Consider the following 50,658-nt stretch of genomic DNA (forward strand, 5'->3'; position numbering starts at 1 on the left):
AAACGCTGTAACAACCCGTTACCGTGTTCTCCAGTCGTACATAGATGGTCTCGGTAAACGGAGTGGTATTCTGATAGGTTGCCGGGTTGGCAATAACGTTGGTTGCGCTATCGGCATCGGCAAAACTCATATAGTAACTCACCGCGTAATCTACGTTACCGCCGGTGATCTCTGTATCTTTTGTGGTCAAATCAAACTCCTCGATACCGTCGTTGGCATCAGGGTCCGTCTGGTCACACTGAACGTAGTTCGTGATTGGGGTTAGGATGGTTGGAAGGGGGTGAACAAGTAATTGTATCTCTTCAATAGTATAACAATCGGTAGTTGTACCATCTTCCACTACTCTCATATAAATCGTCTGTCCACCTGCTACTGTATTAGTAAACAAAGGCTGTGGCTGAGGAGTTAAGTTAGCCTCGGCATCTGCTTGGTTAAGGTGAATAGTAACCGTATATCCTGTTTGGTTATTTAATGCCTCGGCAATAGCCGGAGCCAAATCAAATTCGGCAACACCATCATTAGTAGCATCGTCACAAAGTTCAAGCGGAGTTACAGACATAAGTACCGGAGCTGCATTAATAGTAAATGGCACTGTACTACTACCTGCTATTAAACAGTTCTCAATATCTTCCTCTACACTATAAGTAATATCATAAGTACCCGGTGTACTGGCAAACAAATCTATCTCCCCTGTATCAGGATCTATTACCACCTCTGCAGGAGCACTAAAAGTCCCACCTGTGGTAAAATCAGTTCCTGTAGTTGGCGTCACTGTACCATCACTGGTACAAAGTGCTCCAGGAAGGGTAAAATCGGTAACCGGATCCTGTCCCGGGTTCACTGTAACTACCAAAGGATAGGCTGGTGTTTGACATCCGGCATCTGATTCCTGTAAAACATAATAGGTAACAGAACCTACAACCGAGGTATCTGGCGTTGGATTAGAGTACGGGGTACCGTTAAGGTAATACAACATAGTATAACCCGGTTCATCTACCGGAATATCTATAGGTACTGCCGTTTGTCCCTGACAATAGGTAATATCTGTAACTACAGGATCTAAAGGGTATGGTCCCGTATAAGAGACCTCTATCGTACTTGTACAGTATTCTGTAGTCCAGTCAAAGTAATAACTCCCCTGAACCGAAAATCCTGATACATCTACATTATTTGAAGTAGGATCTGAAAAAGTTACTGTTGAAGGGTTACTATCGTGAGCAGACCATGTACCTGTACCTGCCGCTTCTAAGCTAGCTACAAGCTCACCACAATCCATATAGAAAGGATTAGGCGAAATGATACCGTTATTAGCCGTAAAACTAATTGCATCTAAAAAGTTACCCACACTCGCGCCTCCTACACTGGAAACCGACTGCAGTATAAAACGTGTTACCGGCTGATTATCCGGCACAGTGTAAGTACCTGTATTATAACTCCAGGCCGTATTTCCCGTAGATACAGTTGTTACCGGAGTATATGGCCCTCCCGGAGGACCTGCTAATAACTGACAGGTGTCGGTACCCTGACGTCCGCGGTGTGCAAACCCATAATTAAATACTGTTGACTGCGGAGTATCATAATCCTGATAAACTCCAGAAACCACATTGGCATTAAGCTCTATAAACTGGTCACCACTATATGCCGGTACATTTTCATAGTTAGGCTGCTGCCAAAACTCCATTGTCTGATCTGAAGCGGTAGTACGCCATCCCTGTACCACATTATGATTTACAAATGTTGGAAAATTAGACCATGTAAGATTAGGAAGCTCAAAATCGTAGTTCACGGTTGTAATTAAACACTCTGTCTGGTTATTATTAGACGGTGGCGGTGGTGTAGTAACACAAACCAAAAAAGTATTGGTTAAACTGGGAGATGTGGTATTAAAGTAAATCTTTACTTTATAAGTATCTCCAATATTAAGCCCTGAGGCATTAAGTACGTTGTTTTGGCTACACGAAAGCATAGTCAGTCCTGTACAATCTCCTTCATACAAAACAATTACCATAGGCTGCGGTGTACCCGAAAAGTTGGATAAAGCAACGGTATGTGCAGTAGAAGTCGCCGTAAACTCATACCAAACATCGGCACCGTTTTGGGCCGTACATGTAGCACCGAGTACAGAAGCCGTAGCCTGGGCAAAAGTGGCTGTGGTTCCGGAGGCACAAATCTCAGTTGGGTTTACGGTTAGAGGTGTTGCTCCCGCACAATCATCATTTGCAGGGGGAAGCAACATTTCATTACTTGAAAGTGCATAGCCGAAATTACAGCCAAACACTAAAAGTAATAAGGCATAAAAAGTAAATTTAATTCTTCCCATTATGGTGATATTTAACAAGCTAGTCAGTAAAAAGTTGCCCAAATTAACAAATATTCAGGCTTAATTACACAAAAAAAAACAAATAAAATTAAACATCTTACATTATAATCAAAATGCATGATGTATTATTATCATTAAAACAATTATAACAGCATTTACCCTAATATCACAATATGTTAAAAAAATAAGGCTGCACAATTGCAGCCTTACTCTTATATATTATTAAGGTATATTACATGTATTAGTGACTACCTCCTTCGGTAATTGCCTGCTCTACGGTAAAGCCGAATCGTTGTGCTATCTGAGCAGAAACAGCATCAGCAGCATTTGATGTGTAATCCATATCCCAAAAACCATTTTCTCCACCAGTAAGGCTTTCTAACATTGCGTTTACTTCCTCGCCTGTAAAATAAGGAGAATTTGTAGCAGGATTATTAGTAAAGCGTAAACCGGCTATAAAACCATAAGCTTCAGATAGTGCGTGGAATGACTTAATAGTAGCAAGTTCATCTGTAGATAATAACTCTTTACCCTCATGTAAATAGTATACAGCTCTAACTGCACCTATAACCGAAAGATTTTGCTTAATTACCTTTATTTGCTCGTTACGTGTAGTATAGTCTTTATTAACGATAGCAGCTCTACCTTTAATGAAAGCATTTTTAATGTTATCTGTAATACCTTCAAAATAAGGATTACCATTTACAGTATTCATATAACTTTCCCAGTAGTATTTCTTTACAGAACCATCGGTATTTGTAGTCGTATAACCAAACACATAACCATAAGCTTCGTCCCACTTATGCTCCATAGTAGTATAGTTTGCACCATCTTCAAGCGTACCAGCATCATTAGCAAGTTTTGTTTCATCAAGCACAGTAGTACTTAGGTAATTGTTTAGCGCCTGATCCATAAAGCAAGCTCCCATTAAACCTTTTATAATAGCCTGATTGATTTCAAGTCCGTTACCGTTTACCAGTCTTTTACCTGCATCTACCGAACCGGCAACACCCGGAGCTCCTGTAGTTTCATACTGTGCTGCCACAGTACCCATTTCGGTAAAAAGGTTATCAAAAGTAGTTTTGATTTCATTAGCTTCTACTGTGTTAGCCGAAAAATAATCAGCCGAAGCAGCAGTTTTACTCCTTAGTTGCTTACCTGAATTATTAAGTTCATCATCTGCAAAAGGATTATTACTGTTTGAGAACATGTCTATAACCTTTTGAGCATCAAAGTCAGGATACCCTGCCTGATTTTTAGAATAAGCATCAAACTCAGCAAGCATTTTTATTCTTTGTGTCTGTCCTGAAAAATTAACGCTTGTTTCGCCGTTTCTCTCAAACTGATAAGTAGAAGGAACATCATACGAAAGTCCGTTAACACTATCATCATCACTTGAACATGAAACCAAAGAAGATACAGTAAACGTAGCCGCAGCTAAAATAGTAATAGCTTTAAAATTCATTTTAATATGGATTAATTGTTGTTTTAGTGGTCGCAAATATAAAACATTGTTACTTGCAGAATGAAATTATTTATAGTAAATCTAAATAAATTTACTATCAAAAAGCCCCAAAACACTAGGCCGATAAAACTAATCAACACAATGTTAACAACTTAAGTCAAATTAAAGCCAATAATAAATATTTACTTATTAAATATTTATTAATTTTGTAACTAAATCCCCCAAATAATGAAACATACTATTTTTACTTTCCTGGCTGGCTTAGTAGCCCTGCTGGGATGTTCCTGTGAACCACAGGAGAGTAATCAAATCACCACACAAAATGAGCTTACTTATGTAAGCCAGTCTGTACCAACCCAACTAAAAGGAGGTTATTACTCACACACCAGTATAAATACTACCGGCAAAGAAGAAGTTGTTATTGAACTGACTGCCGACAGGTTTTGGATTAAGGACATGTATGACCTGAACCTTAGCCAATACAAGGTATTTGTAAACGGAACCTGCTGGACCATTATTTATCTTTCTGACACACAAGAGATAAGAATTAGTGATTACATTAAAGAGGAAAACTTTGTACACATCACTTTATGGGAAAACGGACAGATTATTAACGACCTTGGCATTTATGACAAGGTGAAAAAAAAGGAACCACAGCCTTAACCGATAATCAGTACTTTGAGAAAGACTCCACAATTGTGGAGTCTTTTTTATTTAATAACAATTTAATCACGTTAATAATTCAATAATTAACTCAAAAATAACTATCAATCAAATAATTACTTATATTTGTAGCTTAATCCCACACCCCCACGTTTTATGAAATCTTGTTTTGTAGTAATCCTTTTAGGGATAGTTTCCCTACTAGGAACCTCGTGTGAACCACAGGAGGTTAACCAGGAGCCCACCCAACTCAGCCCCTACCATAGTACCTACACAGTACCTACTCAACTACAAGGCGAATACACAAAACATACAGGAGCCCCTAAAACGGGCAAAGAGGAGGTTGAAATAACAATCACCCCTAACCATGTTTCGGTTAAAGGTTTGTATGACCTCGACCTGAACAGTTACACCATTTTCGTAAACAGCGACTGTTGGTTAATTATTTACCTGAATGACTCATTTGAGATTAGGATAAGTGATTATATCAAAGAGCTCAACTTAATTGTTGTTACGCTATGGGAAAACGGAGTTCAAACTGCCGAGTTAGGCGTGTTTGACAAAACAACTGCTCAGTAAAAACAAAAACCCCGGCAATTACCGGGGTTTGTTTTTATAATCAAGATATATAATTCTAATAGTCAAAGAAATTAGATAACAATATCTGAGGACACAAAAACTAAACAAAACACTACTAACCAACTAATTAAACAAAAAAGGATAAATCCCCTTTTTGCACACGGTAATAAACCCCTTAATTATTTATGCTTAACTATACGTTAACAAAATATTCGTAGGTTTGCGGAACCTAATCAATTATTAACCCGCCCCCACTTAAATTAAAATTGTGTATGAAACAATTTTACCTTTTCATGGCCCTACTGCTGTGTTCATTCACATTATTGGCTACACCAAAAACCGCGGACTTATTTGATATCGATCCGCCGGTAGTTATCGGAACCTCAACACTATGTGGCTCCGGAGATGTTACACTATCAGCCTCATCTGTACCGGGTGCAGAAATTAACTGGTACGATGTAGAAACCGGGGGAACTCCTTTGGTAACAGGAGAAAGTTTTTCTGTCAATGGGCTTTCGACAACCACAACCTATTACGCCGAAGCGAGTCTTAACGGAGAAGTTTCAGACAGAACTGCATTTACTATTACGGTAAGCGAACCTCCCGTGGTTAATGATATTGATTTTGTAGACAATCAATGTTCCGGACTGGATATATTGTTTTCTGCAAACATCACTAACGGTACCGCTCCCTACACTTATTCGTGGGATTTTGGGGATGGAGAAACCTCAACCGAGACAACACCCTCCCATCCTTTTTACAGTATAGGCTGTAGCACTGAAGAATTTGAAGTAACACTTACTGTTACCGATGCAAACGGATGTACAGACACTTATAACACCACTGTTACGGTTAAACAAAAACCAGATGTTGCCATAGAGGATCAGGATGTTTTTGCTCCCTTTAGTAATTGTGATAACAGTCCGTCACAGGGTAACTCCAATTACACCATTACCATAAATAACATTTCGCAAAACACCTGTGCAAATAACTATTCCTTAGACTGGGGAGATGGTGAGACACAAACAAACCTTGATTTTACCGATTTTCCTTTAAGCCACACCTATACTCAGCTGGGCTCTTTTAACCTTGCTGTTACAGCATTTGGTTCAAACGGATGTAACAATACCCAAGTTTATGTGGTAGCCAACCAAAGTAACCCGGCAGGTAGTTTGGGTACGCTGGGATCTACAACAGGACTTTGTGCTCCGGCAGAAGTACCTTTCACTATAGGTAACTGGGAATTTAACTCTCCGGGGACGACGTATATACTTGACTTTGGCGACGGACAATCGGTTACATTAAACCACCCGCTAACAGAAACTACCATATACCATAGCTATGGAGCAACATCGTGTCCCAACACTAGTTTCACAGCAACACTTACTGTTACCAATGGTTGTGACAGCACTCCATATACAGCAGGTAACGTACAGGTAAGAATAAACCCTACAGCCCAGTTTGATGGTCCTGCAAGAGGATGTATTAACGAAAGTATATGTTTTGAAAACACAACACTACAAGGAACTTTTGGCTCCAGTTGTAACGAAATGACAGAGTACACATGGAATTTTGGGGATCCTTCATCCCCAAATAATATTATTACTGTAAACGCTACAGACCCTCCTGATCAATGCCATACTTTCTCGGCACCCGGGACCTATACCGTTTCACTTACAACAGGTAACCCGTGTGGCAACTCTACCTACACACAAACCATTTGTATTGAGAGTCCGCTTGCCCCTGATTTTGACTTAAACACAAACGAGGGATGTGCACCATTGGCGATAGCAACAACAAATACAACAGACGAAAGCAACTCCTGTGATGTAATATACAACTGGAGCGTAACATTTGCAGCAGCCGAATGTGATACCAATACTACTCCCGAATGGAGTTTCGCAAATGGTACAGATGCCGATTCAAAAGATGCTGCCTTTACATTTAACACCGCAGGAACATACACTATAAGACTTATAGCTACCAATATTTGTGGTGCTGAACAGATTACCAAAACAGTAACGGTAAGAAAACCGCCTACGGTGACTATAGACCCTATAGATCCATTATGTGGTGCTACCGAAGTAACCATTACACCTACTGCAACCATTACCGAATGTAATGGCGGAACTCCTACTTATTTATGGGATTTTCCGGGTGGCACACCTTCAACCTCTACTGATGCTGAGCCTAGCGTAACCTATACCACATCGGGCACACATACTTTTACTGTTGCTATTACTAACGATTGTGGCACGGTATCCGACTCACAATCTATAATCATTGGTCCTATCGTATTTGCCGAAGCAGGAGATGATGCAACTATTTGCGAAGGCGAATCAACCACTTTAGAAGGTATTGCCACAGGCGGATCAGGAATTGGATATACCTATAGTTGGGCTCCTGCAACAGGACTTACCAATGCAACAACTGCAACACCCGAAGCTGCTCCAGCAATAACCACTACCTATACTTTAACCATAACCGACTCTAACGGATGTACGGCAACAGACGAGGTTACCGTTTTTGTAAACCAAATAAATCAGGGTGCTATAGCCGCTACCCAAACTATTTGTAACGGAGGTGACCCTGTAGCCCTTACAGAAACCACAGTCGCAACAGCTGAAGGAACAATCACTTACCAATGGGAAATATCAACCACCAGTAACATAACCGGCTTTACCGATGTTGCAGGAGCTACAGATGCAACTTACGACCCTCCGGTTACCAATCAAAATACCTGGTACAGAAGAAGGGTTACAAGTACGCTAAACGGCGTGGAATGTAGCGCTACTACCAACTTTATAGCCATTACTGTTAACGATGTTTACGAAGGTGTTATTGAAGAAGATCAAACCATTTGTACAGGAGGCGTTCCTAATACCATTACTACTTCTACATTGGCGTCGGGCGTAGGAACATTAACCTACCAGTGGCAAAGCTCTGCAGATGATATAACCTATACTGATATTGCAGGAGCAACTGCCGAAACTTACACTCCCGGAGCACTTACAGCTACAACCTACTACAGGCGCATAGTTACGAGTACTTTTAACGGTGTTGCATGTCAGGCTACCAGTAACAGTATAATCATAACCGTATCACCAGACCCTGTAATTGACAGTGAGCCATTACCAACTCAGTCTCTTTGTCAAAATGCTACGGCTACAACTCTTGAAGTTACAGCATCGGGCGGTGTAGGGTCATATACTTATCAATGGTACAGCAATACCGCTAACGATAACACTTCGGGGACACCCGTAACAGGAGCCACAGCTTCAACATTTACTCCACCTACAGACGTTGCGGGCATGGTATACTACTACTGCGTGGTATCGCAAACCGGACTGGGATGTAGTGTTACTTCACAAACTGCCGAGGTAAATATTATAGCCGCTCCGGTTTTTAGTGAGCAACCACTTTCCAGCGATGTATGTTTAAACGGTACTCCTAATACACTTTCTGTAACCTATACAAACGGTACAGGAACACCGTCTTATCAGTGGTATTCCAACACTATTAACGACAACACAACAGGAACCGAAATTACAGGAGCTACAAGCTCTACCTATACACCTCCAACCGCAACAGAAGGCACAACTTATTACTACTGTGTGATTACCTTCCCTGTAGGAGGCTGTTCTCTAATAGCATCAGACACTGCTGAAGTAAATGTAAATGCCATACCGGTAATTACTGACCAACCAACTGAGACACAAAGCTTATGTGTAGGCGGTACTGCTTCCTACCTAAGTGTAGCTTATGATGGTGACGGAGGTAACACAAATTACCAATGGTACAGTAATACTACAGCTTCAAACTCCGGAGGTACATTAATTACAGGAGCGACTCAGGATACTTATACTCCTCCTGCTTTTACAGCCGAAGGAACTTATTACTATTATGTAACTGTTGATTTTGAAAACAACGGATGCGGTAACCTTACCAGTGAAGTTGCCGAAGTTATTGTAGTACCTGATCCGGTTGTTACACAACAACCATTAGTAACCCAGTCATTGTGCCAGAGTCCGTTTGCAGAAGATGTAACTGTAACTGCTACAGGCGGCGTAGGATTACTTTCGTACCAATGGTACAGCAACACAGCAAACAGTAATACAGGAGGTACCGAAATAGCCGGAGCAACAGCAAACACCTACTCCCCTCCTGCCGATACAGTAGGCACAGTTTATTACTATTGTATTATTACTGCAGAAGGATCGGGCTGTAGTGTAACAAGTGATACCACAGAGGTGATTGTAAATCCTTCTCCGATTATTAGCACGCAACCACAGTCCGAAGATCTTTGTTTCGGGCAACCAATATCAGAACTTAATGTTGACTACACCAATGGCACAGGCACACCTATCTACCAATGGTACAGCAATACGGTAAACGATACAACCTCAGGCATTCCAATTGCAGGAGCAACATCGGCAACATATCAGCCTACAGACACCAACCCGGGAACTTTATACTACTATTGTGAAATTACATTCCCAATAGAAGGCTGTTCGGTAATCTTATCAGAAACTGCTGCAATATCAATATATGCTCTACCATCGGTTAACGACATTAATACAGAAACCTGTAGCAACCAAACATTTACTGTTACCCCAACTGATGGTAACGGGAACAATGTTCCTGCAAACACTATGTACACATGGACAGCTCCGGCAGGTACTGGCTTTACAGGTGGTAGTGAACAAACTACTCCGCAACCGGAAATCAGCCAGACATTAATCAATACTACCAATGCAACGGTAACGGCTACCTATACGGTTACACCTGTTGTTAATAACTGTAATGGTGAAACATTCACGGTTACGGTTACCTTATACCCTGCTGCAACTATTGAAAATGGTGAACTACTTGTTTGTAGCGGAAATGACTTTAGTTATGACCCTGTAGCCAACGCGACTATACTTCCTGCAGGAACAGTATACCAATGGGATGCTCCTGTAGTTACAGGTGGTATTACCGGAGGCACATCCGGCAGCGGCGCATCATTGGTTACAGGTACACTTACTAACCCTACAGCAGCCAACCAGACAGCTACCTATACTGTTACCCCTGTATCTCCTGACGGAAACTGTACAGGAGAACCTTTTGAAGTGGTAGTTACGGTTAGTCCGGAATTTAGTGTATCATCTGATGTTTCAGACTATAACGGATTCCAGATAAGCACATCGGGAGCTACAGACGGTTGGATTAACCTTACCCCTACAGGAGGCTCGGGCAGTTACACTTATAACTGGACCGGCCCTGACGGATTTACTGCTGACACCCAAAATATTGAAAACTTAGGCGAAGGCACCTATACCGTTGTTATAAGTGATGGTTTATGTAACGATATAGAACTTACCATACAAATCAATGCACCGCTTCCGCTTACTATTGGTGAAGCCGATGCAAACCACGTGGATGTTAGTTGTTTTGGAGCCGCTACGGGTGTTATCGAAATAGAGATTACTCAGGTTTCCATTGCTCCTTTTGATTATGTACTGATGCTTGAAGACGGCACTGTAATTGAAACGGTTGAAGATACTTTTGCTGAAAATTATGTTTTTGACAATTTACCTGCGGGCAACTATACCGTGCAGGTTACCGATGCTAACGGTACTGTTAAAACACTTGAGGATATTATTATCACTCAGCCGGAATCGGGCGTAACAATTACACAAGCTGTTATTACCGATTTTAACGGATTTAGTATAAGTTGTTTTGGTAATCAGGATGCTGCTATAGACCTTACTGTTGAAGGTGGTTATCCGGGATACACCTATAGTTGGACCGGTCCTAACGGGTTTACTGCCGACACTCAGGATATTGCCAACCTGCAACCGGGTACGTATACCATAGTTATTAATGATACTACAGGAGCTTGTCCGTTAACGGAAAACTATATCATCACAGAACCGCAACCTATAACTTATACCGGTACAGTTTCAAACTATAACGGTTATGGTGTGAGCTGTTTTGGCGGAAATAACGGTTTTATAAACATATCTCCTACAGGAGGTACTTCTGATTATATTTATGCATGGACAGGGCCTAACGGGTTTACCTCAACCGAGCAAAATCTTACCGGATTGGTTGCAGGCACGTATGAACTTACACTAACCGACACCAATAACTGTACAGCCCTTAGCAGCACTTACACACTAACCGAACCGGAAGAAATTACGATCTCCGAAACTCATATGAATGTAATTTGTTTTGGCGATGCTACCGGAGGAATTGATGTAACTATAGCCGGAGGTGTACCGTTGCCTGCCGGAGATTATGAATACAGCTGGACAGGTCCTAACGGATTTACTTCTGCCAACGAAGACCCTACAGGTTTAACTGCGGGAGCTTACACGTTAACAGTAACCGATAATTCAGGTTGTAATGCTTCTATAACAGTTACAATAACCGAACAACCGGAAATAATAATCATACCTACAACAACCCCTATTACCTGTTATGGAGCAGATAACGCTTCGATTTCATTAGCCATATCAGGAGGTAATCCTCCTTATGTTGCAGAGTGGAGTAACCTTGCTACAGGTACGTTTCAGGATAATTTGGGTGCCGGCACGTATACCATTATCGTAACCGACGAAAGCAACTGTACTAAGAGTATTTCGGTAGTTATTGAAGAAGCCCCTGTATTTACAGTAAACCCTGAGTTTACTAACATATCCTGCCACGGAGCTAGCGATGGTAGTATAGCACTTAACCTTATAGGAGGTATTGCTCCGGTAACACTTACATGGAGTGATGGTTCTACAGCAGGTACTACACGAAACAATTTAGGTCCGGGTACGTATACCGCTACTATTACAGACAGTACACCTTGTGAAATCATCAGGACGTTTACTATAGTCGAACCGGCCGCATTAATACTGGATGCCAATATTACACATGCTACCGATTGTGATGATACCATGAGTGGTGCAATTGACCTGTTAGTGGCCGGAGGTACTCCTCCATACACCTACAACTGGTCTAACGGAACTACGGCAGAAGATTTATTGAATATTACATCGGGCAACTACTTTGTAGAGGTAACAGATGCTAACGGTTGTTCTAATTCGGCTACCTACTCCATTACACGACCTGATCCAATTACACTCACCGTATCAAACGATATTAATTTTAACTGTGATACTCATTTTGTAAGTCAGGTTAATGTAGCCCATGCCGAAGGCGGTGTTCCTCCTTTCCAGTACTCATGGACTACGGGAGATGTTAGCGGACAGTTTGACCAGTTTATGACCACCGACCAGAACGGCACCGTAATAGTTACTGCAACCGACTCTATGGGGTGTACCGCTACACAAACATTTGAGGTAGACACACAACAACTGGGCGAGGCTTTCTTCACGACAGAATCATATGCTTATACTACTTATCAGATATATTCAATAATGGACCCGGTAAGTTTCACTAATGAGTCGACCGGAGATTATACCGAAGTTTCATGGGATTTTGGAGACGGAAGTTTCTCTGACGAGATTGACCCTACCCACACCTACGTAAGAGAAGGTACATATACCGTTACCCTTACCGTAGTATACCCTTATGGATGTACAGATACTTACAGTATTATAATTAAAGTGACAAAAGGTTATGAGGTTATGATTCCTAATGCATTCACACCAAATGCCGATGGTGTTAACGATACATTTAGCGCAGTGTACAAAGGTTTCAAAAGTATTGAACTGAATGTTTATGACACCTGGGGTTCTCTTATTTATAGCGAAAAAGGCGAAGTGATAAGGGGCTGGAACGGTTATATTCAGGATATACCGTCTGAAAACGGAAACTATTATTACCGTATCAATGCCGAAACATTTTACGGCCAGTTTGTAAATTTTGAAGGACCTTTTGCATTAATTAAGTAGAAATGAAAAGAATAGTAATAATTATAATCACAATATTAGCATTTAATACAGGTTGGGCTCAGGATCCTATTTTTACCCAGTATTTTATGGTACCCCAAACAGTAAACCCGGGCTTTACAGGCTTTATGGAAACTACTTCCATAGGTGTAATGCACAGAACGCAATGGCCGGATGCCTCACTGAAAATAAACAGCGATTATGCTTTTTTAAACACATGGTCTGAAGAGATGAACAGTGGTTTTGGTGTAAACTTTTTAAGCCAGAGGGAGTCGTTCACAAACTATCAGTTATCACAGGTTAATGCATCCTATGCTTACAGGGTGCAGATATCAGACTATTGGTACTTCCACCCTGCCCTTGAGGTAGGCTTCGGTACAAAGTCATACGGTTTTCAAAACCTGGTATTGGAAGACCAGCTTAACCTTGGTACCGGTGTAATTGATGCTACCAGTATAGACCCACTTGCACTCAATGAAAAAATAACCTTTTTTGACATCGGTGCCGGAGTATTGTTTAATAATGAGGAATGCTGGTTTGGCGCCTCATTAAAGCACCTTAACAAACCAAATATATCATTTATGCAGGCTGGCAACTTACCTTTGGAGATGTTGTTCTCGCTTAATGCGGGCTACGAGTTTAAGCTTTCTAACTTTACCAATACATTCCTACCATATAATTCCAAATTATTGTTTACAGCCAATTATATGCAGCAGGCAAAGTATAACAGGTTTGACTTGGGAATGGGAATCATTTTTGAAAGGGTATTTGTAGGTGCCATAGCTGCTACAAATCCAGCAAAAAATAATGGTAACAGCAACCTGTTGACCTCTGTTAATCCTTATTTCGGATTAAAATACGAACATTTTAAGGTTGGATATTCTTACGACATACTAACTAACAATATGGGACGAACCGGAGGGATACATGAACTCTCGCTGATTTATCAGTTTAATTGGGAAAAACAATGTCAGGGTTGCCCTGATTATTATTAAAATAAAAAAGCCCCGCTACAGCGGGGCTTTTTTATTTTAAGCTGTTATTATGCTATAGATTGAAGTACACCTTTCCTGAATCAAGTTAGTGGTTAGACTAAAAATGAAAGAGGTAGGAAATTCCCACATCCTACCTCTCCAACCAAATAAGTTATAAACCAATACAATTGGTTAGTGCTAAACTGTATTAAAAGTAATCAGGAAAAAGAGATTTAGAAAACGGAAAACCATAAAAAAGGCAGGGAATCCCCTGCCTTTGCACCCAATTTAAAAAAGTTTACTTTGTAGTTAATTATTAACTTTACTAAATCTACTGTATTAAAATTAATTATAGATATTTTATTTAAAAATTAATTAAATTTTAAATAAAATATCAATTTTATATTTTCAAAGGCTACACTAACACTCTTTAAAGATATCATTAATAAAGTCATCAAATATATTTTATATTTTAGATGAAATGAAAACTCTAAAATAAATGAAAAAGCACCTTACCATTCTAGCCCTATTTTTATTGACAATTAATTCGTATTCTCAGATATGTTTCACTTTTGACACTGAAGGAAAATCTAATGAATTTGAATTCAAGTCGAAAGACCCTAATCTGGATACCAAAGATTTATTTGAAAATGCATTAGACTGGACAAATAAATATTACGTTATGCCACAACTTGTGGTAGACGAAAACAGATCTGACAGAATTATCACCATTAGTGGAGGTTTATACAAAACATTTGATATTGATGTATCAAACTATCAGCCAAATGAAAAAATATATAACTCAAACTATATTTTAACAATTAAATTTTATGACAGTAAATACACTGTAAAGTATGAGCACAAAAACTTTTCTGTAAATGACGAGACTATAAGTTTATCACTAACACATATTATTCAAAACCCTTCAGAGTATAATGAAAACTGGATAAAAAACTATGAGTATAGAGTAGAAAGACTCATTTACTCGTTAACACACTACATGGAAACAAGTGAACTGGTTTATAAATAGAAAGCTATACTCTTAAGGGTCATAAAACGCAAACCAACGTATAATGAAAAAACATCTTACCGTTATATTATTCCTTCTTACGACTTTAAATACATTTCCTCAGGAAAAGTTTTATTTACCTACGGACTGTGACTCAAAAACAATTGAATATAAATTACCCGGTAGAGATAAGGAAGAAGTATTTGAATGGTCACAACATTGCCTATAGTGAGCCAAGATTAGCAGTATATGAAGATTTACTAAATGAATGATAAGCTGAACATATTTTGTAACATTTAATAAAAAGTCCACACTAATTGTTTTATGATTAAAGACATAATATTTCAAATAAAATACACTTTTTCTCAAATAAAATTCAACCGAAAAAAAGAGTTAAACAAAAGATTAATAGAATCATTTGGAAATCTGAAAAATGACTCTTTTGACTTTGATTACATTGAAAAATACTTTAGAAATAAAGATAATTCAAAAGCATATCAAGTATTATCGGACAAAACTTGTAACGACTTGGATTTTGATGATTTGTTTGTGCTTCTTGACAGAACTCATTCAAAAGTTGGTCAACAATACCTATACAATCATCTTCGTACAATAAAAGTAAATGAAAAGCAAACCAAGCTAAACGAAGAAATAATAACTGAATTATCGGAAAATACTGAATTAAGAATTTCGGTTCAAAAAAGACTTGAAAAACTAAAACATAAAGATGCGCATTATATATCCACTTTATTTCAAGATGAGCATCTTAATCCACCAAAATGGTTTATTGCAATAAAACTATTGTCATTTGCCAGTTTAGTCTCACTGGTTTTATGCTTTTTCAACCCCATATTTTTTATTGTTCTATTAGGTGTTTTTTGTGTAAATTTTGTGCTTCATTATTGGAATAAAAATAATCTAGTCCAATATGTAGGTTCAATTCCACAGCTTTTAAAGCTTAATATTATTGCATCACATTTATTTACCAACTCATTATTTAAAAAATTAAATCCTGACTTACCAAAGTCTATTAATTTAATAAATGGAGTTAAAAACAGAATGTCATTTTTTTCACTTGAAGCCAAACTTCAAGGAGAATTTGAAATCATAGCCTGGTTTGTATTTGAGATTTTTAAAACAATGTTTCTGCTTGAGCCATTATTATTATTTGGTGTTTTAAAAAAACTAAACACAAAAAGAGGCGACATAGAAAACGTTTTTGAGTTTGTTGGACATATAGATATGCTAATTTCCATAGCATCTTTAAGAAAAGGACTTGAAACATTTTGTTTACCAATTATTAATGATGGAAATAAAATCATTGCTAAAGATATAAGCCATCCCTTAATTTTTAATTGTACAACTAATAGTATTGAAATAGGTGAAAAATCTATTCTTCTTACAGGTTCAAATATGTCTGGAAAAACTTCTTTTATTCGTGCAATTGGACTAAATGTAATAACTGGAATTACAATTAATACCTGTTTCGCTAAATCAATGACTTTTCCTTTATTGAAAGTGTTTTCGGCTATCCGAATAAGTGATGATTTGATGAATGACAAAAGTTACTATTTTGAAGAAGTTTTAACCATTAAGGAAATGCTGAAAGAAAGTCAAAATGGGAATAAAAACTTATTTCTACTAGATGAAATATTTAAAGGAACGAACACAGTAGAGCGCATTTCTTCTGCAAAATCAATTTTATCCGCTTTAACAAAGTATAACAATAAAATATTGGTTTCAACCCACGATATAGAATTAACCGATATGCTATCAGATGAATACGAATTATATCATTTTAGTGAAACAGTAAATGATAACAACATAGGTTTTGATTACAAACTGAAAGAAGGTAAACTAAAAAAAAGAAATGCAATTAGAATACTTGAAATAAATAATTATCCAAAAGAGGTTGTAGAAGAAGCAATCGAAATAGCTAAAGAATTAGATAAAACATATTTAGCAAAAAATACTACTGGCAAAACATAGTCTCAATTACGGCAGATTTGACTGCGTCCGACCGAATTCTATAATTTCTAATAATATTAAATAGAAATTGCCTCAAAATAGCTTAAAATGAATATAAAGTATATAGAAAAGAAAGGGAACCGAATTGTGTACCCATTGGAAATAAAAAAAGGCTTCACATATGTGAAGCCTTTTGCTTAGTAGCCTGCTGCGAACATGATTCGAACTTATTTATTGAAGATTTAGAGCGTTTAACTTGGATACAAGGCTCAAAATTATTTGGAAAAAAAATGACTTAAAATAAGAAGTTTAATGCTTTGAGGCTAATATTGAAAATCTTTATTTTCTATTTCAACTATTTGTCTAGTTTTTTGTTACAAGCCCAGCTATTTTAAATTCACTCCTTATATAATATCCTTTGTCATAGAGTGCCGTAAAGGTATTTGTTCCTAGAATGGTTTAGCTCTTTGTAACATCTATCCCACAGCCTTGGAGTCGTTTTTATTGGTAACTAAGTAGTCGAACGGAATATTGTTACGCACAATCAAATGTTTGCTATCGGGATCGGAGGTAGAAATTTGCGGTTAACCAGAAGCCTTCAACTGTGCATTTAGTTTTTCGTATTCTTTTCTACGACCTCGATACTTATCAGTATCTTTCTTAATTTCCTCTTTTTCATTTTCACTATCACTTTGCTCTTTTTGGTTGTTTTTTATTATAACAGTAATGTTTATTAAAGTTATTAATTATTCAATGCACAAATCTAAAGGTGGTGTGAGAGACGCAGTGGCGACTACTATGTCGTCACCCGTCTACTCGATTAGCTCCAGTTATTTATTATTTTGAATTTTCTTTTCAATTCGTGATATTATTCTCGGTTTGTTCTCGTTACCAATCATATTTAAACATTCTCGGTAAAGTTCAATTGCTCGTTCGTTTAAATTCCACGCACTAAATTGGTCAGCAATTTTCTCTATTGGTCTAAAATCTTCTTTATTGTATAAACTTAAAAAAAGTTCAAGTAGTTTGATAGAGTTTTCTGATTTCTCTAATTCGGAACTCTTAAAGTCAAATATGTAAATTAGATTTCTATTAAACTGTTCTTTTTTGTATTGATAATAGTCGGATGATTGTTTGCCATAAATTTTGGGCTCGATTTCTCCACTTAATAATTTTTCTAATGTTTTGTTAGCTTGGTTGATAAAATCAATAACCTTGTCGTATTTGTGATTGTTTATTAAGACTTTGAGCCAATCATTAAATTTTCCAATATGAATTGCAGAATCGATGTCGAATTCGTACTTTTTAAATTCTTTATCAACGACTTGTTCGTTATTTAATTTAATTTCAATATCGACTTTCAGTTCTTCGTAATCTTCTTTTCTCTTTAATTCTAATGCTTTATCAATTTCTTTTTGTGCATTCTCAAATTTTTGATTATCGAAGAAGTCAACTGCTCTTACAAAATGCTCTAAATCTTTCCCATAAGCGACAAAATCAGTTAGAGGAATTCCTTGCTCATTTAACGCTTTTATGAAATATGGTTTTTGTGTAATCCTTTTTCCTGTTTCGAGAGATATTTTGTGACTTGGTTTATCAAGTTTGGCATCATAAAATCCGAAATAACGTTCACTTCTTTTGATGGCTTTCCATCTACCATATTTTTCTTTTTTTGGTTTAAGTCCAATTTCGTACCATTCCGAGATTGGTTTTACTATGTCCACATATTTTAATATTTGTTTTGGAAGTTCTATGTAATTTCCTGTTTCTAAATAAACAGGAAGGTCTTTGATTTTTTCGAATTCTTTTTCTTTTTTCTTTTTACGTTCTTCTGGTGGCAAAAATTGTTCAGGATATTCGACTTGGTAGTATTCTCTAAATCCTTTATATTCTTTTCCAACCGTTTGTAAAATATCATCAAATTCTCCGTTGTCATTTACATTTTGTTGTCTAATACTTTCATATAATTTTGCATATGATAGATTAGCTAATTCTATATCTCCAGTTCTTAATCCTTGTTGGATTTTTTGATTGTGCCAATCAATTGCATTTATTCTGTCAGGAAATTTTATTTCCGATAATTTTGATTGAAAGTAAGAATTTGATTGAAATGAAGGTTTTTTCTTTGAAAGATTCTTTTTTTCTGGTTGGTTCTTTTGTTTGTTTTTTCCAATGTAGTAAATCACTACTAAAACAATTCCTATTATGATTATTACTTTCATTATGTTGGTTGGTCGTAATTGGTGCTAATGTGTTTGTATATGGTTTGTTGCGTGTTTTAAACACCTAATTTAGCAAATACAAACCGAATAGAAAATCCACGAGGATTTTCGTAATTAGGCAAGAACTAGCAATAAATTATATAACGGCTTGCAAATCGCATTTTATTCAGTGACTTGGATTATTAATTGGTCTTCAATAGGCTTGCTCAGGTTTTTTCCAAATATTTTAATTTTTACTATTTTTTCAGTTTTGTTTAATTTTGGATTTATTGCAATTCTTAAATCTACTTTTAGTGCATTCCCACTTATTTGATGTTTTAAATTTCCTAGGTTTTCTAGTATTAGATATTCCGTTTCATTTTCCATAACTTCTGGATAATTCATACTTTCCCAAGATGGCGGATTTAGTTCATATTTTAAAGATATAATGCTATTTGAATTATCTGGTTTAGAATAAATTTTGTCGGCAATATATAATCCTTCCTTTTCAATTTTAAGTTCAATCGAGGCGTCTTCTAGATATTCGGTATCATCATTTAAAATCGTAAAGTTAAACTTATGGGCTTTAACTTCGAAAAGATAATGTAAATCATCTTTTCGATAAGTTTCTGCTACGTTTTCTAAATTTCCTTCTAATGTTTTAATGCTTCTATTTTCATAAGGTGTTCCACCTAACATTGGAATGTCTTGGTCAAAAAATGGCACAAACATTCCTTCGTTTTTTTTTAATTTCTCTTTTTTTTCTAAAAGTATTTTTTTGATTTTTTCTGCTGCTTTACCTGATGGATAATCTCCGTTACTTAATACTTTGAGCGCAATTGACTTTTGATTTATTTCATCAAAATAGGTATGAATTTTACCTTTAAATTTCTTTTCAGTTATTTTCTTTTCGGTGTAAAAATCAAAGTCCTTTCTTGTTAATCTTGTTTGATGCGAACCTTTTCTAATAAAAGCCTCTCCAATTCTTAATTTACCAAAATCCTTTTTCATCATATATGGTCGGTCAATGGAATCAAAGATTTTAAATACTCCGAGAGTTTTATTTTGAAACTGATAAGAAACGTAAGAAAAGTTTAATTCTGGTTCAATATTATTGTGGACTAGTTGTTGGTAGGTGGCTTCGTCAATAAAATCTTCTGTGATACCTAAAATATCTCTATTTCCATTTCCTAATAACTTAACACCAACTATTATATATTTATCAGCATCTGTTTTAGCATTGGCCATAGACATTAAATCTTTCAGTAAATCTTGAAACTTAACTTTTTGATATTGAATTGCCTTAAAATCCAATTCAGTATTTTCATTTTCAAATTCTATTATGTCATCAAGGTTTTCTGTCATATGTTTGCCTACTGGTTATATACCATACCTATATTATATATCGTTTATCGGCTTCATGTTCCGGATAAACCAAATATAATATAATTTTATCCAAATTTTGATCTATATAGAATAGTAGCTTTTAAACCGTATCAGTTCAAATATACATAATTACATTTCACGGCACTCTGTTCCTTGCAATTTTTGAATTAGACATATTCCATCACAGCTTTTATGAAATCTATGTCTAGGTTATGTTGAAAACAATAAAAGTTTGGACCATTTTACAGAAAAATTCAACAAAACACCTAATGAAAATAAATCTTGAAGATTAGAGTATTACAGAATTAGGAATCACTTAGCCAGTAAACAGGTGTCCGCTAAACTTATTATACTTGTCATACTTCAAACATTTTTGACAGAAGGTTGCACTTTCTCGACACTTCATCAGAGGTTCATTTGCATTCATCCCCTTTATCCATACCTGACCAAACTCTTGGATTGGTCGTTTCCATAACGCTCAATACCTTGGCTCTTTACCAAAGCACCTTATGGTGGTTTGATGCTATCCCCTAGAGGACAACACCGGTGGGTCGAATCCACCATCTTATAAACAGTTGCGTAACGATTTTCAGCCGTTCGTTACTCTCGGCACTCGTGTGAGTAGTGGCAGATTGCGTGGCACTTCCCTGTCAAACCGCTACGTTGTTTGAGCGGGCTACAAACTTTAATATTTAGCACTTTGACTGCCATTACTTATACAAAATGTTAGCGGATGCATTTTTCTGTTGTCATAATTGGTTTGTATCAATTGTCAACTTAATTAGTTTCATACATTCCTGAATCGAAAATCCATAAATTATTTTTGTATTTTCTCTAATCTGACAGGCTAATGCAACAATACGTCCTTCTGAGTCAAGAATTGGAGCCCCACTACAACCACGATAGTCGTCTTTATCCTTAATGATTTCTGGGGCAAGAAACATATGGAAATATCCATTTGTCCTATGAAACTTTAATCCGTTTTTTAATGTCGGAGTCATTTTTAAATAGATGCCTTGATATTCAGGTCTAATTTTACCGTAAAAACTATACGTGTTATTTTTGTCTGGAACAGTAGCATAGTCAAGGTCTAACATTAGCTTGTCTCCTGCTTCTATTAGAAAATACTTAAAGTCCATTGCTGGCTGTTTTAATTCAAACTGTTCGGTCAGTTTAGCAAATGTCACATCAATAGGTTCTGCTTTATTCTCAATAAGATATTGAAAGTCTGTCAAGTCCATTCCGTCAGTTACTTTGAAAACATCATACCAAACAAGTCCGCCAATCGGTTTTAATGGAGTTGTATTTTTTTCAGGTTGAAGGTTAGTTTCAAGAAATGTTGTTAACCCATCCTCATTTGTCACATGTGAAACCGAGAGTAAAAGAGTATGTCCTAAATATTTTACAATGCAACCTGTTCCGAAACCTTCGGGCTTCATTTTACTCTTGTCTGCCTGATAGATTTGAATACTTGATTTTATTGCTAATTCATCTGATGTCATTGGAGTCGTTTTTTAATGTTGCCGCTAACGGCAATCTGTCTCAAAACTGCAAATTAAAGTTTAAATATAGATTAAAAAGTAAAGGCAGATAAAGAATAATCGTACAATAATAATCTACGCTTAAAAAAGGCTTGCAAAGCAGATATTTCCTTTTTCAAGACCAAAACACAGGTTTTAAAGCTTATTAAAGGCAGGGTATTAAGAATTTTTAAGTTAAACAACCTTCTCAAATTATAAGCAATGGCTATTAATCCAAAATCAGCCGAAGCAGCCTGCATGCCCCTTTTGGTCATGATATGGTCAAAGCTCCATTGCCGTTTTATAGTTCAAAAAGGATGCTCTACCAAAGCTTGTCGTTTTTTGTATAAAAGCGGATTTTTGTATACCCGTTGCGCATTATTCCGGATGTTCTGGGTAAATTCACTTCTCTGAATAACCTTTCCGTTTATTTTAGACGTAGTACATTGATTCCTGACAACAGGTCTTGCAAGCCTTGGTTTTGTATTGCTTGAAGCAATAATTTCTAGCTTTATACCAGGTTTGATTGGATATAAGATTATGTTCCTGAGGACATGTATAGCTATCCGATATATGGTCATAACTAAAGTTTCTGCATTATAATCAGGATTTGGAGCCTGGCTTGTTCGACCAATTTCAGGAATAGCCACCAGTGTAGCAATACCTAATTGATCAGATATACAAAATTCACTTCCTGTGTGGTATCCTTTGTCGTAAAGAGTGGTAAATTGATTACTTCGTAATATAGTCTTAGCCCGTCTGAGCATCATGCCCATGGCCTTTTTATCATTTTCATTGGTAACTCTATAATCTATAAGCAATTTATGTTTGGCATCCACTGTAGTCTGCGCTGTGTAGCTTACTTCTGTGATGGTGCCTTTTACTATTTGGTGTCTGCTGTCAGAATCCGCTGTGGAGATTTGGGGGGGGTTCAGAGGTTGTATTTTTATCCAACTCTAGGGCTATCCTTTCGTATTTTTTGCGCTGTGTTTTTCGGTGCTCTATCTCGGCTTTGATGTCGCCTTTGCGATCGACATCACTATTAGAAAGCGCTTGATTATGTTCTTCTAGTTTTTTGTCTATATAATCTAAATGTCTTTGTACTTTTTGCGATTATAGTTGTTCTTTTTACTGTTCTGTGCCCTAAGTTTGGTAGAATCACCAGCGATAAATTCACCACCTATCAGATTAAAGTTTTTGGCTATTTCTACACTATAACGGAATACGCTTTTAATGGCTTTATAATTGGTTTTTCTGAATCGGGCTATCGTATTATGGTCGGGCTTTAGTTTTTTAATAACCAAATGACTTCAAGGTTACGTTGACATTCCTTTTCTAATTGGCGGGAAGAGCGCATGAGGTTCATATAGCCATAAATATAAAGTTTCAATAAATCACCAGGATGATATGGTTGTCGACCTTGTGAGGATAAGGGCTCAAAACCCATGACCTCGAGATCTAGGGAATTAACAAATTGGTCTATTAAACGAACGGTATTGTTTAGCGGCACCATATCACCTAAACAGGTCGTGTATAAACTAAGTTGGGGCGATCATCGCCTTGAAGATATTCCTTACTCCAAGATAATAAAAGAATATTGAAATAGCATTAGGTTTTGAGACAGTCTGACGGTTTGTATAAGATGTCGTAACCATCCCGCAGGGTGGCTAAGCATTTTATACCTTGTATGCCGTTTTTTTTTTATTCATTTCGTTTTTAGGGTTGGCGAGAAAGTTCTTTGCAACCGCAGGAAAGAGGATTGCAATGTACTTGAACTTGCATTGGCTAAGCATTAATTTTTGAGCTTCCAGCCACCTCTCCAATCGCTTTCACTAAATGAGGATTTGATTTTAAACTCTCTAAATAGGGTGCTTTCAAGAAGCCCAATTGATCATCAGAATCATCCTCTATTACGTCATCAAAGGCATTTTCGACTGAGTAATCTATAATCTTTTCTTTATATTTTCTGTAGTGCTTCTCAACTTTAGTAAACCAACCAATTCGATTACTGCTAATTCTTTCAAAGTATCTTGATTTGATGTCAAATATTTTATCCCACGATTCAGTTTTATCATCTTTCAGGTTAAAATCTACTTTGATTTCCGATTTGGTGATTTTGCTTTTTAGACTATCCGTTGGTTCAATCAGTTTTTTAAGGGCTTTTTTATCCACATCAACAGTTACTTCAATACTTGGATGAGTTTTAGCAAAGGGATAATAAACAGGCTTGCCCTCCTTGAGCACATCCACTTCTCCTTTTTCGTCTGAATTACAAGTTGTACAGATTGGAACCAGATTGTTAAAGTTCGTGGAAGAGAAGGGGTAGTGTTTTTGTGGAAGATAATGGTCAAATGCTGATCGTCCTTTTGAATAAATTGTTTTTAGGTCTCCGAAACCACAGCAAGGACAATCAATGAAACCATTTTTTAAGTTCAATTCATCATAATAGGTTTTCTTTTCTCCATATGTATCTCGAATCACTTTCCAACCTAAAAACCTTGTGTATAATTCTTTGAAGAATGGTTTGACCACTTTAACTAAATCTTTATTTAAAGTGCTAATTGCTATTGGAGTAATTGTTCCATCACAGAGTTCTTTAATCTTATTATTATGAGCAAACGCTTTTTTAAAATCCCCTTTTTCCTGAGTTGTAAGTGATTTACAAACTTTGTAAATGGCCTTAACCTGTTCTTGAAACCAGAGTTGATCTTCGTACAAGGCCTTTAGTTCATCATTGAGTTTGCTTTTACATTGCTTGCTATCTGCCTTACACCATACTTCATTAACCAAATACTCAATCAAGTTATGAGCTTTGTAGATATCGTGCGGTATGGGCTTATAAACTTTAAGCATCAGTATCTTCTAATTCATTTAGTCGTGTGAACAATAGAATCTTCTCCATAGAATCTCCCAGATGATTTGTGCGCATTTTGTATTCCTGAACTTCTTTTGCAGATAACTTCTTTCTTTTCGAAATTTCCTTCTGGATGTCTTCTATTTCTTTTCTTGAAAGATCGCCAATAGTGTTTCGTCTTTTGAATATGTTTTCCATGATGATATCAACAGAAGTACCATAAGTTCTAAAGTTCATATCCCGGGCATTTATGGGTTGTTTTCCCTTTTCAAAAGCAATTACCTTATCAGGATAACAATCTGAAATAATGAAAGGCGAATGAGAAGTAATCAGAATATCGGTCATTAGGTTGTTGCTTTGTGAGTGATCTAAACTCCTCTTTAAGGTTCGGATAAATTTTGAACGCCAATCTGGGTTAAAATGTGTTTCAGGCTCATCCAATAATAGTAAAGCACTCTTATCTTTCAACATTAAACAAATTCCCAAAGTGTGCAAAAACTGTTGTTCTCCATCTGACAGGTTCTTCATGAGTAATGGAATGACCTCTTCTGAATCAGGATATTTTTTCTTGATATAGTAATCTAGAAAATAAAAGACTTTTTCTTGAGGTTCTGGATTTGGTACTTTCCCATCAGTGTAAAACCCTTTAGACTGATACACATCTGATTTAATCTCAGATTTCACAGTTCGATAGTTAAGAGTATAAAGAATTTGAAAAGCCTGAAATAATTTAAAAGGGTTGTTTGAAAAATTGGCTTTGAAAGCTTCTTTACTATCAGAGTTAATCCAAAAATCTAAGGTCAGTTTGCTTTTCTCTTTGTAACATGTTGTTGCACACCGTTTAAAAGCATCTATAACCTCTTTGTATTGTTCAAGAATTTCTTTGTTACCATGGGCGTGCAGGTTGAGATTCATTCTGAAACGAATAATATCTGCGATTCCTAATTCTTTGTGCAAAGGTTCTAGTACTTCTTTTTTCTGAAATAATAAATTAGCTAAGAGAACAGCCTGACTCATCTCATAATCCACGTATAGCAAGCTGCTTTCGGGCTCTTTATATTCTGCTTTCTTTTCTAAAGCAACTCTGTATTCGTCAAAATGAAGAAGACGAGTTTTTAAAAAAGGAATGCTTAAAATTTCATTTTCGCCCGAAGAATACCCTATTACCAAATCTGGCAAGTAGCGTTTCGCGGGTGCGGGTTTGGAAGCAAACTTTTCGACAACGACTGAAACGGGTATAGGCTCTTTGTCAAAAGGAAAGGGCTGATAAGTCATTACTGGAAGACCATCTTCCTTTTTACTTTTTTCTTTCTTGCTAATACAAACCTTGATTAAATTTTCAATTTTGTATTCCTTATCCTGACAGATATAGTAATCCAGTTCAAAGGCATTGGGTTTGCAGATTTCAGGTTTAAAATTGTCTTGAAAGTTTTCGGGTTGATTAACATTTGCACAACTCTCGATATGATAGAAAATATTAGCAAGAGCTTCTAAAACATTTGACTTACCACTTCCATTTAACCCTGCAAAACAAAAAGGGTGAAAATCCGACCAATCTATTTGATCAGAGATTTGTTCTTCATATGGTGCTCTGAATTGAAGTTTGAAGCCTTCTTTAATACTTCCATAATCTGAGTTGATATGTAATTTTAGAAGCTTCATTCTGCAACTTTGAGTTTTATTTCATTTTCATCCAATACCTGTTCAATGCTTCCATCTTCTAGCAATTCTCTTAACCTGTCCCAAGCAAGATCATAAGATTCAAACTTGTCAAATTGAGGCTTTTTGCAATTAACCCATTTCAACAAATACTTTAATCGGTTGCCTTGCTTCAAATCTTCTTTTGTGAACGTCATTAAAAGGGATTCAAATACTTCATCTTCGTTTATTTGACTCTCTTCACTAAATGCATTTTGCAGTGTTGCTTGAAATAAGATATTCAATAATTCAGAAGATTCAATTAGTCTTTTTTTATGTACATCAACCCTATTTGATAAATCATAAAATTCCGGTAGTAGCCCTTTGTTTTTATTCATATCAAAAAGAGGAATTTGCTTTAAATCGGAGATGTTTACCCCTCTTAATCCAACTCCTTTAGCAAGGTTGTTGTAATATGTTTTAAAATTAGGATCAGTTAAAAAATAATAATAGAATACTCTTTCTTCATCTGTTGAAAATGTTAAGGGAACAATTCCCCTTGCCACATTTGATTTTTTAAAGTCACTTGAAACCAAACTAATTGCATTGAGTCTTCCTCTAACAGAAATTAACAGCTCATTTCCTTTTAAAATTGTCCTTGAATATTGCTCGGATATTTCTTCGGATATTGACTTCAATCCTTTTTTAGATAACCATTTTTCCCCTAAATCAACTGGCCTTACAAAAGGCACGCCATTGAGAACTTCATCCCCAGATTTTACGACACCATAGGATATATTTCCAACCACTATCTTTTCCAGTGTCTTTACAGGGAAATTTTTATTGTTAAGTATAGGATCCCCAAACATCTCCAGGAAAACTGAACGAATGTATTTATCAAGCAACTGATTAGTTTCGACTCGCTTATCTATGAGTTCTTGAATTTTATTCAGACGTCCCACAATCTTTAATTGATCTTCAATGTTTTTAGGAAAAAAAACTTTCATCCGTTTTAAAAGCTTATTGTTTAACATTGGAATCGTAGCTCTATTAGCCTTGTTCTCCAAAATTCTTCGGTTTAAATTAAGCCAGTAGTACAGTAATTCAGGAAGGATTAATTTATTATTGACCAGTACTCCAGTCAACTGCTGATTTGAAGCTACAGGTTGCTCTACAAGACATAATTTGCCAATATGCTCTCCAATCGTTGATATAAGAATTGTTTCAGGCTTAAATAAAAAGCCTTTCTTGTCATCAATGGCTAGCTGTGAAATTTTTCTTTCAGAATTTTCAACGATCTTTTGCCCTCTCAAATCTGCCGGAGAAAGCCATTGAATGTCTCCATCAAAATATTCTGGATTGGAGGTTGGTGGAGTCTTACCAGTTTTAATCTCTAACGCTAGTTCATCTAAAGTATATTCAACAAACTCCATAACATTAAAATGTTCTTAATTCTTCAAGCCCTTGATTAATTTCTAATTCTAGTTCAGCAATCTTCCTTAAAATATTTTCTGAGGGTTCAAACTCTTGTGGTTCATAGACAAAGTCCTTGTATAAGTTGAAATTTAACTCAAACCCATTGTCCTTTATTTCTTCAAAAGGAATACTAAAATGAATCAACTTTCTATCTGATTGATTTTCTTGCGTTTTGCTTTTCCAATGGTCTATTACGTTGGGCAAAGGAGATTCTTTCAATCTCTTTCTGTTAGAATCTAAAGTGTAACCATCTGAATCCATTCCATAGAACCATACCTCTGTGTTTTGTGGTTTGTCAGAACCATTTTTCCATTTACGTTTTGTAAATAATAGGATAGATGTTTTAACCCCAGTGTAGGGTTGAAATACTCCACTTGGCATAGAGATTACACCATCTAAATTACAATCAGTCATTAGAATTTCACGCACCGCTTGGTGAGCTTTTCCTGAGCTGAACAAAACTCCCTCAGGAACAATGACAGCTGCTCGTCCCTCTTCTTCTAACATGTAAACCATCCTTTCTAAGAATAGTAACTCGGATTGAACAGTTTGCTTTTTGCGTTTAGTTTCTTCTTTGTCTTCATATACAGGAGGATAAATACGATCCAAATTTTCGCTTACTCCTGGACTATTAATTTTTCCTGTAAATGGAGGATTGGCCAAAATGTATTTAAACTGACCTTGCAAAGCTGGGTTAGCAATTGATTTTTTGTCGTTTAGATCTAAAGTCACGGATAGACGTTTGGCTTCCCATTTTTCATAAGCAGTAGATAGAGAATCTAAGTAAACGATATGAGGCTTTGAGATGCCATGCATCATTAAGTTCATAACTCCAATGCGAACCATCGTTCTATCTATATCAAAACCGTAAAAAGTCTCTTCTTCTAATTTCTTTCTTTGGTTTTTGGTTAATTTTGCTCCATCCGTTCCTTTCATCAAGCCATCATCATCTGGTTTAACAGATTTAGAATACTTAGTGATTAGGTACTGATAAGCTCCAACCAAAAAACCTCCCGAACCAGATGCTAAATCCAAAATTTTACCATCCAAATCTGGATCAAGTAATTCAGCCATCATATGAATGATATGCCGAGGGGTTCGGAATTGACCATTTTTTCCAGCCTCAGATGTGTGCTTTAAAAGATGTTCATAAACATCTCCTTGTATATCATGAAAGTGCTGATTCTTGTTTTTTATTTCATTATCGATATCCTCGTATATAGAATCGATAAATTCAATGGCATTCCTAAGCAAGTTTGGATTATCTATGTCAAATGAAGCGTTAGACATTGCTTTAGCAAAAGGTTCATCCTCCTTACTTAATTCAGTTTTGATGAACTGAAAGACATTTTTGACTCTACCGACTAATTCCTTGTCATTTTTAAGTTTGCTGTAATTACTCCATTTATAATTATCATCAACGGAAAAATTAAAATTTTCCAATCGTTTCATGAATAACAAATAGGAAATTTGCTCAATGGCTGCTATAGGATTTGAAAATCCAGATGACCAGAGACGATCCCATAAGTTTTGAACTTTATTTTGTATTTCTTTTGAAAGCATATTTACTTTTCTTTATTCGATATTATCAATTCTCGTACGTCAACGTTTAAAATGTCTGCTATTTCATTCAGGATTTCAAGCCTTGGTTGCTGCCTGTTTTGAACATAGCCGTTAACCATGTTGTAACTTTTACCGAGTCTTTCGGCTAACCAAGTTTGTTTAATCCCTTTCTCTTCGAGTACTTCCTTTATTCGGTTCATGTCCGTCTAAAATTATCTGTCCAAGATAATATTTTAATTTTCAACTATCTCGTTTTTCAATATAAAAACCGTTAGAATTATTATCGCCCTACGAGCGTAGGGAGATTTTAGTTCTTTTGGTTTTTTAGGGTTGGTAACGAGCATTGGCAAAAAACAAATGTACTAAAATGTGTGACTAGCTTTTTTTTAATGGCATACAACGTGATTGTGTCGAGTAGACAAGGTGAATTTCACCCCGAGCCTCTCACAGAACCTTTAAAAGCTTACGACTGTTTTTTCAAAAGGAAATTTCTTTAAGGTTAACATGAATTTGTTCTTTACCTTTTTTAAATTGTTTTACACAAATCAATACCAAAGTATAGCCCACTGCCTCTTATTTTTTATAATTAAGTTTTGTTTGTTTACTTGCTGGTGTTAATACTATATAATCAAAACGATACATATAATCTTTTAGAGACTCACTCTGAATTTTGTAATTCCATGATGATTTTTCAATACTTCTCAAATCAATTAATGTCCATTTGTTACTTTCAAAATCCACAACAGGATTAAAAATCTGTTCATCTTCCTTTTCTATATTTTCACTAATTGTCCCATCATTATTTAAATATGCAGAAGGAAATATTAAAATATGAACTGATTTACTATCATTAAAATTGGCAAGTTCCATTAAAAAATTCCCAATGTCATAAATATTATGATGACTTCTTCCTTTAGATGCGTGAACACCTCCTATTTTCATGAAAACTTTTGGCTGTTTTTCAGTTTTCAAAGCCCTATTATAATTACTTATAAAGTTATCTTGCATTACCTTTAACCTTTCATGAATACTTCCATATAAATCATTCTTTTCTCTTAAACTATATATTTCCCAAGACTTTTTTAAATCAGAGATTATTTTACTCGTTTCCTTGTCTTCTTTGTTCAACTTTTCAAAAAAACCATTAGTTATTTCTGAATTCAACAATGTTGTAAAAACTTTATATTTTTTATCATTCCTACCCTTTTTAGTTTCTGATATTATAAACTCTTTTGCTATTAGGTATACTGATTGTAATTTTGCTGACTTATTTGATAGTTGATATAATCTATCAATAAGAAAAACTTGAGATGTCAAATATTCTTGGTCTAATCCCCAAATTTCAAAATCATTTTTTAAAAAAGATTTTAGAAAAACCTCATCTTCTTCACCATCAAAAAAAGGAATAGGGATTTCCCCTACCAAATTATTGACCCTTGTATTAAAGTCATACAAGTTCTCATTATTTTTTATTAATTCTGTAATTATGTTCGCGCTGTTAGAACCAATTTCAGCAGCAAAATATTTAAATCCATTTTCAGATAATGCCGGAATGATTGAATTTGTAAACTCTGAAACTTTGGCTGAAAAGTGCTCTTCTCCTAAAATAACAAATTGAGAATTGCATATTTCCTTTTTTAATATATCAAACCCTTCCCCAAACGAATTACCTTCTTCGATTTTGAAATAGAAAGTATTATCCTTAATTAAATCAACATCTGTTTTCACCTGTGAAAATAGATTTGATATGAAAATTATTGGAATAAATAGCATCAATATCTTTTTTTTCATAGTTGTTTAATACGGATTTTAACTTATTTGAAAGTTCAAAACAAAATATATCCAATTTTTAAAGACAATCATTCAATCTAAATATGGATTATAAAAGATATAAAACCAACACGTTCTGATTTACAACATTCTGGACTTTATCAGTTTGATATTGGCTTTGGTTACACCATGATTTGCCGCTAAAACTTCCCACTGATTGAGCGCGTGTTTAGTCTGATGGATAACATTGTCAATTTTATCGCGCTTTAAATTAGCTTCTTTGCCCAATTTCATTAGATGCTCTACAGTAGGAGATTGCCCCTCTCCCATAACCATAGTACTTTGCTGGCCTCTCGGACCGGAAGAAAATGTTAAATCGTAAGCGGGAGAAAGTTTCCATCCGCCTTCAGCATCCATAAGAAATGAGAAATTCTTACTGTGATCATCACGATTGTGTGAAAGCACATTGAATACGGCAAGGCGATACATTTTTTCAACTTCACGTATATCTTTGGTTAAAACACCTGTCAGAGTTATTAAATCTTCATAATCCAATGACGGGATTCTAAAATCTGAATGTAAAAGTCCACTGGCCGTATGCATATGAAACCTTTGATTACCTACCCGATCAAAACGTTGTGTTGCAAAATATCCTGCACCTTTTGAGGCTTCAAACAAATTGACAGGCATCATTTCAACTCCAGCCTCTTTAGCCATAAGCGCATAGACATACTCAATAGCCCCCGCATCAACACCATCTGTACTGTTTGCGAATTTCACCATCCAATGTTCATAATTTCCTGGAAGATTATGTTTTCCTGAAATGATACGATCCTTAGTGCTATTTAAACCAATAAGCGCTTTGGGACGTGCTCCTGCAGACGACCCATTCAGATTGATAAGCTCCTGTAAAACTTCGTCCGCATCTCCATCTAATATTTCTTGCGTTTGTTGAGACAATAAATCCAGATTAACCTCTTCTTCTTGTGCATTAACATCACTATGATCGGGTTCATATACCAATGCACCAAGCCCGGACGTACCGACATGAGCCAAACGGTCCAGAGGTGTAAAATCTTCCGGTAATAAATTTTGACTTCTAAAGTATCTATCAAAAAGTAATCGACCCCAGCCATCTGGAAGGCTGTCATTAAAAACACCTGGCAAACCCTCAAAAGGATGGTAATCAAAAACCTGCAAACCCGACCCCAAGGGTAGTTTTAAAGGGGATATTTCCAAACCACGACTTATGAAATCCTGATCATACTCGAAATATATTCGATAATCTCTAAATGCCAAACGTCCCACGGGAATGATATCCTTATTAAAATCCAGCCCTACTTTTAATTCATTTATTGAAGTGTGCTTTTTCATTTGCGCCACCCTCTTTCGGGCTTTTTGTTTTCTTTGTTATTCAATACATCATCTATGGATGAAAAATTATTCCCTGAAGGTTTAGTTGCCTCTATAAACCTTTCTAAATTTCCCAACACCATAGCCAACTTAAAAAAAGATTCAAGTGAAATAGCACCTTTTTGCTCAAACTTACGCAATGAAGACAAACTAACACCTGAACGTTTAGACAACCCCTCTTGAGTAAAACCTTTTTCAAGACGTAAATCTCTCATATTTTCAGCTATTTTCTTTTGGGCCTTTGATGATGTAATAAGTGATACCATAATGATAATTATATGCAAATATAACAAATAACTACCGCAATAATGTTAATTAAAATTAAAAACAAATTATATTACATTGAAATTTCAATCCTACGTGTGAAGTCTAAATGTTTCTATTTTTAGGTATCTACAGCTCTTACTTTGACCTTTCGTGAGTTGTTTTAGTTATTTGATCTATTGGTAATTATTGTTGCTTTTCTATGCTCACCATAATCCACCCCAAGTGGTTCAGTGTAATCGCTTTTTACACATGAAAAACGATTACGAACCATGAAAATTATTTTTTTTGGTTCTTTTCATGAAAAATGATAACTTTTTAAAAGCAACAAAGGAACTTAATCTATATAATAGCTAAAAGTAATAACTTTCAGATAAATTAATATGAATAAAATTATCGCTATAAATAAACTATAGTTATTGTGAATTGCTTTCAGAATTGAAAAGCATAATAGTACAAACCAATGAATTACTATAAAGTAAATCCCTGTAAAGAATTAACACCCTTTATTCATTTTTATTGGGAATTAAAAGGAAAGGAACAGGGAAAACAATGGGAAAGGGTTTTTCCAGATGGCTGTACAGGAATAATCATGAACTTAGGTGATACATGCCTAACTGATAATGGATTTGTTTCAATGGAGTTTGGAAAAACTTACATCGTTGGTGCAATGACATCATTTAAAGATAGCTACATAGATACTGATACACATTTAATAGGCGTATGCCTAAAACCGGCTACTTTTGTAAATTTTTATAACTACGCCTCGCAGAATGAACTAAGTAACACTACTGTCGAATTCGAAAAAATCAATTCCTTCAATATCGACAAGACATTAAACAATCCCTTCACTTATTTTGATACTTTCTATTCACAAAGAATAAAAAACAAAACCATTCCACTACAATCCGTTATCCGAGACATACACTTATCAAAAGGTCAAATCAGTATTGACGTATTATCAAAACAACATTATACAACAGTAAGGCAATTGCAACGAAATTTTAAAAAATTTATAGGGCTCTCTCCAAAAGAATATTCAAACATTATTCGCTTTCAAAATGCTTTAAACTTAATCAAAACTCCAAATAAAAATAAAAGTTTATTAGATATCGCATTTGAATGCGGTTATTATGACCATTCGCATCTCACTAATGAAATTAAGCGAAATACGGGTCTCACACCATCAGAACTTTAAATTGTCGTATTTTTACAAAGTGAAGACAACTACGCTATAGTAATTTTGAAAATCATTAAAATATAAAATCAAATGCGTAAAACATCACTTTTTATAGCAATGAGTTTAGATGGCTACATTGCTAAACCAAACGATGATCTAAGTTTTCTCAAACTTGTTGAAAAAGAAGGGGAAGATTATGGCTATCGTGAATTCACTTCAAAAATTGATACTATAATTATCGGAAGAAAAACTTACGACTATGTTGTTAAAGAAATAGGAGATTCTCATTATGATAATGGAGAACGGGATGTTTATGTAATAACAAGAACTGAAAGACCTAAGTTAGGCAGAACAACGTTCTATCAAGGGAATCTACCCGATCTGATTAATCGTTTAAAATTGGAAGATGGTAAAAACATTTACTGTGACGGTGGTTCAGAAGTAATCAATGAATTATTGAAATACGACTTAATAGACGATCTTATAATTTCTGTTATACCCATTTTATTAGGATCCGGCACAAGACTTTTTAAAGATGGAAGACCCGAACAAACACTTGAATTTATAAAAGCAAAAACATTTGAAAAGGGATTAGCTCAACTCCATTATAGAAGGAATAAAAACTAGGGTAATTATATACCAGTTTACACTGGCTTAGTTAAAAAATTCCCTCCTAATTAGGAGGGTTAAATATTTGTTAATTTTAATCCTATTTATTCTTAGGGTTAAAATTTAAAGTTTTCAATATTTTCTTATCAAAATCTGACATAACATAAAAGTCATCTGCTCGTATTGATAGCTTAAATTCCTTTTTAAAATCCCTAGCTAAAGCAGACGTATTAGTCTTTAATATTGCCTCAGGAAATTCTTTAAAAATATCTGCTAATGGAAAATATGTTTCTCCCTTAATAACTGTATAATCTAATCCTTTTTCGATTAGCTGTTCTTTAGTATAACTTTCCATTACTGTATAAGTTCTTTATATTTAGTACGTACTCCAGAGTTTACTAATAACCAATTAAATTTATCTGAATCTGGTAAAAGTCTCATATTAAATCGGTAAACAAATTCATCTACATATAATTGTAAATGTTTTTTAGAGACTTTATTATATATCCCTATAAGTCCCCTTTTTAGTATTCCCCAAAATCCCTCGATAGAGTTAGAATGTATACCAGAATCAAATTTATTTACATATTCCTTCTTACCGTGATTAACTATTTTATGCCTGTACCTGTTACCTAGTCCATTATACCCTCTCCACTCATCACTTATTAACTTAGCACCTTCCTTAACATAGTGCCTTATAAGTGGTTGTATAGATTGTTTCTGAGTATTATTAACTACTGCACATACTAACTTGCCTCCTCGTTGTAGCATTCCTAAGACAGGTACTTTATCTTTAAAACTCCTACCTTGAGACAAAGGTACTTTTTTATCATGATGTCTTTTTTTATTTTTTCCACCTACAAAAGTTTCATCTACCTCTACAACTCCATCAAGTTCACTATCATTCTCTATACCAAAACAAGCTCTTATTCTCTGGAGCATAAACCAAGCAGACTTCTGCGTAATATCTAAGTCTCTACCTAGTTGCATAGATGATATACCTTTCTTATGAGCTGTAACCAGCCATACAGCTAAAAACCATTTCTGTAAAGGCATTTTAGTATTATCATACATTGTGCCTGTTTTAACATTAAAGTATTTCCCAGTGTTCTTACACTTATACTTATAGCCCTTACATTTATATACTGTAGACGTAGCATCAAAAGGGCTGATAGGATTATTACCCCATCTTATTAGTTCCAGATATTCCATACACTTATCCTCTGTAGAGAAAGTAGTAATTAAATCCAGAACCGATTTAATATTAGTACTAAACATATCAAGATTAATTTGTATAAGTAAAGATACTAATATTATTTTAGTGTAACAATCTTCTAGTTAAAAATTTTTGCAAATACTTAGAAATTAAATTACTTTTGTTTAAAAGGTAGAAGCACCTGCGCGGACTGAGCCGTACCTCTAAGCGTGGCTCGCTGTATAAGAGTGTATCTATACAGCCTACGAAGAATGGCAAGTGCCTACCTTTTACTATAAGACATTACGTACCATACATTTTTGCAACTGAGAATTACCACCTTTATAAGTAGAGCAAATTTGAATGTAGTACGCCGATACTGGCGTGGCTATATCATTGCTCTACAGGTTGTGGTAAACCTTCGGTTGCGTGGTATACGTCACGCCTTTTACTTTATATGTAACCGTAAATTACCGCAATATGAATGATTATTTGGAATTACTGATAGTTATTATAGCAGCTTGTGCTGTTTTAAGTGGTTTAGATTATTTATTTCAGAAAATAAAAAAGCATCTAGTTGAAAAACGCCCCAATGTCTACACTTTATTAAGCGCTAGAGTAGATAGGTTAGGAAATCTTATAGGAAATACAGCTGTGTATATTATTGCAATAGGATTCTTTTTAGTAATTTTAGGAGTAATAGTGGTAGTGCTGTATCTATTATATAATTATCTATTCTAACAAAGGTAAAAGAGAGGTTGATAAATATAACCCTAATATTGCGTTCATTCGATGCCTTCCTTAATTGAATGCTTTACAGAGGAAGTTCCCTGTAAAGACTCTACGTTCTACTAGGTTTCTATATGTAAGACCTCTCTTGTTTTATCTATTAAGTGTAAAGTGGTATATAGTTACCATAATTAATTTACAACAGTTAAAAATGTTAATTTTTCCACAAAATCAAAATTTAACAAACTAAAATTCAGCTTTTTCCGATTAAACAATATAAACCAAATCTTACTATTAATTTTAATCAATTATTTTATCATGAAACACACCTTCCAAAAGATTATTGTCTTAGTGACAATATTCGCTTTAACAGTAGTAAGTTGTCAAAATGATGACTTTAATACAAGTAAAAACTCCCAGAGCTCTGACTTTTCATTAAAGAATGGAAAACCCTTCAGAGAAGTGACCTTTGAGGAATTTCAAAACTTTCCAACGGCATATGAGGTTTTTTTAAATCTCAAAAAATCAAATGCTAATTCAATTCTAAAATCAACTGAAAAAGGATTTGATGGCGAAGATTTTACTTTTGATACCGATATTATAAGACTTTATGAATATAAAGATGGAATTACGGAATATAAGACTTTTATTTTTCCTATAACCAGATCTCAACCCAGAACCTATTATGAAAATTTGGTTATTTGGGAAAATGCATATGGTGAAACAACATCTTGGATATTTGAATATGATTTAGATGAGAATGATTTAACAAAACTTAGTAATGATCAAAAAGTCGATGATTTGCCTAAAAAGTTTAGAGTTAAGCTTTTAAATGATCCAGACGATACATATGCAATTTATATACACGATTATGGTATTTGGTTAAGATATGATGGAAGATGTTTTATTTATGATCGTAATGGTGAGATTCCAACTGACTGCCCTGAAGAAGTGGCTAACTTGGCACTAACTTTATCAGATCCTAACAATGGAGGTAACGGTTCAGGAGGCTCAGGGGCACCTTATTTTAATTATATTTACATTCCACCTTCATTACCAGGAGGGAATAATGGAAGCTCTGGTCCGGTAGGAAGTTATTATCCTCCTGCAGGTGTTGGGGGTGGTCCTAGTGTGCCAACCGTTGTGGCTCCTTTTGTTGACTTGATTGAAGGTATTATAAATAACAATTTTACAGAAGCAGAAAAACTTTATTTAAATAGTAAACCAAGCCTTAAAGATGCAGTTAAAGATTATTTAGCAGAGGGAAATTTAATTAATGGACCTGAAACTATAGACTTAGCCTTAGAGATAGTTCAATTTGCTATGGATAATGGTACCGAAGATGCAATAAAACTTTTGGAGTACTTAAAAGATAATTCGCCTGTCAACGAGGAAGTATTAGATATAGCCCATTTATTACTTGATACTTTGGAAGATGAAGGAGAGGTTGACTTTAACTTTATTGTTATCAAGGATGATTCTTTTGCAAATAATCCCTGTCTAAATAATGTTTATGAAAATTTAGGAGGCGCACCAACATTTGATAATTATTTAAAAGCTTTTGATTCAGATTTTTCAACTGCTGATTTGATTCTGGCTGCCCAACCTAATTTGATGACAGATGATGGACCTGCATATGCGATAACTACTGCACCTCTGAATAATAATATGATTACGATTATTTTTAATACAGATTATCTTAGTGACCCACCTTTAAGAGTCGCCGGAACTTTTATGCATGAACTAATCCATGCTACTATATTCAGATGGATGTTAGAAGCGGCAGAAACGGGTGCTTTACAACCTGAGGAAGGCATGACTCAAGAAGAACTAATTAATTATATAAACAACTTAAGAAATGATTTTCCTGGAATATATGATTATTATTATCAAAGGAGATTACCCGGTTGGCAGCATGAGCAGATGGCAGCCCATTTCATGGATATAATCATTCAAGCAATGAAAGAGTATGATTCTTCTCAATCAGAAGAAGTATACGAAGCGATTGCATGGATTGGATTAAAAGGAACTATATCTTGGAATAATTTAACTCAAGAACAAAGAGATAATTATAATAACATAGAAAGTAATTATTTAGCAAACAATCCGTCATGTCAATAATGTTATCTAACACAAAAGCTATAGTATTATTTGTTTTTTTAATAGCATGTAATTCTAATCTTAACAGAGAAGTGGTGAGTGCATCAAAACCATCAGGTAAACAAAGGGACACTTTATATATCTATTTTGACTCAAAACAACCGAAGAATTTTAAAACAAGTGTCGGAGATAAAATTTACTTTACAATAACTCCTCAAATTGATGCGAGTCGTTTTGTTTATGATAATTCGGACAATAGTAAACAAGGTGTTAAGTATAAGAATTTTACAAATAAATTCATTAGTAAAGAAGAGCTTAATAAAAGATTCTTAGACTCAATGGAATCTAAAGATGTAGAGCTTCAAAAAAGTACAGGTGAAAGAGGATATTTATTTAGTAATCCACCATACAGTTTTGATAAGTACTTTAAGAATATTTACATATATGAGCCTTCAAATGAAAATGAAGGACAATTATATAAAGTTAGTTGGCAATATGCCGTTCAATAACAAAAAGCCCAGTAGTTCTGGGCTTTTTTCATTCCTTCATCTTTATATTATATAAAGCCTAAAGCAAGTGGTTGAGCAACAAATATTAAATCAAATTAGCAATTATGAAAACAATAATGCAAATGAAACATGTCAGTAAAAAATAGTAGAATACTAATTGCTATACTAGTATTCATTTGTAGTAAAGCTTTAAGCCAAGAAGAGGTAGCGTATCTGTATTTTAAGAAAGATTCCATTGGACAATGTGAAATTAGTATGTATCGAAATGGAGAGAAATCTTCAAATATTGATTATGTCTTTAAGAAAGATACAATTAATGATAGAGTAATTTTTACCTTATGCAAAGAAAAATTTGTTTTTAATCATAAAAAAAATAATATCTCTATTATAGACAGAAAGGATATAGAAAAGATTAATTTTTTTAATATAAACAAACTTTTAGATAAAGTAGAAGCTGAGTGGCCTGAAACCAATAAATCTAACGCTTTTAAAAAAATTTATATAATAGAAAAAAGAGATAATGAACGATATTTAAAATACTTGGTGGAGTGGACTGACAAATATTATTAGTACTTACATAAGTAATCGATTAATTTTTGTTAAAGCTAATTAAATTAAAAATCATGAAGTATAAATTTTGGAGTTTGTTCTGTATTCTAATAATGTCTTGTAAATCGCAAAATATTTCTGAGCAGGAATTAGCAAATAATCAAGAGGAAACCTTTATCCATTTCTTTAAGATTCAATCATATTGTTCATGCCTTAAAAATAGTTATAGTAATAAAAATATTTTTTCTTTGATTGAACAGGAAGACCTTCTTGGCAGTTATGATGCTTTAGCCGACCCGGAAATCTTAAAAAAAATCGATAGTTTAGGAAAAATTTTTTCTTTGAAAGTCAAACCTGAAGAGTATCCGGATTTTAAAGGTAAAAAGAGAATTACCCAATACTGCCTTTCTTTTTATACTAGCCAGGAATTGGATAAAATAGCTAAAGAAGAATTTAGGCTCCACGTTAAAAAACAAAAATTCAAATGAAACATTTTCTTATTACTATTGCTCTAACATCAAGTTCAATACTTTTTGCACAACAGAAAGAATTATTCAGGTATGATTCTCTTGTAAACTGTGAAAAAATACATCAAGGAATTTATGACTTTAAACTATACATGTATGTAAACAATAGTTTATATATACGACCAGAAGGATTTAAAAAAGAAAACATATACAAATTAATCGTTGATGATAAACTCTATTATATTACAGATACGCTTAAAGAAATAATAGAGAAAGTTTTAAAAGATGAAAACTGTAAAAATGTTAAAATAGAACCTGTAGATACTAAAGAAACTTTTATTAAAAAGAAAAAAAATTAATACGTGAATTTTAGAGAGGTCGTCTAAATAGTAATTTTTAGGTGACCTTTATATAATCCATCATATCAATAAAATATTATCAAGCCTCTATAGTGTAATTCAAAAAAAGTAATGAATCAAAGAATAGAAAAAGAAATAAAACAGATAGAGATTCTTTTAGAATACCTTGAACTGATGTCGGCAATACTACCAAATTTTGATTATAGGAAGATGCTCTCCCATGCAGATACCACAAGGTTTTTTTTAAAAGAAGGCAGTAAACTCGAATTAAACCAGCAACTTCCCAAAATAAAAGAACTACTTGAAAAGCAGACGAAATCCCTGATGAAGGATTATCCGCCGAAAGTGTCTATAATACAAATAGCCGATAAATTTCGCACACTGAAAAAAAGTGAAGATATCATCAATACTGGTGTAACCTTTGCTTTTCTGAACGAATTGATGGATTTAGCTAAGTTGAATTGGTATGCAGACACACCATACCATTACCGAATTGCTATAGGTCCTCTTAAAGGAGGTGGTGGCATCGAGGAAGAGTTTCTATTAAAGGATGCTTTTGTACTATTACAGAGAGCAGAAACCAATTACGAATTGTTAGAACAAGCATCAGTCCAGTTTAGAAATAGAGAGCACTTGGATATTCCTATCCACAGATACATAACTGACATCAAATATGATGTCGCAAATTACAGCCGTCAATCTGTGTTAACGTTTTTTTCATTTATAGAATGTCTGGTAAATAGCATAGGTTTTGATTACCTCTATCGCCATGAAAAAAGCTTGTCTGTAGATAAGGTTTTGAAATTAAAAGGACTAAAGAAAAATGGAGGCTATATGAATTTGAGAAACCGAATTGAAGTCTTGCAAACCGTAATTCGAAGAGACGGAAAGATCGTACTTAACCTAACAGACAATCAGCAGCGCAAAGAGCCATTTCTTTCATTCTTCGATAGGTTTGAAGCGTTAAGAAATGCATCCGTACATTATTCGCCAATCAAGCACCGAATATGGCTTGGACCTAAAGATTGGATAAACCAGGCTCGTACATTTTGTGATATTGCCTTACAGGTTGGTATTGAAATATGGAAAGCTTGTTACCCTGAATCCGACGGCCCACAATATATGGGCAAACTGGATAAATCAAAACAATTAAACCTTGCTGATGAACGTTTGGTAGCAGCTACGGCATTGACAAATTTAATAAATCAGGATAAAAACAGTCAGGTCTAAATAGCAACTTAAAAGTGGATTTGCAAAAGGAATTAAGATATTGTCATTGGTTATTTTTTGACAATGCGACAGAGAAAAGATACTTGGGATTATAAAAGTAGTTCGGAACATATTGAAACAGGCAACTGATAAAACAAACAACTAACAGGACAACCTACAGCATTAGAATTAAGCGCTTTAGATGATATTATGGATACCTCTAGTTCTCGATCTTAATTCGTTCTCTATAATTAAACAATAAACACATGGACTCCAAACAGATAAACTTTTTTATAGTACCGGAAGATTACCCTGCCATAAATGATTTTTTAAAAAGGCATAATTGCAAAATCTTTGTAAACAATTATATAGTTAACAATAAAAATCCCGTTTTTAAACTCCCTGAAACAGAAGAAGAAATTTTTCAAGTTTACATAAGTAATGATGAATTCTTAAATGAAATATTTATCTACGACAGTGGTAAGTCAAAATACTATGATATAATCAAAAGTAACCTGATTGAATTTACAATTGGTGGATTTTATCCTTACGATAAAACTTCATTACAAAGGGCAAGACTATATGTTAAGTTAGGATATTATGAAGATACCGATTATCTCAAAAAGAGGGAAGAATTTATAAATTGGAGTCATTCACTCCTTAAAGACTTCAATAAAGTATTCTTAAAAAAATTTAGAGAAGAAAAGTTAGTTTTCTATTCTGATAAAACTATAAATTTTATCGAATCCAAGGAGATTATCTATTTAGAAAGCAATAGTCAATGGAAATTAAAATAAATACAATTTAAAACCGTATTAAGAAAGGATATATCACCATATCCCGAAAATAAAGCCGTAACCTCTTTGGTAATATGTGATGGAAGTGACAAGGGAACACTATGACATGTTCCAATGTGGTTTCACCGCTTCCCCAGCGAAAAGGCAGTCCCGACCAGCGGGGAGGGTTTGTCTTTTCGCCGCCCGCAGGGGGGGCTATCAGTCCACCAAAACGGGCTGACTTCTAAAATCCTTCAAATTCAAAAAGAAACCCCTGTAGGGTGTCATACCATTACGGAACAGTCCCCATAGCAGTGAGCAGCCCATTTGGGTCAGGGAGGCATTGATAAATAAGTCCTGTTTTTCAAGCGCCTCAGCCAGTGAACAGCTTGGAGTAGTATCCGATGTTTCAGACTGTTTGAGCAGTTCTCCGTATTCCTCAGTTATAAACGGCAGGTTTGCCACCGTTTGGTACTTTTTGGAATCAGGCTGTCTGATTTCCCCAATGGTTGATAATATGACCTGTCCGGTATACTGACTGTTGCCGAAATCAAGCCAGTATTTGGGGCTGTCTCTGTAATACCGTTGATTGCTATGCAAGCCCCTTAAAATATCAGCAATCTCAAAACGGGATTGCACACTATCCACGCAGGAAATATAAATGACGGCTCGCATTTCCTCGGCGTATCTTGTCAAGCTGTCCTTTTCAAACTTTAGAGTTTGCGCTTTCCAGTTTGTCCCCGAAAAACGGTTCACACGATTTATCAGGGCAACGGATTTGTATAGTCCCTTTTCACTTTCTGCAAAACGTTGCCTGCCGATATTAGCAGCAGTTATCCTGTCATCATCCCACAGGCAAACCGATAAGCCCGCATGCCCCAACGCCATCAGGCTATGGTTCATTTCCATAAGGGCGGTCAGTACTTTTGAACCTGTACCCCCTGCCCCTATCAGGTTTACCGTTATGGGGTTGGTCGGGCTAATCAGGTCGTTATCGGTAAAATGTATTTTTGGTTTCTCGGTATGCATTACAATAAGTTTTTAAGTGTTCGGTTATTCTTTTTCAGCATCCCTTTTGGAAAGGGTTCATTTGTCCCTATCAGCTTTTTCCAAAGGCTGACACAGTTCCCTTTTACGGGATTGTGGTTCCCCATGAGGTGGCTAAAATAACTCTTGAAAAAATAGGTTTCCCAAGCCCTTGTAAAATCCTGTACGGAAGCCACATTTTTAATATCAATAGTAACCGTTCCCATACATACATTACCATTTTTATAAACATTAAAAAAAGGGGCATGATACAGGGGTGTACTTTCCGTGGGTCTTCTGCCCGTTGCAAGAGCATAGACTGACAGGCTGTTTTTGGTGGCGTGCCACAGCATGGGCGGAACGGATGCCTTACCGTTAGTAATCCCAAGACTTTGGGTAAAATAAAGCGGTCTGCTCTGTGCTTTGGTATACCACAAAACCGAACCCTTTTCACTGGGGTCAATATGCAGTATGGTAGCAGGTAAAATCCCTTTGGACTTTAAAAAAGCCTGACCCTTTTCCGCTTTGGCCTGTAATGCCTTTACCAGATGATTGGCTTCCCTGACAGTAAGAGTATGGGCATTAACGGGGTTGCCGTTTCTGTCCATATCGAAATGCTCCACATAGGTCTCTTTATCCATGCCTTTGGTCTGATACACAACCAAAGCCGACACGGGATGGTACAGCACACCAAAATCACGGGTAATGTCTTTTGTATCGTCCATAACATTAAGGTTCATAATTATACAACAATCCGCACAGGTTATCCATCAGGGTAAAAAGGCGGTTCTCAAAATCAAGGTTGCCCTGTGCTATAGGTTTACCGTCAAAAGATTTGCAAATGGCAGGCTCTTCAATTTCTCCGTACTCGTTAAACTCATTATTCACAAAGTCCGACAGCCTTTCATAAAGCCATCCTTTTGTATCAGCAATAAAGGACACATATTTGTCCATCAGAATGACTTCGTTATCCTCATACCCTTCCCCGTAATAGTCCCCTTTGGGGATATTCCTGTAAACCCGTTCGTTTGGGCAGGTTTGATAAAGGGCAAAACCTTCACGGGCTATGGTTAAGCAATCCCTGTCAAAGGCATCACGGGGTTTAAAATTCCTCAGCCGATTTTCAAATACATTGAGGTTTTCAGGATTATACATTTTCTTTTCCATACAGTCCCCTATAAGGGCTGCCTGTTCCAGTTCACGCCTATTGGCTGCCGTTTCCTCGGACTGCTCGTCCTGTTCTATCCAGTCTGTCATCATTTCATACATCCAGTACAGGTAACTGTTTCCCTGCCTGTAATAGGGAATATCCGCTATGTGATATAAATAAGTACAGACCGACAGCAGCAGGTGGGCAGAGGCTTTACGCTTGGGGTCTCTCAGCATGTGATATAAGGGTGCAACAGGGATATAATACAGGGTTGACCCCGTATTATAACGCTCTTCACATAAGAGGAAGGTATTCCCCTTATCCTGTAACAGGCAGAGATTATCAAAATCAGTGATACGATGTTTCAGTTGCTCCCCTACCTCCCACAGTGCCAGTGCCACGTTATAGGGATAACCGTACTGCTGTGTCGGCATTGGGGCGATATGGTAATGCTCAGAAAGTTGGGAAAGGGAGGTATAAAAATCCCTTTCCGTTTTTGCCGTTTCCTTACTATCCTGTAAGGTTTGGTTCTTTTCCAGTTTGGGCAGAAATACGGATTTTAAAAAACCATTGGCAGCATGGCTACGGGCAGGGGCTGTCTTTTGTCCCTTTGTATTTCTGCACTGTCTTTGGGGCGTTGCATCCATTGGGCGAACTCCCCCAACTGCCCGTGCAACTGCTGTTGCCTTTTCGCTTGGGGCGGGCTGATACAGCCCGACAGTATGTGGTTGTCCATGATTCATCATTTTTAATTTTTGGTTTAACCTTTAGTTCCCATCACGCTTTCAAATCGGTACTCCACCCTGTCATCCCTGATGACAGGTGCACTCACTTTTGCAGTGGTCAGTATGGGATAAGTACCCGCATAAAAGTTCAGTACGGCTTCCACGCTCCAACGTGGTTCGGGGTCGGTCAATTGCACCTCCTGCCCTTTATCATTGAGTATAAATACCCGTTCCAAATGTGTTGCTAATAACATAATTTTACGTTTTAGGGTTAATCTTTATCCTCTTCCCCGAAATCCATTTCATGCTCCACCTCTTTGGTCTGATAGTCGGGGGAAAGTCCTTCGGGGTCTGTTGCTTCCTGTTTCGGGGTCACCTCTTGGCTGTCCTCCCCGAAAAGGTCGGGTGCGAACCTAGCAGAGAGTTCCGATTTACGTTTGCGGATGGCTTCGGTCTTTTCGGGATAGTCCGAAGGGTTAGGGACTTTTATCCATGCCTCACGGTACTTACCTTCCTGTTCCAGTTCGTCCGCTTTTGCCATAGCCTCGGAATACTTTTTCTCTTTAGCTTCCTTTTCCTTTTTCACTTTATCGGCTTTCTGTTTTTCCATTGCCGATTGTGCTTTGGCGGTTTCAAGCTGTTTCATATATACCTCCATATTGACCATCAGTCCCGATACGCTTTGCAGAGGTGTGGTCACCTGCCCAAAAAAGCCTTCATCCAGTTCCGCAGCCGTTCCCCGTAGGGTAAGGGGCGGTATCAGGTGTTTTGCCTGATCCCCGCACCCTTCATTCTGAACCATTACCGATACGATAAGGTTGTTCTGTGTACCTTTGGACACCCTAAGGTGTATATCTCCTGTAATGTCCAACTGTGCTATCTGATTGAAAAAATTTGTTGTCATAGTCCTGTATTTTAAATGGCAATAGTAAAAAGCTGATACTCCCCAAAAAGCAAGTGTATTGCCTGTTTGAGTTTATAGGGGCATACTTCATCCTGTGTGTAGCCTATAAGGCAGTATATCATAAATATGGCATTGTACCCGTCAAATAACTGGTCGGAGAATACTCTTGCACTTCTGTACAGTCCCGTACCCTGATTTCGGATAATACGCTGTGTACTCCTGACAAGGTCGTACCAAAACTCAGCCGTTATCAGGGTATCTTTCCACATGTCCCTGACAGCCTGCTCCTGTTGTATGAAAAATTCAACCTGTTGCAATGCCACCCCTATAAGGGCTTCCCTTTCATCGGGAAACAATCGGGCAAGCAGGTAGGCTTTATCCACATTATTCATGTCCTGTAATGCTCTCATAATTTTGTGGTTTTAAGGACAACCGCCCTGAGGCGGTTGCCGATTGCTGTTAATTGAATTTGAATATGTCTGCTCCCGATTGGGCAAAGTCCCTGCACAGGTCAAATGCCTTTTGGGCTTTACCCTGTGCCGTACCGCCCATCACAATAGATTGCAGTTTGGCTTCCTCGTCCTTATACTTGCGCACATTCTGATAGTAGCCAGTCACGGCGTTGTACATCCCAAACAAAGTCCCTTTTGTGGTCTCCATCTGTTGGGTATCGCTTATCATCGCATAGGCAAAGGCATCTTCAACGGTATTTTTAAACACGGTAGACACCTCGTCCTCTGCTCCTTTTTTCAGTAAGTCAAGGGTTTCTTTATTGGGGCATAATGCCAGTTGAATGAGTTTTTTAACCTCTCGGTCAGTTACCCTTACCTTTGCCCACTCGTTGAAAATACCTTCAAGTTGTGTGCTCAGGGTATCGGCAAGCCCCATGATTTTATGGGCATCCTCGATACGCTGTTTTGCCCCTGAGGTGTGTTTGATACGTACCACATTACTTTTATTGCGCATGGCAGCATTCAGGGTGTTTTGACAGACAACACGTATTGGGGTAAAGGCTGCTGTTATGCTTCCGCTTCCGTCGTGGGAGGTGGTCAGGAATATGTATTTTTCGGTAACATCATCCCCGTTGCCCACACGGATATAGTCAGGCAGTTTGGCGGTAATGAAAATACGTTCCCCTTTTCCCAAAGCCCCTGCTGTTTCATATAGGATGCCCTCGCTACCTCCTACGATAGCATCAAAAAAATTAAAGGCTTCACGATTTTGTACTATATGGTAATCCTTACCAACCACACCCAAAACGGCATTATTATCACTGCGGATATTGGCAAAATAGTTGGGTACTTGCAGCTCACTGCTTCCCGCTTCTGTACCATGTTGGGTTTCGATAACGCCTGACCCTTTGGTAAACAACGGGCTTTTGATGACCTCGTAGTCCAGTCCTGCATATTGTATGGCTTGCTCACTTGTCGGGTACTCTTCTACGGTCTGCCCTAAGTTGTGCCATGCTTTTTCCTTTACACTGAAAAATGAATATTTTCCAGTCCCTTCGTTATAATTAAGATTGTGTCCCATGATTTTAAGATTTTAAATTATACATCTGTTGGCTGGCTTGTCAGAAAGGCAAATCATCCTTATCCTCCCCTGAGGGTTTACCCTGCTTATCCTGCTGTGGTGTGTCTGCGGAGGTTTCCGCTTTCCTGCCTCCGCTGTGCAGCTTGATTTGGGAGGTGTGGAAGTTCAGCCCCGAGCGGGCTTCCCCTTCCTTATTCAGCCACGCTCTTGCGCTCACCCTGCCTGTCAGTTCCACCAGTGACCCTTTGGTCAGGAAGTCCGCCACCTTGGAGCTTATCCAGTAGGAGCAGTCCATAAAGGTGGTCTGTTCCACGCGTTCCCCTTTACTGTTGCGGTAGTTATCATTGATGGCTAGAGAGAAGTTAACCACCTGTTTCTCATTGGACAGGGTACGCACCTGTGCATCTCCTGTCAGTCGTCCGATAATGTTCATAATCGTTCCTTTTTAATGTTATACAATACTGTCAGATTTGCTTCCCTTCCTATATGCTCGCCTTGCTTCGCATAACTTTTTTCCAAAAGAAAAAACGGAAAAAAAGAAAGCCGCTAAATGGTATGGGCACAGGGCTAAAGCCAAAAGGAAACGGAATAATGGAAGGGGCCCTTCAGGGAAGTAGTCCGTTATGCCATAGTCTTTTGGCCGGACCATGAAAGGGGTGCCCATAATACCTTAGCTGCCTTTTTAGCCGTTTCGTATTGGAAAAAGTTTTCCCTTTATTTTATAATAACCTTTACGGTTACAATACCCGGTAAAACAGGTATAAGGCAGGTGCATTTCCGACAAAAAGAAAAGTGGGTATAACAGACTGTCCCGCCCTGTCACTTCAGGACAAACCCTACCATAAAATGACATACACAGGCAGCCCCTGAGACATGGGGTATTTTAGGCAGACACATAAGGGAAAAGGAGATGAAGATAATTGAACTAAAGAAAATTCCGGTTGAAGAGGCTATGGCCTTTTTTCGCAGGGAAGGCATGGATGTAGACCGTGAGGAAACCGAGCTTATTATGGCATTTTTGTATGACCTGACCATGATTACACTTCGGTAATACTTTGACCCTGAGTAGTTTATTTACTATCTTAGCCAATCCCTTCAAAATATAACAGTATTCATTTAAAAGAGATTAGCATGAAAAAGATAGCCGATTTGTACATCCGTGTTTCAACCGACGAACAGGCCGACAAAGGATATTCCCAAAGAGACCAGGAAGAAAGGCTGAAACGCTATTGTAATACCAACAAGATTACCATCGGGCAAATTGTTTACGAAGACCATTCTGCAAAAACCTTCAGACGCCCCGAATGGATCAGGCTATTGGACAGCCTTAAGAAAAGGCGCTGCAAAACCAATCTCTTACTCTTCACCAAATGGGACCGATTCAGCCGTAATGCCGGTGATGCATACCAGATGATCAGTATCCTGACCAAACTGGGTGTGGAACCGCAGGCCGTTGAACAGCCACTTGATCTGTCCATACCCGAAAACAAAATGATGCTGGCTATCTATCTGGCAGCTCCTGAGGTGGAAAATGACCGCAGGGCACTCAATACCTATTACGGAATGCGCAGGGCCAGAAAAGAAGGGCGTATGATGGGAAGGGCTCCCTTTGGTTATATCAACAGAAGTAAGGAAGACGGAAGGAAATATGTGGCCTTAAAAGAGCCCGAAGCTGGCTGTTTACGATGGGCATTCGAGGAACTATCCAAAGGGGTACTGGCTGCCAATACCATCCGACTGAAAATGATGCAGGCTGCTCCGGTAAAAATAAGCCGAAGCGCATTCCATATGATCATTCGAAACCCTTTGTATTACGGTAAAATATTCATTGAGAAATTTAAAGATGAAGAAGCACATTTTGTAGATGGTCAACATGAACCGCTAATTTCAAAAGAGCTGTTCGATCAAGTGCAATTGATACTGGATGGCAACAAAAGATCGGCACGCCCGCATATCACCATACTTACCGATGACAAATTCCCCTTAAGAGGCTTTATAACCTGTCCCAAATGCGGTGGTAACCTGACCGGAAGTTCGTCTAAGGGACGAACCAAATATTACAACTACTACCATTGCCATTCAAGTTGTGGTTTCCGTAAAAATGCGGAAAACGCCAACCAGATTTTCGAGGAAGGATTACAGTTGTTGGAGATCAAAGAACCGGTACGAAAATACCTTAGGGAAATATTCCTGGACAACTACCGAAAGTTCCTTAAAAAACCGGTTGATAAAAAGAAACAGATATCAAATGAGATTGACAGATTGAATGCAAAATTATCCGTTGCCAGGAACAAATTATTATCGGAAACCATCGATGACGAAGATTATATCCTTATCAAAAAAGAATGCCGTGAACAGATAGAAAATCTGGAAGAACAGCTCAATAAGGAGGAAACCCTAACAAAACAAGTTAACATAAATAAGCTAGTAGACAAAGCACTCGAAAGTCTCACAAACATAGGTAAACTCTACGTTGAGGGAGGAATTGAAACAAAACGAAGTATAATTGGTTCGATATTCCCTGAAAAAATGGAGTTTGACGGACAGAGTTATCGAACCGCTCGAATGAACTCAATCGCCCATCGTATCTTTCAGATTAACAATGAGTTACAAAGGAATAAAAAAAGGAGAAATGATCAATTTAATCATTTCTCCTGTCTAGTAGCGGGAACTGGACTCGAACCAGTGA

Annotated in this window: 40 protein-coding genes and 2 pseudogenes; 18 read left to right on the top strand and 24 right to left on the bottom strand. The window is 36.5% G+C overall.

Features of this window, described 5'->3' with window-relative positions:
- A pseudogene (locus Q763_RS16130) lies at positions 1–2,320 on the bottom strand (hypothetical protein); the annotation flags it as partial.
- A 241-nt stretch (positions 2,321–2,561) separates the two neighbouring features.
- Positions 2,562–3,785: a DUF4856 domain-containing protein gene (locus Q763_RS16135; protein WP_035136075.1), complete on the bottom strand. Its 1,224-nt coding sequence runs from the start codon at positions 3,783–3,785 to the stop codon at positions 2,562–2,564.
- Positions 3,786–4,013: 228 nt separating this feature from the next.
- On the opposite strand from Q763_RS16135, the gene Q763_RS16140 reads away from it, so the two are divergent.
- The 6 genes from Q763_RS16140 (at position 4,014) to Q763_RS16165 (ending at position 16,885) form a co-directional block, all read left to right on the top strand.
- A complete protein-coding gene (locus Q763_RS16140) occupies positions 4,014–4,448 on the top strand; it encodes a hypothetical protein (RefSeq protein WP_035136076.1) in 435 nt (144 codons plus the stop codon).
- Positions 4,449–4,604: 156 nt separating this feature from the next.
- Positions 4,605–5,027 (top strand): hypothetical protein, encoded by a 423-nt coding sequence (locus Q763_RS16145; RefSeq protein ID WP_035136077.1) that lies wholly within the window; start codon positions 4,605–4,607, stop codon positions 5,025–5,027.
- Between the two features lie 272 nt (positions 5,028–5,299).
- Entirely contained in the window at positions 5,300–12,916 is a 7,617-nt protein-coding gene (locus Q763_RS16150) for a T9SS C-terminal target domain-containing protein (protein WP_035136078.1), read from the top strand.
- A gap of 2 nt (positions 12,917–12,918) precedes the next feature.
- On the top strand, positions 12,919–13,908 hold the full coding sequence (locus tag Q763_RS16155) for a PorP/SprF family type IX secretion system membrane protein (RefSeq protein ID WP_035136079.1): 990 nt from the start codon (positions 12,919–12,921) through the stop codon (positions 13,906–13,908).
- Between the two features lie 478 nt (positions 13,909–14,386).
- Positions 14,387–14,917, top strand: coding sequence for a DUF4468 domain-containing protein (locus tag Q763_RS16160; RefSeq protein ID WP_035136080.1), 531 nt, complete (start codon positions 14,387–14,389; stop codon positions 14,915–14,917).
- Positions 14,918–15,220: 303 nt separating this feature from the next.
- Positions 15,221–16,885 (top strand): MutS-related protein, encoded by a 1,665-nt coding sequence (locus Q763_RS16165; RefSeq protein ID WP_035136081.1) that lies wholly within the window; start codon positions 15,221–15,223, stop codon positions 16,883–16,885.
- Between the two features lie 809 nt (positions 16,886–17,694).
- On the opposite strand, the gene Q763_RS16170 is transcribed toward Q763_RS16165, so the two are convergent.
- The 12 genes and pseudogenes from Q763_RS16170 to Q763_RS16225 form a co-directional block, all read right to left on the bottom strand.
- The gene (locus Q763_RS16170) at positions 17,695–19,086 is read right to left on the bottom strand and encodes a hypothetical protein (RefSeq protein WP_035136082.1); all 1,392 of its coding nucleotides are present in this window, start codon (positions 19,084–19,086) and stop codon (positions 17,695–17,697) included.
- Positions 19,087–19,248: 162 nt separating this feature from the next.
- On the bottom strand, positions 19,249–20,430 hold the full coding sequence (locus Q763_RS17610; protein ID WP_052123485.1) for an AlbA family DNA-binding domain-containing protein: 1,182 nt from the start codon (positions 20,428–20,430) through the stop codon (positions 19,249–19,251).
- 770 nt (positions 20,431–21,200) lie between these two features.
- Complete coding sequence (locus tag Q763_RS16180) at positions 21,201–21,953, bottom strand: hypothetical protein (protein ID WP_035136083.1); 753 nt, start codon at positions 21,951–21,953, stop codon at positions 21,201–21,203.
- Positions 21,954–22,024: 71 nt separating this feature from the next.
- Positions 22,025–23,567, bottom strand: a pseudogene (locus tag Q763_RS18120) (IS1182 family transposase).
- A gap of 189 nt (positions 23,568–23,756) precedes the next feature.
- Positions 23,757–24,824: a hypothetical protein gene (locus Q763_RS16190; RefSeq protein WP_035136084.1), complete on the bottom strand. Its 1,068-nt coding sequence runs from the start codon at positions 24,822–24,824 to the stop codon at positions 23,757–23,759.
- Positions 24,817–26,487, bottom strand: coding sequence for a restriction system-associated AAA family ATPase (locus Q763_RS16195; RefSeq protein ID WP_035136085.1), 1,671 nt, complete (start codon positions 26,485–26,487; stop codon positions 24,817–24,819). Before Q763_RS16195 ends, Q763_RS16190 begins: the two co-directional genes overlap by 8 nt.
- A complete protein-coding gene (locus Q763_RS16200; RefSeq protein WP_035136086.1) occupies positions 26,484–27,896 on the bottom strand; it encodes a restriction endonuclease subunit S in 1,413 nt (470 codons plus the stop codon). The genes Q763_RS16195 and Q763_RS16200 overlap by 4 nt, the downstream gene beginning before the upstream one ends.
- Before the next feature lie 4 nt (positions 27,897–27,900).
- A complete protein-coding gene (locus tag Q763_RS16205; protein ID WP_035136087.1) occupies positions 27,901–29,502 on the bottom strand; it encodes a class I SAM-dependent DNA methyltransferase in 1,602 nt (533 codons plus the stop codon).
- Positions 29,503–29,504: 2 nt separating this feature from the next.
- Positions 29,505–29,702 carry a helix-turn-helix domain-containing protein gene (locus Q763_RS16210; protein WP_035136088.1) on the bottom strand — a complete coding sequence of 66 codons (198 nt, stop codon included), beginning with the start codon at positions 29,700–29,702 and terminating at the stop codon, positions 29,505–29,507.
- A 373-nt stretch (positions 29,703–30,075) separates the two neighbouring features.
- Positions 30,076–31,293: a hypothetical protein gene (locus Q763_RS16215; RefSeq protein WP_035136089.1), complete on the bottom strand. Its 1,218-nt coding sequence runs from the start codon at positions 31,291–31,293 to the stop codon at positions 30,076–30,078.
- Between the two features lie 120 nt (positions 31,294–31,413).
- Positions 31,414–32,646: a type II toxin-antitoxin system HipA family toxin gene (locus Q763_RS16220; RefSeq protein ID WP_035136111.1), complete on the bottom strand. Its 1,233-nt coding sequence runs from the start codon at positions 32,644–32,646 to the stop codon at positions 31,414–31,416.
- Positions 32,643–32,951, bottom strand: coding sequence for a helix-turn-helix domain-containing protein (locus Q763_RS16225; RefSeq protein WP_035136090.1), 309 nt, complete (start codon positions 32,949–32,951; stop codon positions 32,643–32,645). Before Q763_RS16225 ends, Q763_RS16220 begins: the two co-directional genes overlap by 4 nt.
- A 461-nt stretch (positions 32,952–33,412) precedes the next feature.
- Between Q763_RS16225 and Q763_RS16230 the strand changes: the two genes are divergently transcribed.
- Together Q763_RS16230 and Q763_RS16235 are read left to right on the top strand one after the other, a co-directional pair.
- On the top strand, positions 33,413–34,147 hold the full coding sequence (locus Q763_RS16230; RefSeq protein ID WP_035136091.1) for a DUF6597 domain-containing transcriptional factor: 735 nt from the start codon (positions 33,413–33,415) through the stop codon (positions 34,145–34,147).
- Positions 34,148–34,219: 72 nt separating this feature from the next.
- On the top strand, positions 34,220–34,756 hold the full coding sequence (locus Q763_RS16235; RefSeq protein ID WP_035136092.1) for a dihydrofolate reductase family protein: 537 nt from the start codon (positions 34,220–34,222) through the stop codon (positions 34,754–34,756).
- Between the two features lie 82 nt (positions 34,757–34,838).
- On the opposite strand, the gene Q763_RS16240 is transcribed toward Q763_RS16235, so the two are convergent.
- Entirely contained in the window at positions 34,839–35,093 is a 255-nt protein-coding gene (locus Q763_RS16240) for a hypothetical protein (RefSeq protein WP_035136093.1), read from the bottom strand.
- On the bottom strand, positions 35,093–36,016 hold the full coding sequence (locus Q763_RS16245; RefSeq protein ID WP_035136094.1) for an IS1595 family transposase: 924 nt from the start codon (positions 36,014–36,016) through the stop codon (positions 35,093–35,095). Before Q763_RS16245 ends, Q763_RS16240 begins: the two co-directional genes overlap by 1 nt.
- A gap of 397 nt (positions 36,017–36,413) precedes the next feature.
- On the opposite strand from Q763_RS16245, the gene Q763_RS16250 reads away from it, so the two are divergent.
- The 8 genes from Q763_RS16250 to Q763_RS16285 all read left to right on the top strand — a co-directional run bounded on the left by Q763_RS16250 (position 36,414) and on the right by Q763_RS16285 (position 42,652).
- The gene (locus Q763_RS16250; protein ID WP_035136095.1) at positions 36,414–36,674 is read left to right on the top strand and encodes a hypothetical protein; all 261 of its coding nucleotides are present in this window, start codon (positions 36,414–36,416) and stop codon (positions 36,672–36,674) included.
- A gap of 306 nt (positions 36,675–36,980) precedes the next feature.
- A complete protein-coding gene (locus tag Q763_RS16255; protein WP_157499494.1) occupies positions 36,981–38,783 on the top strand; it encodes a hypothetical protein in 1,803 nt (600 codons plus the stop codon).
- Positions 38,774–39,271, top strand: coding sequence for a hypothetical protein (locus tag Q763_RS16260; protein WP_157499496.1), 498 nt, complete (start codon positions 38,774–38,776; stop codon positions 39,269–39,271). Before Q763_RS16255 ends, Q763_RS16260 begins: the two co-directional genes overlap by 10 nt.
- A 129-nt stretch (positions 39,272–39,400) precedes the next feature.
- Entirely contained in the window at positions 39,401–39,841 is a 441-nt protein-coding gene (locus tag Q763_RS16265) for a hypothetical protein (protein WP_035136098.1), read from the top strand.
- Positions 39,842–39,894: 53 nt separating this feature from the next.
- Positions 39,895–40,308 carry a hypothetical protein gene (locus Q763_RS16270; protein WP_035136099.1) on the top strand — a complete coding sequence of 138 codons (414 nt, stop codon included), beginning with the start codon at positions 39,895–39,897 and terminating at the stop codon, positions 40,306–40,308.
- The gene (locus Q763_RS16275; protein ID WP_035136100.1) at positions 40,305–40,646 is read left to right on the top strand and encodes a hypothetical protein; all 342 of its coding nucleotides are present in this window, start codon (positions 40,305–40,307) and stop codon (positions 40,644–40,646) included. Before Q763_RS16270 ends, Q763_RS16275 begins: the two co-directional genes overlap by 4 nt.
- A 111-nt stretch (positions 40,647–40,757) precedes the next feature.
- Positions 40,758–41,876 carry a hypothetical protein gene (locus Q763_RS16280; RefSeq protein WP_035136101.1) on the top strand — a complete coding sequence of 373 codons (1,119 nt, stop codon included), beginning with the start codon at positions 40,758–40,760 and terminating at the stop codon, positions 41,874–41,876.
- Positions 41,877–42,121: 245 nt separating this feature from the next.
- The gene (locus tag Q763_RS16285; protein WP_035136102.1) at positions 42,122–42,652 is read left to right on the top strand and encodes a hypothetical protein; all 531 of its coding nucleotides are present in this window, start codon (positions 42,122–42,124) and stop codon (positions 42,650–42,652) included.
- A 198-nt stretch (positions 42,653–42,850) separates the two neighbouring features.
- Here Q763_RS16285 and Q763_RS16290 read toward each other — a convergent pair whose 3' ends face one another.
- The 8 genes from Q763_RS16290 to Q763_RS16325 are packed head-to-tail and all read right to left on the bottom strand — an operon-like array spanning position 42,851 to position 48,402.
- The gene (locus Q763_RS16290; protein WP_035136103.1) at positions 42,851–43,660 is read right to left on the bottom strand and encodes a PRTRC system ThiF family protein; all 810 of its coding nucleotides are present in this window, start codon (positions 43,658–43,660) and stop codon (positions 42,851–42,853) included.
- Positions 43,660–44,382, bottom strand: a complete 723-nt coding sequence (locus Q763_RS16295) for a PRTRC system protein B (protein ID WP_035136112.1) — start codon at positions 44,380–44,382, stop codon at positions 43,660–43,662. The genes Q763_RS16290 and Q763_RS16295 overlap by 1 nt, the downstream gene beginning before the upstream one ends.
- Before the next feature lie 4 nt (positions 44,383–44,386).
- Positions 44,387–45,553 carry a hypothetical protein gene (locus Q763_RS16300; RefSeq protein ID WP_316931474.1) on the bottom strand — a complete coding sequence of 389 codons (1,167 nt, stop codon included), beginning with the start codon at positions 45,551–45,553 and terminating at the stop codon, positions 44,387–44,389.
- 14 nt (positions 45,554–45,567) lie between these two features.
- A complete protein-coding gene (locus Q763_RS16305) occupies positions 45,568–45,786 on the bottom strand; it encodes a PRTRC system protein C (protein ID WP_035136105.1) in 219 nt (72 codons plus the stop codon).
- 17 nt (positions 45,787–45,803) lie between these two features.
- A complete protein-coding gene (locus tag Q763_RS16310; RefSeq protein ID WP_052123486.1) occupies positions 45,804–46,436 on the bottom strand; it encodes a PRTRC system protein E in 633 nt (210 codons plus the stop codon).
- Positions 46,437–46,447: 11 nt separating this feature from the next.
- Positions 46,448–46,846: a hypothetical protein gene (locus Q763_RS16315; RefSeq protein WP_035136106.1), complete on the bottom strand. Its 399-nt coding sequence runs from the start codon at positions 46,844–46,846 to the stop codon at positions 46,448–46,450.
- Between the two features lie 49 nt (positions 46,847–46,895).
- A complete protein-coding gene (locus Q763_RS16320; RefSeq protein ID WP_035136107.1) occupies positions 46,896–47,969 on the bottom strand; it encodes a DUF932 domain-containing protein in 1,074 nt (357 codons plus the stop codon).
- Between the two features lie 40 nt (positions 47,970–48,009).
- Positions 48,010–48,402: a single-stranded DNA-binding protein gene (locus Q763_RS16325; RefSeq protein WP_035136108.1), complete on the bottom strand. Its 393-nt coding sequence runs from the start codon at positions 48,400–48,402 to the stop codon at positions 48,010–48,012.
- A 477-nt stretch (positions 48,403–48,879) separates the two neighbouring features.
- Between Q763_RS16325 and Q763_RS17980 the strand changes: the two genes are divergently transcribed.
- Positions 48,880–49,020 carry a hypothetical protein gene (locus tag Q763_RS17980; RefSeq protein WP_198133481.1) on the top strand — a complete coding sequence of 47 codons (141 nt, stop codon included), beginning with the start codon at positions 48,880–48,882 and terminating at the stop codon, positions 49,018–49,020.
- An 80-nt stretch (positions 49,021–49,100) separates the two neighbouring features.
- Positions 49,101–50,658: recombinase family protein (locus Q763_RS16330; protein WP_035136109.1), on the top strand; the 1,558-nt coding region annotated here is incomplete at its 3' end.

The organism is Flavobacterium beibuense F44-8 (genome assembly GCF_000769915.1).
GTDB classification, from domain to species: Bacteria; Bacteroidota; Bacteroidia; order Flavobacteriales; family Flavobacteriaceae; genus Flavobacterium; species Flavobacterium beibuense.

Excerpts from the sequence above, each read along its gene's own strand:
- Q763_RS16135 (WP_035136075.1), bottom strand. The coding sequence starts at position 3,785 with ATGAATTTTAAAGCTATTACTATTTTAGCTGCGGCTACGTTTACTGTA.
- Q763_RS16140 (WP_035136076.1), top strand. The coding sequence starts at position 4,014 with ATGAAACATACTATTTTTACTTTCCTGGCTGGCTTAGTAGCCCTGCTG.
- Q763_RS16145 (WP_035136077.1), top strand. The coding sequence starts at position 4,605 with ATGAAATCTTGTTTTGTAGTAATCCTTTTAGGGATAGTTTCCCTACTA.
- Q763_RS16150 (WP_035136078.1), top strand. The coding sequence starts at position 5,300 with ATGAAACAATTTTACCTTTTCATGGCCCTACTGCTGTGTTCATTCACA.
- Q763_RS16155 (WP_035136079.1), top strand. The coding sequence starts at position 12,919 with ATGAAAAGAATAGTAATAATTATAATCACAATATTAGCATTTAATACA.
- Q763_RS16160 (WP_035136080.1), top strand. The coding sequence starts at position 14,387 with ATGAAAAAGCACCTTACCATTCTAGCCCTATTTTTATTGACAATTAAT.
- Q763_RS16165 (WP_035136081.1), top strand. The coding sequence starts at position 15,221 with ATGATTAAAGACATAATATTTCAAATAAAATACACTTTTTCTCAAATA.
- Q763_RS16170 (WP_035136082.1), bottom strand. The coding sequence starts at position 19,086 with ATGAAAGTAATAATCATAATAGGAATTGTTTTAGTAGTGATTTACTAC.
- Q763_RS17610 (WP_052123485.1), bottom strand. The coding sequence starts at position 20,430 with ATGACAGAAAACCTTGATGACATAATAGAATTTGAAAATGAAAATACT.
- Q763_RS16180 (WP_035136083.1), bottom strand. The coding sequence starts at position 21,953 with ATGACATCAGATGAATTAGCAATAAAATCAAGTATTCAAATCTATCAG.
- Q763_RS16190 (WP_035136084.1), bottom strand. The coding sequence starts at position 24,824 with ATGCTTAAAGTTTATAAGCCCATACCGCACGATATCTACAAAGCTCAT.
- Q763_RS16195 (WP_035136085.1), bottom strand. The coding sequence starts at position 26,487 with ATGAAGCTTCTAAAATTACATATCAACTCAGATTATGGAAGTATTAAA.
- Q763_RS16200 (WP_035136086.1), bottom strand. The coding sequence starts at position 27,896 with ATGGAGTTTGTTGAATATACTTTAGATGAACTAGCGTTAGAGATTAAA.
- Q763_RS16205 (WP_035136087.1), bottom strand. The coding sequence starts at position 29,502 with ATGCTTTCAAAAGAAATACAAAATAAAGTTCAAAACTTATGGGATCGT.
- Q763_RS16210 (WP_035136088.1), bottom strand. The coding sequence starts at position 29,702 with ATGAACCGAATAAAGGAAGTACTCGAAGAGAAAGGGATTAAACAAACT.
- Q763_RS16215 (WP_035136089.1), bottom strand. The coding sequence starts at position 31,293 with ATGAAAAAAAAGATATTGATGCTATTTATTCCAATAATTTTCATATCA.
- Q763_RS16220 (WP_035136111.1), bottom strand. The coding sequence starts at position 32,646 with ATGAAAAAGCACACTTCAATAAATGAATTAAAAGTAGGGCTGGATTTT.
- Q763_RS16225 (WP_035136090.1), bottom strand. The coding sequence starts at position 32,951 with ATGGTATCACTTATTACATCATCAAAGGCCCAAAAGAAAATAGCTGAA.
- Q763_RS16230 (WP_035136091.1), top strand. The coding sequence starts at position 33,413 with ATGAATTACTATAAAGTAAATCCCTGTAAAGAATTAACACCCTTTATT.
- Q763_RS16235 (WP_035136092.1), top strand. The coding sequence starts at position 34,220 with ATGCGTAAAACATCACTTTTTATAGCAATGAGTTTAGATGGCTACATT.
- Q763_RS16240 (WP_035136093.1), bottom strand. The coding sequence starts at position 35,093 with ATGGAAAGTTATACTAAAGAACAGCTAATCGAAAAAGGATTAGATTAT.
- Q763_RS16245 (WP_035136094.1), bottom strand. The coding sequence starts at position 36,016 with ATGTTTAGTACTAATATTAAATCGGTTCTGGATTTAATTACTACTTTC.
- Q763_RS16250 (WP_035136095.1), top strand. The coding sequence starts at position 36,414 with ATGAATGATTATTTGGAATTACTGATAGTTATTATAGCAGCTTGTGCT.
- Q763_RS16255 (WP_157499494.1), top strand. The coding sequence starts at position 36,981 with ATGAAACACACCTTCCAAAAGATTATTGTCTTAGTGACAATATTCGCT.
- Q763_RS16260 (WP_157499496.1), top strand. The coding sequence starts at position 38,774 with ATGTCAATAATGTTATCTAACACAAAAGCTATAGTATTATTTGTTTTT.
- Q763_RS16265 (WP_035136098.1), top strand. The coding sequence starts at position 39,401 with ATGTCAGTAAAAAATAGTAGAATACTAATTGCTATACTAGTATTCATT.
- Q763_RS16270 (WP_035136099.1), top strand. The coding sequence starts at position 39,895 with ATGAAGTATAAATTTTGGAGTTTGTTCTGTATTCTAATAATGTCTTGT.
- Q763_RS16275 (WP_035136100.1), top strand. The coding sequence starts at position 40,305 with ATGAAACATTTTCTTATTACTATTGCTCTAACATCAAGTTCAATACTT.
- Q763_RS16280 (WP_035136101.1), top strand. The coding sequence starts at position 40,758 with ATGAATCAAAGAATAGAAAAAGAAATAAAACAGATAGAGATTCTTTTA.
- Q763_RS16285 (WP_035136102.1), top strand. The coding sequence starts at position 42,122 with ATGGACTCCAAACAGATAAACTTTTTTATAGTACCGGAAGATTACCCT.
- Q763_RS16290 (WP_035136103.1), bottom strand. The coding sequence starts at position 43,660 with ATGCATACCGAGAAACCAAAAATACATTTTACCGATAACGACCTGATT.
- Q763_RS16295 (WP_035136112.1), bottom strand. The coding sequence starts at position 44,382 with ATGGACGATACAAAAGACATTACCCGTGATTTTGGTGTGCTGTACCAT.
- Q763_RS16300 (WP_316931474.1), bottom strand. The coding sequence starts at position 45,553 with ATGATGAATCATGGACAACCACATACTGTCGGGCTGTATCAGCCCGCC.
- Q763_RS16305 (WP_035136105.1), bottom strand. The coding sequence starts at position 45,786 with ATGTTATTAGCAACACATTTGGAACGGGTATTTATACTCAATGATAAA.
- Q763_RS16310 (WP_052123486.1), bottom strand. The coding sequence starts at position 46,436 with ATGACAACAAATTTTTTCAATCAGATAGCACAGTTGGACATTACAGGA.
- Q763_RS16315 (WP_035136106.1), bottom strand. The coding sequence starts at position 46,846 with ATGAGAGCATTACAGGACATGAATAATGTGGATAAAGCCTACCTGCTT.
- Q763_RS16320 (WP_035136107.1), bottom strand. The coding sequence starts at position 47,969 with ATGGGACACAATCTTAATTATAACGAAGGGACTGGAAAATATTCATTT.
- Q763_RS16325 (WP_035136108.1), bottom strand. The coding sequence starts at position 48,402 with ATGAACATTATCGGACGACTGACAGGAGATGCACAGGTGCGTACCCTG.
- Q763_RS17980 (WP_198133481.1), top strand. The coding sequence starts at position 48,880 with ATGAAGATAATTGAACTAAAGAAAATTCCGGTTGAAGAGGCTATGGCC.